The organism is Kribbella sp. NPDC043289 (assembly GCF_056436705.1).
The window spans coordinates 453,842-509,891 of sequence record NZ_JBWKCB010000004.1; the positions used below are offsets into that span (position 1 = coordinate 453,842).

At 69.2% G+C, this 56,050-nt stretch carries 58 protein-coding genes (2 of these 58 cut by a window edge); 22 read left to right on the forward strand and 36 right to left on the reverse strand.

What is annotated here, in order from left to right; all coding sequences use genetic code 11:
• The 8 genes from obgE to AC0662_RS26550 all read right to left on the reverse strand — a co-directional run.
• Positions 1-206, reverse strand: the beginning of a protein-coding gene (obgE, locus tag AC0662_RS26515; protein WP_478303957.1) for a GTPase ObgE. The gene continues 1,378 nt to the left of window position 1, outside the view; only the first 206 of its 1,584 coding nucleotides appear in the window; its start codon is at positions 204-206; its stop codon lies off the left edge, out of view.
• A gap of 171 nt (positions 207-377) precedes the next feature.
• Positions 378-638 carry a 50S ribosomal protein L27 gene (gene rpmA, locus AC0662_RS26520; protein ID WP_452194673.1) on the reverse strand — a complete coding sequence of 87 codons (261 nt, stop codon included), beginning with the start codon at positions 636-638 and terminating at the stop codon, positions 378-380.
• 12 nt (positions 639-650) lie between these two features.
• Positions 651-965 carry a 50S ribosomal protein L21 gene (gene rplU / locus AC0662_RS26525; RefSeq protein WP_452194702.1) on the reverse strand — a complete coding sequence of 105 codons (315 nt, stop codon included), beginning with the start codon at positions 963-965 and terminating at the stop codon, positions 651-653.
• A gap of 173 nt (positions 966-1,138) precedes the next feature.
• Positions 1,139-4,696 carry an Rne/Rng family ribonuclease gene (locus tag AC0662_RS26530; RefSeq protein ID WP_478303959.1) on the reverse strand — a complete coding sequence of 1,186 codons (3,558 nt, stop codon included), beginning with the start codon at positions 4,694-4,696 and terminating at the stop codon, positions 1,139-1,141.
• A gap of 143 nt (positions 4,697-4,839) precedes the next feature.
• The gene (locus tag AC0662_RS26535) at positions 4,840-5,667 is read right to left on the reverse strand and encodes a TIGR03936 family radical SAM-associated protein (protein ID WP_452194677.1); all 828 of its coding nucleotides are present in this window, start codon (positions 5,665-5,667) and stop codon (positions 4,840-4,842) included.
• Positions 5,668-5,758: 91 nt separating this feature from the next.
• Positions 5,759-6,625, reverse strand: coding sequence for an MFS transporter (locus tag AC0662_RS26540; RefSeq protein WP_452194679.1), 867 nt, complete (start codon positions 6,623-6,625; stop codon positions 5,759-5,761).
• Positions 6,626-6,681: 56 nt separating this feature from the next.
• Complete coding sequence (locus AC0662_RS26545; RefSeq protein WP_452194681.1) at positions 6,682-7,182, reverse strand: anthrone oxygenase family protein; 501 nt, start codon at positions 7,180-7,182, stop codon at positions 6,682-6,684.
• 101 nt (positions 7,183-7,283) lie between these two features.
• On the reverse strand, positions 7,284-9,530 hold the full coding sequence (locus AC0662_RS26550) for a M64 family metallopeptidase (protein WP_478303962.1): 2,247 nt from the start codon (positions 9,528-9,530) through the stop codon (positions 7,284-7,286).
• Positions 9,531-9,682: 152 nt separating this feature from the next.
• Between AC0662_RS26550 and AC0662_RS26555 the strand changes: the two genes are divergently transcribed.
• The gene (locus AC0662_RS26555; protein WP_478303964.1) at positions 9,683-10,480 is read left to right on the forward strand and encodes a lysophospholipid acyltransferase family protein; all 798 of its coding nucleotides are present in this window, start codon (positions 9,683-9,685) and stop codon (positions 10,478-10,480) included.
• A 39-nt stretch (positions 10,481-10,519) separates the two neighbouring features.
• Positions 10,520-11,398, forward strand: coding sequence for a prephenate dehydratase (locus AC0662_RS26560; RefSeq protein WP_452202542.1), 879 nt, complete (start codon positions 10,520-10,522; stop codon positions 11,396-11,398).
• A 145-nt stretch (positions 11,399-11,543) separates the two neighbouring features.
• Here the strand turns inward: AC0662_RS26560 and AC0662_RS26565 are convergent, their stop codons facing one another.
• Positions 11,544-12,530, reverse strand: coding sequence for a GNAT family N-acetyltransferase (locus AC0662_RS26565; protein ID WP_478303966.1), 987 nt, complete (start codon positions 12,528-12,530; stop codon positions 11,544-11,546).
• A 53-nt stretch (positions 12,531-12,583) separates the two neighbouring features.
• Between AC0662_RS26565 and AC0662_RS26570 the strand changes: the two genes are divergently transcribed.
• Positions 12,584-12,997, forward strand: coding sequence for an NUDIX domain-containing protein (locus AC0662_RS26570; protein WP_452202539.1), 414 nt, complete (start codon positions 12,584-12,586; stop codon positions 12,995-12,997).
• Between the two features lie 48 nt (positions 12,998-13,045).
• On the opposite strand, the gene AC0662_RS26575 is transcribed toward AC0662_RS26570, so the two are convergent.
• The 3 genes from AC0662_RS26575 to AC0662_RS26585 are packed head-to-tail and all read right to left on the reverse strand — an operon-like array spanning position 13,046 to position 14,567.
• Positions 13,046-13,369, reverse strand: a complete 324-nt coding sequence (locus AC0662_RS26575) for a hypothetical protein (protein ID WP_452202537.1) — start codon at positions 13,367-13,369, stop codon at positions 13,046-13,048.
• On the reverse strand, positions 13,366-13,983 hold the full coding sequence (locus AC0662_RS26580) for a DedA family protein (RefSeq protein ID WP_452202535.1): 618 nt from the start codon (positions 13,981-13,983) through the stop codon (positions 13,366-13,368). The genes AC0662_RS26575 and AC0662_RS26580 overlap by 4 nt, the downstream gene beginning before the upstream one ends.
• Positions 13,980-14,567: a phosphatase PAP2 family protein gene (locus tag AC0662_RS26585; protein WP_452202533.1), complete on the reverse strand. Its 588-nt coding sequence runs from the start codon at positions 14,565-14,567 to the stop codon at positions 13,980-13,982. The genes AC0662_RS26580 and AC0662_RS26585 overlap by 4 nt, the downstream gene beginning before the upstream one ends.
• 77 nt (positions 14,568-14,644) lie before the next feature.
• On the opposite strand from AC0662_RS26585, the gene AC0662_RS26590 reads away from it, so the two are divergent.
• From AC0662_RS26590 to AC0662_RS26620, 7 genes are all read left to right on the forward strand, one after another.
• A complete protein-coding gene (locus AC0662_RS26590; protein WP_452202531.1) occupies positions 14,645-15,016 on the forward strand; it encodes a BlaI/MecI/CopY family transcriptional regulator in 372 nt (123 codons plus the stop codon).
• Complete coding sequence (locus tag AC0662_RS26595; RefSeq protein WP_478303969.1) at positions 15,013-15,936, forward strand: M56 family metallopeptidase; 924 nt, start codon at positions 15,013-15,015, stop codon at positions 15,934-15,936. Before AC0662_RS26590 ends, AC0662_RS26595 begins: the two co-directional genes overlap by 4 nt.
• A gap of 263 nt (positions 15,937-16,199) precedes the next feature.
• Complete coding sequence (locus AC0662_RS26600; protein WP_478303971.1) at positions 16,200-18,524, forward strand: DUF8189 domain-containing protein; 2,325 nt, start codon at positions 16,200-16,202, stop codon at positions 18,522-18,524.
• 53 nt (positions 18,525-18,577) lie between these two features.
• Complete coding sequence (locus tag AC0662_RS26605) at positions 18,578-18,829, forward strand: hypothetical protein (protein ID WP_452202525.1); 252 nt, start codon at positions 18,578-18,580, stop codon at positions 18,827-18,829.
• Positions 18,826-20,151, forward strand: a complete 1,326-nt coding sequence (locus tag AC0662_RS26610) for a M28 family metallopeptidase (protein ID WP_452202523.1) — start codon at positions 18,826-18,828, stop codon at positions 20,149-20,151. The genes AC0662_RS26605 and AC0662_RS26610 overlap by 4 nt, the downstream gene beginning before the upstream one ends.
• Positions 20,152-20,156: 5 nt before the next feature.
• Entirely contained in the window at positions 20,157-21,491 is a 1,335-nt protein-coding gene (locus AC0662_RS26615; RefSeq protein WP_478303974.1) for an HAD-IA family hydrolase, read from the forward strand.
• 46 nt (positions 21,492-21,537) lie between these two features.
• The gene (locus tag AC0662_RS26620; protein WP_452202519.1) at positions 21,538-21,906 is read left to right on the forward strand and encodes a hypothetical protein; all 369 of its coding nucleotides are present in this window, start codon (positions 21,538-21,540) and stop codon (positions 21,904-21,906) included.
• Positions 21,907-21,912: 6 nt separating this feature from the next.
• On the opposite strand, the gene AC0662_RS26625 is transcribed toward AC0662_RS26620, so the two are convergent.
• The 4 genes from AC0662_RS26625 to AC0662_RS26640 all read right to left on the reverse strand — a co-directional run bounded on the left by AC0662_RS26625 (position 21,913) and on the right by AC0662_RS26640 (position 25,686).
• The gene (locus AC0662_RS26625) at positions 21,913-23,844 is read right to left on the reverse strand and encodes a TIGR03960 family B12-binding radical SAM protein (RefSeq protein ID WP_452202517.1); all 1,932 of its coding nucleotides are present in this window, start codon (positions 23,842-23,844) and stop codon (positions 21,913-21,915) included.
• Between the two features lie 88 nt (positions 23,845-23,932).
• The gene (locus AC0662_RS26630) at positions 23,933-24,430 is read right to left on the reverse strand and encodes a hypothetical protein (protein WP_478303977.1); all 498 of its coding nucleotides are present in this window, start codon (positions 24,428-24,430) and stop codon (positions 23,933-23,935) included.
• Between the two features lie 46 nt (positions 24,431-24,476).
• Positions 24,477-25,220: an alpha/beta fold hydrolase gene (locus AC0662_RS26635; protein WP_478303979.1), complete on the reverse strand. Its 744-nt coding sequence runs from the start codon at positions 25,218-25,220 to the stop codon at positions 24,477-24,479.
• Positions 25,221-25,230: 10 nt separating this feature from the next.
• Positions 25,231-25,686 (reverse strand): Lrp/AsnC family transcriptional regulator, encoded by a 456-nt coding sequence (locus AC0662_RS26640; protein ID WP_452202511.1) that lies wholly within the window; start codon positions 25,684-25,686, stop codon positions 25,231-25,233.
• A gap of 78 nt (positions 25,687-25,764) precedes the next feature.
• Between AC0662_RS26640 and AC0662_RS26645 the strand changes: the two genes are divergently transcribed.
• Positions 25,765-26,175, forward strand: a complete 411-nt coding sequence (locus tag AC0662_RS26645; RefSeq protein WP_452202509.1) for a DUF2000 domain-containing protein — start codon at positions 25,765-25,767, stop codon at positions 26,173-26,175.
• On the opposite strand, the gene AC0662_RS26650 is transcribed toward AC0662_RS26645, so the two are convergent.
• Genes AC0662_RS26650 through AC0662_RS26660 form a run of 3 tightly spaced genes read right to left on the reverse strand, consistent with a single transcriptional unit; the run spans position 26,158 to position 28,527 of the window.
• Positions 26,158-27,054, reverse strand: coding sequence for a sigma-70 family RNA polymerase sigma factor (locus tag AC0662_RS26650; RefSeq protein WP_452202507.1), 897 nt, complete (start codon positions 27,052-27,054; stop codon positions 26,158-26,160). The genes AC0662_RS26645 and AC0662_RS26650 overlap by 18 nt on opposite strands.
• Positions 27,003-27,446 carry a carboxymuconolactone decarboxylase family protein gene (locus AC0662_RS26655; protein WP_478303982.1) on the reverse strand — a complete coding sequence of 148 codons (444 nt, stop codon included), beginning with the start codon at positions 27,444-27,446 and terminating at the stop codon, positions 27,003-27,005. Before AC0662_RS26655 ends, AC0662_RS26650 begins: the two co-directional genes overlap by 52 nt.
• A gap of 55 nt (positions 27,447-27,501) precedes the next feature.
• Positions 27,502-28,527, reverse strand: a complete 1,026-nt coding sequence (locus AC0662_RS26660; protein WP_478303984.1) for a hypothetical protein — start codon at positions 28,525-28,527, stop codon at positions 27,502-27,504.
• Between the two features lie 138 nt (positions 28,528-28,665).
• Here AC0662_RS26660 and AC0662_RS26665 point away from each other — a divergent pair, with 138 nt between their 5' ends.
• Entirely contained in the window at positions 28,666-29,349 is a 684-nt protein-coding gene (locus AC0662_RS26665; RefSeq protein WP_478303986.1) for a TetR/AcrR family transcriptional regulator, read from the forward strand.
• 56 nt (positions 29,350-29,405) lie between these two features.
• Here AC0662_RS26665 and AC0662_RS26670 read toward each other — a convergent pair whose 3' ends face one another.
• The 10 genes from AC0662_RS26670 to AC0662_RS26715 all read right to left on the reverse strand — a co-directional run bounded on the left by AC0662_RS26670 (position 29,406) and on the right by AC0662_RS26715 (position 38,969).
• Positions 29,406-30,128, reverse strand: a complete 723-nt coding sequence (locus tag AC0662_RS26670; protein WP_452202499.1) for a hypothetical protein — start codon at positions 30,126-30,128, stop codon at positions 29,406-29,408.
• Between the two features lie 80 nt (positions 30,129-30,208).
• Positions 30,209-31,375, reverse strand: a complete 1,167-nt coding sequence (gene rodA, locus AC0662_RS26675) for a rod shape-determining protein RodA (RefSeq protein ID WP_452202498.1) — start codon at positions 31,373-31,375, stop codon at positions 30,209-30,211.
• A gap of 22 nt (positions 31,376-31,397) precedes the next feature.
• Entirely contained in the window at positions 31,398-33,452 is a 2,055-nt protein-coding gene (mrdA, locus tag AC0662_RS26680) for a penicillin-binding protein 2 (protein WP_452202496.1), read from the reverse strand.
• Complete coding sequence (gene mreD, locus AC0662_RS26685; protein WP_452202494.1) at positions 33,449-33,982, reverse strand: rod shape-determining protein MreD; 534 nt, start codon at positions 33,980-33,982, stop codon at positions 33,449-33,451. Before mreD ends, mrdA begins: the two co-directional genes overlap by 4 nt.
• Before the next feature lies 1 nt (position 33,983).
• Positions 33,984-34,937, reverse strand: coding sequence for a rod shape-determining protein MreC (mreC, locus tag AC0662_RS26690; RefSeq protein ID WP_452202492.1), 954 nt, complete (start codon positions 34,935-34,937; stop codon positions 33,984-33,986).
• A 9-nt stretch (positions 34,938-34,946) separates the two neighbouring features.
• Positions 34,947-35,975 (reverse strand): rod shape-determining protein, encoded by a 1,029-nt coding sequence (locus AC0662_RS26695; RefSeq protein ID WP_452202490.1) that lies wholly within the window; start codon positions 35,973-35,975, stop codon positions 34,947-34,949.
• Between the two features lie 215 nt (positions 35,976-36,190).
• Entirely contained in the window at positions 36,191-36,796 is a 606-nt protein-coding gene (locus tag AC0662_RS26700) for a CatB-related O-acetyltransferase (protein ID WP_478304218.1), read from the reverse strand.
• 38 nt (positions 36,797-36,834) lie between these two features.
• Positions 36,835-37,245, reverse strand: coding sequence for a nucleoside-diphosphate kinase (gene ndk / locus AC0662_RS26705; protein WP_452202488.1), 411 nt, complete (start codon positions 37,243-37,245; stop codon positions 36,835-36,837).
• Positions 37,246-37,248: 3 nt separating this feature from the next.
• Positions 37,249-37,611: a DUF4233 domain-containing protein gene (locus AC0662_RS26710; RefSeq protein WP_478303990.1), complete on the reverse strand. Its 363-nt coding sequence runs from the start codon at positions 37,609-37,611 to the stop codon at positions 37,249-37,251.
• The gene (locus AC0662_RS26715) at positions 37,608-38,969 is read right to left on the reverse strand and encodes a bifunctional folylpolyglutamate synthase/dihydrofolate synthase (RefSeq protein ID WP_478303992.1); all 1,362 of its coding nucleotides are present in this window, start codon (positions 38,967-38,969) and stop codon (positions 37,608-37,610) included. Before AC0662_RS26715 ends, AC0662_RS26710 begins: the two co-directional genes overlap by 4 nt.
• A gap of 74 nt (positions 38,970-39,043) precedes the next feature.
• Here AC0662_RS26715 and valS point away from each other — a divergent pair, with 74 nt between their 5' ends.
• From valS to AC0662_RS26730, 3 genes are all read left to right on the forward strand, one after another.
• Positions 39,044-41,587: a valine--tRNA ligase gene (valS, locus tag AC0662_RS26720; protein WP_452202482.1), complete on the forward strand. Its 2,544-nt coding sequence runs from the start codon at positions 39,044-39,046 to the stop codon at positions 41,585-41,587.
• A gap of 162 nt (positions 41,588-41,749) precedes the next feature.
• Positions 41,750-42,502, forward strand: coding sequence for a hypothetical protein (locus tag AC0662_RS26725; RefSeq protein WP_452202480.1), 753 nt, complete (start codon positions 41,750-41,752; stop codon positions 42,500-42,502).
• 182 nt (positions 42,503-42,684) lie between these two features.
• Complete coding sequence (locus AC0662_RS26730; RefSeq protein WP_452202545.1) at positions 42,685-44,001, forward strand: ATP-binding protein; 1,317 nt, start codon at positions 42,685-42,687, stop codon at positions 43,999-44,001.
• Between the two features lie 2 nt (positions 44,002-44,003).
• Here AC0662_RS26730 and AC0662_RS26735 read toward each other — a convergent pair whose 3' ends face one another.
• Positions 44,004-44,930 (reverse strand): AEC family transporter, encoded by a 927-nt coding sequence (locus tag AC0662_RS26735; protein ID WP_452202478.1) that lies wholly within the window; start codon positions 44,928-44,930, stop codon positions 44,004-44,006.
• Between the two features lie 67 nt (positions 44,931-44,997).
• A complete protein-coding gene (locus tag AC0662_RS26740; RefSeq protein WP_452202476.1) occupies positions 44,998-45,444 on the reverse strand; it encodes a MarR family winged helix-turn-helix transcriptional regulator in 447 nt (148 codons plus the stop codon).
• Between the two features lie 71 nt (positions 45,445-45,515).
• On the opposite strand from AC0662_RS26740, the gene AC0662_RS26745 reads away from it, so the two are divergent.
• From AC0662_RS26745 to AC0662_RS26755, 3 genes are all read left to right on the forward strand, one after another.
• Positions 45,516-45,944, forward strand: a complete 429-nt coding sequence (locus tag AC0662_RS26745) for a PPOX class F420-dependent oxidoreductase (RefSeq protein WP_452202474.1) — start codon at positions 45,516-45,518, stop codon at positions 45,942-45,944.
• Complete coding sequence (locus AC0662_RS26750; protein ID WP_452202472.1) at positions 45,941-46,402, forward strand: nitroreductase/quinone reductase family protein; 462 nt, start codon at positions 45,941-45,943, stop codon at positions 46,400-46,402. The genes AC0662_RS26745 and AC0662_RS26750 overlap by 4 nt, the downstream gene beginning before the upstream one ends.
• A gap of 86 nt (positions 46,403-46,488) precedes the next feature.
• The gene (locus AC0662_RS26755; protein ID WP_478303997.1) at positions 46,489-47,790 is read left to right on the forward strand and encodes a phosphodiester glycosidase family protein; all 1,302 of its coding nucleotides are present in this window, start codon (positions 46,489-46,491) and stop codon (positions 47,788-47,790) included.
• Between the two features lie 59 nt (positions 47,791-47,849).
• Here AC0662_RS26755 and AC0662_RS26760 read toward each other — a convergent pair whose 3' ends face one another.
• On the reverse strand, positions 47,850-48,365 hold the full coding sequence (locus AC0662_RS26760) for a COG4315 family predicted lipoprotein (RefSeq protein ID WP_478303999.1): 516 nt from the start codon (positions 48,363-48,365) through the stop codon (positions 47,850-47,852).
• A gap of 62 nt (positions 48,366-48,427) precedes the next feature.
• On the opposite strand from AC0662_RS26760, the gene AC0662_RS26765 reads away from it, so the two are divergent.
• Positions 48,428-48,967: a sigma-70 family RNA polymerase sigma factor gene (locus AC0662_RS26765; protein WP_478304001.1), complete on the forward strand. Its 540-nt coding sequence runs from the start codon at positions 48,428-48,430 to the stop codon at positions 48,965-48,967.
• Positions 48,964-49,578 carry an anti-sigma factor family protein gene (locus AC0662_RS26770; RefSeq protein ID WP_478304003.1) on the forward strand — a complete coding sequence of 205 codons (615 nt, stop codon included), beginning with the start codon at positions 48,964-48,966 and terminating at the stop codon, positions 49,576-49,578. Before AC0662_RS26765 ends, AC0662_RS26770 begins: the two co-directional genes overlap by 4 nt.
• On the opposite strand, the gene AC0662_RS26775 is transcribed toward AC0662_RS26770, so the two are convergent.
• Entirely contained in the window at positions 49,570-50,100 is a 531-nt protein-coding gene (locus tag AC0662_RS26775; RefSeq protein ID WP_478304005.1) for a TetR/AcrR family transcriptional regulator, read from the reverse strand. The genes AC0662_RS26770 and AC0662_RS26775 overlap by 9 nt on opposite strands.
• Positions 50,101-50,184: 84 nt before the next feature.
• On the opposite strand from AC0662_RS26775, the gene AC0662_RS26780 reads away from it, so the two are divergent.
• Positions 50,185-51,210: an SDR family oxidoreductase gene (locus tag AC0662_RS26780; RefSeq protein ID WP_478304007.1), complete on the forward strand. Its 1,026-nt coding sequence runs from the start codon at positions 50,185-50,187 to the stop codon at positions 51,208-51,210.
• 22 nt (positions 51,211-51,232) lie between these two features.
• Here AC0662_RS26780 and AC0662_RS26785 read toward each other — a convergent pair whose 3' ends face one another.
• From AC0662_RS26785 to AC0662_RS26795, 3 genes are all read right to left on the reverse strand, one after another.
• Positions 51,233-52,498 (reverse strand): hypothetical protein, encoded by a 1,266-nt coding sequence (locus AC0662_RS26785; protein ID WP_478304009.1) that lies wholly within the window; start codon positions 52,496-52,498, stop codon positions 51,233-51,235.
• 2 nt (positions 52,499-52,500) lie between these two features.
• Entirely contained in the window at positions 52,501-54,042 is a 1,542-nt protein-coding gene (locus AC0662_RS26790) for an alkaline phosphatase D family protein (protein WP_478304011.1), read from the reverse strand.
• A gap of 149 nt (positions 54,043-54,191) precedes the next feature.
• A complete protein-coding gene (locus AC0662_RS26795; RefSeq protein WP_478304013.1) occupies positions 54,192-55,091 on the reverse strand; it encodes an AraC family transcriptional regulator in 900 nt (299 codons plus the stop codon).
• Positions 55,092-55,213: 122 nt separating this feature from the next.
• Between AC0662_RS26795 and AC0662_RS26800 the strand changes: the two genes are divergently transcribed.
• Positions 55,214-56,050 carry the 5' portion of an SDR family oxidoreductase gene (locus tag AC0662_RS26800; RefSeq protein ID WP_478304015.1) on the forward strand. 15 nt of this gene lie beyond the right edge of the window, so only the first 837 of its 852 coding nucleotides appear in the window; the start codon lies at positions 55,214-55,216; its stop codon lies off the right edge, out of view.

Genomic DNA, 56,050 nt, shown 5'->3' on the forward strand with positions numbered 1-56,050 from the left:
GTGCGGTGGCTGGAGCGGTGGAAGTCGACGAGCGTGGTGACGTCCGGGTCGACGCGCAGGATCACGCTGCCGCCGTCGCCGCCGTTCCCGCCGTCGGGGCCGCCGAGCGGCTTGAACTTCTCGCGGTGCACCGAGGCGCAGCCGTTTCCGCCGCGGCCCGCGGTGACATGCACCGAGACCCGATCGACAAAGCTGGGAATCGCCATCGGTCTTCTCTACTTCCTGTCTCCACCCCCGCCCCGAGCGGAGCGAGGGAATCTCTCACCCCGAGCGGAGCGAGGATTCTTTTCTTCTCTTGTCCTACACAAGCAAAAGGGCGGGTGCGCGGTATTCCGCGACCCGCCCTTCGACAGAGCTTCGTGAACCGGGTGGCGGTGTTACTCCGCCGGGGCCGGGACGATGTTGACGACGCGACGACCGCGCCGGGTGCCGAACTCCACGGTGCCCTCGGCCAACGCGAACAGCGTGTCGTCGCCGCCACGGCCGACCAGGGTGCCCGGGTGGAAGTGCGTGCCACGCTGCCGGACGATGATCTCGCCGGCGTTGACCAGCTGACCGCCGTACCGCTTCACGCCGAGGCGCTGCGCGTTGGAGTCACGACCGTTGCGGGTCGAGGCCGCTCCCTTTTTGTGTGCCATTTGGTAATCAGCTCACTTCTTCGCGTCGATCGCGGTGACCTTGACCTGGGTGTAGTGCTGACGGTGCCCCTGGCGCTTGCGGTAACCGGTCTTGTTCTTGTACTTGAGGATGGTGATCTTCGGGCCCTTGCTGCGGCCGAGAACCTCAGCCGACACGGCCACGTTGGCCAGCGCCGCAGCGTCGGCCGTCACGGTGTCGCCATCGACGACGAGGACCGCAGGCAGCGACACAGTGTCGCCGACCTGGTCGGTCAGGCTGTCGATCTCGATGACATCGCCGACGGCGACCTTCTGCTGGGTGCCGCCACTGCGCACGATCGCGTACACCGTGGATCTCACTCTCTGCTGGATCGGAAAACTTACAGGTGTGATGGTGTGAGTGGGAGGTCCACGGAAGAACCCCTCGTTCCTCTCACTCTCACACCGAGCACAGGTTCGGTGCGCTTCGAGCGCACCGAACCACAAGCTTACAGCCCGAGGCTGGCAAACTCGAAATCGGTTCAGCTGCCGGTGGTGACGAGCTCCGACGGATCGGTGCTTTCACTCTCGGTAGCCGTCTTGCTCCGGCTCCGGCTGCTACGCCGGCGCCGGGTGGTCTTCGGGGAGCCGTTCTGTGCCGCGTCGGCCGCGTCGACCGCCCCAGCGGCCTCCGGAGCAGCCGCATCGGCGGCCGGGAAGCCCGTGGCCTCGGGGCTCACGTGCTCGTCGGCACCGGCGACGACCGGGTACCCGGTGGGCTCCGGCGTACCGTCGACGGCCCCGTCCGCCACCTCGTCCTTCTTCACCGAGGCTGCGGCGATCTGCGCGAGCCGCTGGGCGGCGTCGCCGTTGGACTGGGTCTCGGGCTCGGCGTGCTGCTCGTCGTCACCACGGCCCTTGCCGCGGCGGCGGCGCGAGCTCTTCCGGCCGCTCTCCTCCTGCTGCTGGGACTTGCCGTGGTCGTGACCGTTGCCGCTCTGCTGGCCGTTGTTCTGGCCACCGTTCTGACCACTGTTCTGGCCGTTGCGGCGGCGGGACTCCTTCGGCTCGTCGTGCAGGATCAGCCCGCGGCCACCGCAGTGGTCGCAGTTCTCGCTGAACGCCTCCAGCAGGCCGGTGCCGATCCGCTTCCGGGTCATCTGGACCAGGCCCAGCGAGGTGACCTCGGCCACCTGGTGCTTGGTCCGGTCGCGGCCCAGGCACTCCACCAGCCGGCGCAGTACCAGGTCCCGGTTCGACTCCAGCACCATGTCGATGAAGTCGATCACGATGATGCCGCCGATGTCGCGGAGCCGGAGCTGCCGGACGATCTCCTCGGCCGCCTCCAGGTTGTTCTTGGTGACGGTCTCCTCGAGGTTGCCCCCGGAGCCGGTGAACTTCCCGGTGTTCACGTCGACGACGGTCATCGCCTCGGTGCGGTCGATGATCAGCGAGCCACCCGACGGCAGCCAGACCTTGCGGTCCAGCGCCTTCTTGATCTGCTCGTCGATCCGGTAGTTGGCGAACACGTCGCCGTCGCCGGTCCACTTCTCGACCCGGTCGGCCAGGTGCGGCGCGACGCCCGCGACGTACTCGCGGACCTGGTCGTAGGCGCGGTCGCCGGAGATGACGAGCTTGCCGAAGTCCTCGGTGAACAGGTCCCGGACGACGCGGATCAGCAGATCCGGCTCGCCGTACAGCAGCTGCGGGGCCTGGCCGTTCTTGGACTTCTTGTCGATCTCTTCCCAGGCGGACTGCAGGCGGCTGACGTCGGAGGTCAGCTCCTCCTCGGACGCACCTTCCGCGGCGGTCCGGACGATCACGCCGGCCTCGTCGGGAACGATGTCCTTGAGGATCGTCTTCAGCCGGTTCCGCTCGGTGTCGGGCAGCTTGCGGCTGATACCACCGTTGCCGCCGCGCGGGACGTACACGACGTACCGGCCGGGCAGGCTGATCTGGTTGGTGAGGCGGGCGCCCTTGTGGCCGATCGGGTCCTTGGTGACCTGCACCAGGACCGACTGGCCGGACTTCAGCACCTGCTCGATCTTCCGCGGGCCGCTTGAGCCACCGAGGGTGGCCCAGTCGACCTCACCGGCGTACAGGACCGCGTTGCGGCCCTTGCCGATGTCGATGAAGGCCGCCTCCATGCTGGGCAGCACGTTCTGCACGCGGCCGAGGTACACGTTGCCGATCAGGGAGGTCTGCTCGGCGGTGGTCACGTAGTGCTCGACCAGGACGTTGTCCTCGGAGACCGCGATCTGCGTCAGGTCCTCGCGGGACCGGATCACCATCGCCCGGTCGACCGACTCGCGGCGGGCCAGGAACTCGGCCTCGGTCACGATCGGCGCCCGGCGGCGACCGGCGGCGCGGCCCTCGCGGCGGCGCTGCTTCTTCGCTTCCAGGCGGGTCGAGCCCTCGATCGCGGTGACCTCGTTGGCCGAGTTCTTGCTACGCGGCTCGCGGACCCGGACGACGGTCTCGTCGGGGTCGTCCGCGGACGCGGTGCTGTCCTCGCCCTTGCGGCGACGGCGACGCCGGCGACGGCGCGACGAGCTGCCGCCCGACTCGCCGTCGTCGGAGTCGTTGTCGTCCTCGGCGGCGTCGGCCTCGTGGTCGTCCTGCGCGTCGTTCTCGTCGCGCTCGTCGTCCGAGTGCTCGTCGGCGTTGTCGTCCGCACCGTCCGCGTCACCCGACTTGCGGCGCCGGCGGCCACCGCGACGACGGCGGCGACGACGAGTGCCCTCGCCGCCTTCCTCGCCGTCCTCACCCTGCGCGTCGGCCTGGGTCTCAGCCTCGTCGTCGGTGGTCTCGGTGTCGGCGCTCACGGCCTGCGGGTGCGCCTGCTCGGTCTCCTCGGCAGCCTCGCCCTCGTGGGACTCCGCGTCACGCCCGCGCCGGTTGCGCCGCCGCCGCGTACCAGCCGGCTGCTCATCGGCACCCGGCTCCGCGGCAACCGCAACCTCGGTTGCCTCGTCAGTCACTTCGGCACCACCCGACAAGCGGGTCCGCGAACGGCGGTTGCCCGACGTACGGGCGTCACTCGCGTCAGCGGCCGCGGCGTCTACGGCGTCCGCGGTCGTCTCGCCGGAGCCGGAGCGGGTGCGTGAACGGCGGTTGCCCGACGTACGGGCGTCACTCGCGTCAGCGGCCGTGGTCTCAGCCGCGTCAGCGGTCGTCTCACGGGAGCCCGACGAGCGGGTGCGCGAGCGACGGCTGGACGTGCGGGGCTCGGTCGCGTCGGCGCCTGCGGCGTCAGTGACCGCACCGTCGGTGTCGGCGGCGTCGGTGTCGGCGGCGTCGGTGCTGGTGGCGGCCGGCTGGGCGGTGTCGGTCGGGGCCTGGAACAGGACGGCGGCGGCCGGGGCGGGGCGCCGGCGGCTACGCCGCGTGCTCGGCGCTTCGGCGGCCGCCTCGCCGACGTCGGCCGAGCCGGTCGCGGAGCTCGCCGTAGCGGTCGCGGCGGTGTTCGCGGAGGCGTCGGCCGTGGACGGGCTGCTCGCCTCGGCGGTCGCGGTGGTGTCCGCGGCGGTCGACTTCGTCGTACGGCGGCGGGAGGTGCGCTTGGTCGCCGGAGCGTCGGACGTTGCCGGCGCCTCCGTGGCGGCCGGAGCGTCGGCGACGGCCGGAGTCTCGGAGGCGGGTGCCCCTGCGGCCTTCTTGGTGGTGCGCTTGCGCGTGGTCTTCTTCGCCGGAGCCGCGTCTGCGACCGGAGCGGCCTCGGTAACCGTGTCCGACTCCGCCGGAGCCTGGAAGAGCTCCGGGAGCGAGTCCTGACCGGCCGCGGCCTTCTTCGCCGGGCGCTTGGCGGTCTTCTTGGCCGTGGTGGCCTTCGCCACCGCCTTCTTGGCCGGGGCCTTCTTCGCGGCGGCCTTCTTGGCCGTCCTCTTCGCCGGCGCAGCGTCCACAGTGGACTCGGTGGACTCGACGGACTCGGCCGCAGCGGTGGCGGCCGGCTCGGCGGTCTTCTTCACGGTGCGCTTGCGCGTCGTAGTGGTCTTCTTCGCCGGCGCGGCCTTCTTCGCGCTCTTGCGCGTCGAGGCGGCGGGCGGGGCGGTGGCAGCCGAGTCGGCTGCGTCGGTGGTCGGCTCGTTGTCGAGCATGTAGTGCGGGTCTCCTCAAGCCTTCCGGCGCATCCCGGCTCCTGTCACGAGCCCGGGGCCTGCCGTAAGGCGGTCACGGTTCGCCACACCTGGCACCAGTGCCGCGGCGTAGCGGAAGCCTGCTGGATCCGCTCCGCCCGCGCTCAGGGCACAGAGGGAGCGGCGGCGTCGCCCTCCGCTGGTTGCGTCTGGTGGGGACCTGCCTGGCCGGTCGCGGTCGCCTGGTTGGCGTCGCGGTCACGAGCGAGCGGGTCGTCCACCATGCCGGTTGCCGCGATGAGCGGGCCCTGGGCGAGCCTGGTCAAAAGAGCCGGGCCCGTCACCGGAAGCGTCGCTACCTCTAGCACGCCGGCGAGAACGTCGTCGGGTCTCACGGCCGGGGTTCCGTGCCGTAACACCACTTGCAGTATCGCACACGTCGCAACCGACCCCGGTTCACTCACGACGGTGAGTCGGAGAACGGCGGCCCGACAGTCGAACGAGCGAAGCCCCCGTTTGGTCATGCGCTCGACCAGAATTTCCTCCCGGGCGAGGAACGCCTCGACCGCCGCCGCGGCCGCCTCCGGATCCGCCCCCGGCAACGCGATCCGCCACTCGCTGGCCTCCAACCGCTCGGCGAGCCCACCCGGCCCGGCGACCACGACCTCGAGGACGTCGAGCCCGGGCGGGAGTGCCTCGTCCAGCGCGGCCCGGACCTGCTCGGCGTCCCGCTCGTGTGTGAGCGATATCTCCAGGTACTCCGCCTCCGAGGCGGCTCCGGTCGGCGCGGCACCGGCGTACGAGATCTTCGGGTGCGGGCTGAAACCGTGCGAGAACGCGACCGGCAGGCCGGCCCGCCGTACGGCGCGCTCGAAGGCCCGCTGGAAGTCGCGGTGTGAGGTGAATCGCAGCCGTCCCCGCTTGGCGAATCTCACCCGCAGTTTCTGGACAGCGGGGAGCTGCTGCGAGGGCGGAGCTTGAACTGGTGGCACGTGCACAGTGTCTCAGCCCCCCACCGATGGCGGGTTGTAGGGCCGCTAACAGGTTGCAACCGGCCAGCGGTGAAACAACCCGGTACCGGGTTCACTCCGAGGCGGTGTAGCTCTCCGAAGGCTCGAAGGACGGGGTGGCGTCGCGGTCGAGTTCGATGTGGAGGTCACCGCGGAGGTCGTCGAAGACCACGACCTTGCTGCCGTCGGCGGGGACCCGGTCGGGCGAGGTCCGCATCCGGGCCTTGATCTCGTGCGCACCGGCGGGCGAGTCGTACGCGATCGTGACGTCGAGCTCCGGGCTCTGGCCGAGCCAGAACACGATGCGGCCGAGCTTGACGGTGCCGGCGTACCGGTGGCCGTCGCGGCGCAGGCGCTCGATCGTCGTCTGCCGCTCCCGCGCCGCCACCAGCGCCGCGGGCAGCCGGCCGAGTACGAGGATCCACCAGAGGACGGCTACCAGCGCGAGCGCGGCGGAGATCGCGTACGCCTCGGTGCCGATCCGGAAGTCGAGGGTCCGCCGGAGCGTCCCGGACGGGTCCACCGAGAAGCCGGTCACGACCGAAAAACCGGCACCGACGGCGACTCCGGCCAGCAGTGCCGACCCGACGAGCAGCCCCGCCGCCCGGCTCTGGCCGAGTCGCTGCCGTGCCTCCTCACCGAAGACGAGCGAGAAGTGCAGCAGGACGTACGCGACGACGACGGTGGCGACGATCCGCCAGAGCAGCCGGACGCCGCTCGGGAAGTCGACAGCGCACGTCTCGCCCGGCGCCGACGACGCGTTGCACAACCACGACGTACCCAGCAAGCTCGCGGCGGTCCAGGCTACGAAGCACAGGGCACCCAGGATCGCCAGGCGGGTCGTCACGTGGCCGGGCGACTCGCCGGGAGCGAGCCCGGTGATCCGCGACCCCTTGTCGGCCGCCGAGAACACCGGACGGTCGTCCCACCAGTCCTTCATCAGTACCCCCAGGTCCGAATCGGATCGAACGGTACCTGCAAATACTGCAAATAACCTCAGGGCTGGACCGCGGATTTTCCGGACAGGTACAGGGCCCAGCCGAGTACTCCGAACGACACCGTCGCGAGCACGGTGCGGACCAAGTTGGAGGCCACCCACTTGGCCTCGTCGAACGCCGCCCGGGCCGCGGCGACGTCCATCGTGGCCGGATCACCGGCCGCCTTCAGCGCGTCGTTCAGCGGCACGTTCACCGCCACCGTGACGATCATCGAGATCAGATACAGAACGAACGCGACCACGATCCACGGCAGCGCCTTCTCCTTCAGGCTGAGCAGGCCCGCGAGCACCGTGAACAGTAGGGCGCCGACGAACCCCAGGCCGAGGAACAGCGGGTTCACGATCGCCCGGTCGACGGCCTGGAACGCGCCGACGAAGGTCTTGTCGTCGGTCTTCGCCAGCCCGGGCATGAACGCGTTCGCGTAGATCGCGTACACGCCGGCGACCAGTCCCGTCGTCATCGTGGCCGCCATCAACGAAGCCACCCGCAGTCCGTTCATTTCTCTCCTTCGGTACGGCGGGAACTCCCCGCACCGAAAAAGTTAGTGGCCCGCGAGCGCCCGGGACATGTCGCCAGAACTCACCTCCATGTCCCTGCGCCTCAGAGCTTCGCGCACTGCCCCGAACGCGGGCCCGACACCTGGTTCGGGGCCTCCAGATTCGCCGGACTCGGACTGTTGCCGGAGCAACTGAGCGGGCCGGCAACGGTATTACCGGCGATCGAGACCGCCCGGCTGTTCGTGATCGCCACCGGCCCCTGGACCGTGCTGCCGACCGCGACCACGGAACGCGTCACCCCGTCAGCGGCGACCGGGCCGATGACCGTTGAGCGGAGAACCTGCAGGTCCGCGGCCCGATCAGCGCGAACCGGGCCGTTGACACGCGAGTCGGTGACGACGAGCGAAGCGCCGGACGTGACCAGGACCGAGCCGTTGACGGTCGCATTGGTCAGGCAGGTGACGCCCGAGCGGATGTACAGCGGACCGGCGTGCGTCCCGGTGAGGGTCGTCGTACAGGCCGGTGCCGGGCGCAGCAGCGTGACCGCGAACCGGCGCGCGTCCCCGATGTTGCCGGTGGCATCGATGGCGCGGTACTCGACCTGGTGACGCCCGTAACCAGGCGTTACGTCGTCCCACGGCACCACCCGCGGCACGCCCAGCTTCCCGTACACAAGCTGGTCGATCTCGGTGCCCTCGGCGGTGAACCGGAACGGCGCGGACGCGTCGGTCGGCCAGCCGAAGTAGTTGTACCAACCGTCCCCGTCGACGCGGAACTCCGGTACGACGTACCCCGGGCTGTCGTCCGTCGCCGCCAGCCCCATCGTGAACGCGTCGTTGTAGATGTACTCCGTCCCGCTCGCCTTCCGCACAGTCAGCAGCGGTTTCGACAGCGTCGACGTCACCGCCGGCCCGGTCCCGTCCACGTCCCAGACGAGCTCGTTGGCGCCGGCCCGAGCCGTGAGCGTGTGCCGCCCGGTCAGCTTCAGCGGGGCGAGATCGAAGTCTCGATCGTTCCCGGGGTTGGCGACCGGTTTGCCGTCCACCAGCCAGATGATCGCGCCCGCGGACTGGGCGGTCTCGGCGTACACGACCTCGTCGGCGCTGACCGGGTGGTCGGTCGGCGTCGAGCCCGTGAACGTCGGCGGCTCAGTCGATGTCTGCGCGGTCAGGGAACTGTCGACGGTCCAGGAACGCGTCGCGGTCGGGCGGATCGTGGGGTCTCGGATGAAGTCGGTCGGGTCGACGATGGTCGCGGTCAGCGTGTGCGGGCCGGGTGCGAGATCGAGCGCGCCGAGGTCGACGGCGCGGGCGTTCGCGGTCGGCAGCGCCGTACCGTCGAGCGACCAGGTCACGTCGAGTTCGTGGTCCACCGGATGCAGGGTCTGCAGCCAGACGACCTGATCGGCAGCGACCGGACCGGCCGGCGTACTGCTCTGGAACAGGCTCGCCTTGGCCGACAACCGCTGGGTCATCCGCTCGCGCGACACCTGGTCGAAGGCGTACCCGAGCGTCTTCATCATCGAGTGCGCACTGGGCCGCCAAACGCCGGAGCCGGCGTACATCCCGCCCTCGTAGCGCCCGATCGTCCCGCCCGACTCCGACGGCTCCCCCAGCCAGCGCCACCACTTCTTGTGCTGGTCCAGCATCTGTTGCTCGGTCAGCAAACTGTGGTGGATCGAGGACGGCTCAGAACCCTGGTACGGCGCTCCGCGCTCGCCGCGGGCGTAGTAGTCGTACTCGTCCTGCAGGCCGCCGAGCGAGTGACCGAGCTCGTGCGGCGTGATCAGGGCCGAGAGCGCGTTCCCGCCCGAGGCCGTGGCGTAGGTCCCACCCGCACCGCCGTACGTGTCGCTGTTGCCGATGGCAAGGATCTGGCGGTTCGCGGACGTGGTGCCCGGGACCAGGTCGGCGTACTGCGTCGCCGCCGCCGAGCTGACCGTCAGCAGCCGCTGAACACTGCCCGGGTTGCAGCCGCCCCAGAAGCCCATCTGCAGTGGCGTGTCGCGCTTCGGCGAGTCGAGGCCGGGATCGCAGTCGACACCGGACTCCGGGGAGGCGATCTCGACGGCGTACACGTTCACGTAGTTCCGGTACGACTTGAACGGCTCGATGCTCCAGAGGATGTTCAGGTGCTTGTCGAGCTGCTCGCGGAACTTCGGCAGCTCGGCCGCGGTGTACCCGTCGCCCATCACCACCAGGTTGAACCGAGACGACGCCGGGCCGGTCACCTGGATCGGCACCACGGTCGCACTCGGGCTTGCCGCGGGTCGTGCCGCAGCCGTCACGGGCAGGCCCGCGAACACCGCCGCGACCACCCCCAGCACAGCGGTCAATCGTTTGGTCCGCACACGATCCTCCCCAGCGCCGGCCGTCCTGCCGTGAGCAGCTTACGAAGGTCCGCCCGCCGATGTGAGGAGTTCCCGCGTGGCGACGTACGGGCCATCCGGGCCGTCGTGCGGCATCATGAGGGTTCGGGGGAACCAGTGAGGAAAGGACACCGATGACGGAACCGGCACAATCGCCGCTGCGGGAGCCGGACCCTGCGGTCATGGATGCCGGTGACGGCGACGGCAAGGGCATCTACTGGGTGCTGAAGAACGTGGTGCTCGGCCCGCCGGTCAAGCGCCTGTTCCGGCCGAACGTGGTCGGTGCCGAGAACATCCCGGACACCGGTGCGGCGATCATCGCCAGTAACCACCTGTCGTACGCCGACTGGATCTTCATGCCGCTGGCGCTGCGGCGGCGGGTCACGTTCGTCGCGAAGTCCGACTACTTCACCGGGGCCGGGATCAAGGGCCGCTTCCAGCGCGGGTTCTTCAAGGGCACCGGCCAGGTCCCGATCGACCGCTCCGGCGGGTCGGCGTCCGAGGGCGCGATGCGGGCCGGGATGAAGGTGCTCGAGCGCGGCGAGCTGTTCGGGATCTACCCCGAGGGCACCCGGTCGCACGACGGCCGGCTGTACAAGGGCCGGACCGGCGTCGCCCGGCTGGCGCTGGAGGCGAAGGTACCGGTGATCCCGTGCGGCGTGATCGGCACCGACGTGGTCGCCCCGCCGGGCAAGATTGTCGCGTCGTTCGCCTCGCCGACGGTGAAGTTCGGGGAGCCGCTGGACTTCTCGCGGTACGAGGGCATGGAGAAGGACCGGCTGATCCTGCGCGCCGTCACCGACGAGATCATGTACAAGATCATGGAGCTGTCCGGCCAGGAGTACCTCGACATGTACGCCACCAAGGCCAAGGCCCTCGAGGGCCGCGCGGTCACCGGCGCCCCGGAGAAGGTCCGCAAGTCGGACACCTGATCCGGTTCGTGAGATGCCGGGGGTCTACCCTGGGAGATCGTGGACGGACCCATCGCGTATCAAGGTGAGCCAGGCGCCAACTCGGCGATGGCTTGCACCGACATGTTCCCGGACCGCGAGCAGCTGCCCTGTACGACGTTCGAGGACGCCCTCGAGTCGGTCAGCAGCGGCCGCGCCGGGCTCGCGATGATCCCGGTCGACAACTCGATCGCCGGGCGGGTGGCCGACATCCACCACCTGCTCCCGGAGTCCGGGCTGCACATCGTCGGCGAGTACTTCCTGCCGATCCACTTCCAGTTGCTCGGCGTCCCCGGGACCACGATCGACCAGATCCGGACCGTCCGTAGCCACGTGCACGCACTCGGCCAGTGCCGCAAGATCATCCGTGAACACGGCTGGTCGACCGTGGTCGCCGACGACACCGCCGGCTCCGCGCGCGAGGTGTCCGAGCTCGGCGACCCGACCGTCGCGGCGCTGTCGCCGCGCGCGGCCGCCGAGCTGTACGACTTGGACACCCTCGCGTCGGACGTCGAGGACGAGCACCACAACACGACCCGGTTCCTGGTGCTGTCCCGAGAGCCGGAGGTGCCGCCGGTCGGCTCCGGGCCGATCATCACGTCCTTCGTGTACCGCGTGCGGAACGTCTCCGCCGCGCTGTACAAGGCCCTCGGCGGGTTCGCCACGAACAGCGTGAACATGACGAAGCTGGAGTCCTACCAGCTCGGCGGGATGTTCTTCGCCACCCAGTTCTACGCCGACATCGAAGGCCACCCCGAGGACCCGAACGTCGCCCTGGCCCTCGAGGAACTCGCCTTCTTCTCGGTCGAGGTCCGGCTCCTGGGCGTCTACCCCGCGCATCCGTTCCGCGCCTCGATCGCCGAACCAGCCGCCAACCGCGCCCTCCGCCCGCACCACTAGATCAGTCGGCGCCCAGATCGACGGGTCGGCAGCGGCCCGGATCGGCAGCTCGACAGGAGGTGTCCCGGGCCGCCGGGGCTTTCCACGCTCAGCGGCCGGCTGAATCGGGCGCGATAGGCCGACACCTCCTGTCGAGCTGCCGACTTCAGTCGGCGATGCTCCGCTCCCACGCGGTGCGCTGGGCGACGGGGCGGAAGCCGAGCTTCTCGTTCACGGCGATCATGGGTGCGTTCTCCGGCGCGTTCCAGGTGTGCAGCACGGCCTTGCCGGGGACGCCTTCCTGGAGTGCGCGCAGGTTGGGGGTCTTCACCGCGATCCCGAGACGCTTGCCGCGGTGCGAGCGGCGTACGTAGGTGTCGTACTGGTTCAGTCGCTCGGGAGTCTCCGGCGTACCGCCCATCTGGGTGTACGCCGCGAGCTCGCCGGTGGCGGTGTGGATCGCGGCGGTGGTGTAGGTGAACCGGCCCTGGGCGACCCGACGTTGCTCCAGGTCCCGGACCAGCTCCGGCGTCCACTGCACTGCTTCGGAGGTGCGCTCGCCGGTCGGTACGTCCTCGCTCATCCCGGTCTGCAACTCGACGAACTGGTCGAGCAACTCGTCCGGGGTGTGCTCGCGCCACTGGACGATCTCGTAGCCGTCGACCGGCTGGTCCACGAGGTCGTTCAGCGGGAGCTCGACCACCTGGTGCAGCTCGGCGTGCTTCTTCACGAACCCGCGGGCCCGCGCGAACGCCGTACCCGGGCTCTCCCCAGTCACCGGGTCGCCTGCCATGTTCAGCCCCGAGACGAGCGTCCGGCCGTCCGCCTTGGCCCGCGCGATCGCCTCGTCCAGCAGCTTGGTCGCGACCCCGCGCCGCCGGTACTGCGGTGCGACGGCGAGCTCCACGTCGACGGTGTTGGTGTCACCCACCAACCACCAGTCCAGCCAGGCGATCCCGAGCCAGTCGTCCCCGTCCACGAGCCCCAGCCCGTTGGCCCGCACATCCGCGTGCTCACGGGACATGAACACCCGCGCCTCGTCCAATCCCATCCCCGCCGGAAACTCCAGCTCTTCCCGCCGTACGTCGAACTTCACCTGATAAAAGCGCCGAAAAATCTCCGGGTCGTGCCCGTCCACATCCACAATCTCCACCCCCGGACCCTACGTGCCCCACGCAACCACCACCCGCGAATTACCATCGGCTGATGCCCACACCGCAGTACCACTTCGGTGTCTACGCCCGGATCCTCGACGCCGGGCGCATTCTCCTGGTCCGCAAGACCCGCGGCCCGTACACGGGTCTGCTGGATCTGCCCGGCGGGAGCCCCGAGCCCGGCGAGACCTGGTCGGACACGCTGGAACGCGAGCTGGCGGAAGAGCTCGGCCTGGAGCTGCAAGCCGCTGGTCGATTCCAGCGCTTCGCCCTCCAGGTACAGAAGGCGTCCGACGGCACCTCCATCGACTTCCACCACGACGGCGCGGTGCTGAACCTGTCGCTGCCAGCCACGTCTCCGATCACAGTCAGCTCATCCGACACCGCCGGACATGAGTGGTTCGACACCGCAAGCGGCGACCCCACAGGCCTCAGCGCTCTCGTCCACGCGGTGCTGTGGGGTTAGGTTGAAGTCCGGTCGCGGGCCGTGCACGGGATGCGCAACCTAGACCTCCTAGGTCCGGCCGTGGCGGGTGGCGCGGGTTACTTGCCAGGTGCCGGCGATCGTGAATGCGAGCAGCACCAGCGCCGCCAGTTCGTCCCCGAGTTCGCTGCGTACGGCGGTGTTGTCGCCCGCGCAGTTGGCGAGATGGTGCAGGACCTGCGTACGACCGTCGTGCAGTTGCTGAGCGCCCGCCGTACAGACGACGACTTCGGTGCCCGCGGCATCGATCTGGCCGCGGTGCCGGACCGCGTCGGGGAAGATCCAAGCGAGCAGTACGACGAACGCGGCGATCGTCACGATCAGCCAGGCGGCGAGTTTCGGTGAGCCGATCAATGGTGCTCCACACGTTCCGCCCGGTGCTTGCGGACTCGCCACACCACGACCGCGATCACGACGATGCCGGCCACGACCAGCGCGGCGACCCGGCCGAACGTCTTCTCCACCGTGCTGTACGAGTTCCCGGCCAGGTAACCGACCAGGACCGCGGCGGTCCCCCAGACGATCCCGCCGGCCGCGTTGAACGAGAGGAACTTCAGGTACCGCATGTCCGACATCCCCGCGAGGGCCGGCATCGTGGCGCGGAAGAAGGCGACGAACCGGCCGAGGAACACCGCCGTACCGCCGCGCTCGGCAAGCTGTTTGCGGGCGCGGTCCAGCCGGTCGGCGCGTCGCTGCAGGACCCGCAGGCTGAGCAGCCGCGGACCGAAGTGCCGACCGATCTCGTAACCGACTGTGTCGCCGAGGATGGCGGCTGCGATCACCACGACCAGCATCAGCGGTAGCGAGGTGTGCCCGAGCGCCGCGGTGACCCCGCCGAGGACCGCGGCCGTCTCCCCCGGCAGCACGAACCCGACGAACAGGGCGTCCTCGGCGAACACGATCAGCCCGACGAGGCCGTACACGGCGGCGCCCTGCAGCCCCAGCAGCCAGTCGGTCAGTCCTTTCATGACCGGTGCGGACTCCGGACCAGCACCGGCCGCAGCCTGGTCCCGGCGGCGGCGGTGACGAGCCGGGTCAGCGTCCGGCGCAGCAGCAACCAGGTGCCGATGGCAACGATCGCGCCGAGCAGCAGGCCGGCCAGGACGTCGCCCGGGTAGTGCGCCGCGATGTAGACCCGGGTGCCTGCCATCAGCACCGCCGCGGTGGCCGCAACGATGCCGAGCCGCCGGTCGACGATCCACAACCCGGCCGCGGCCGCGCCGGCCATCGTCGCGTGGTCGGACGGGAACGACGGGTCGGTACTGCGGTTCGCGAGCACCAGGATGTTCTGCAGACTCGCGTACGGGCGTGCTTCGTGTACCGCGTGCACGATCGGTTGGTTGACGGCCACAGCCAGAAGCGTCGCACCCCCGGCACAGAGCGCAGCGGCCACCCCCACCATCCGGCCGGACCGCCGCGCGATCCACCACCCGGCGAGCAGCAGGGCGGCGAACAGCACCACGCCATACGCCGCGAAGGCCTGCGCCGGTGCGTGCAGCCAGGGCGTGGCGCGCGCGAACGCGTTGACCTGCCCGAACAACCAGTGATTCACCCTTGGTCCCCTCTACTACGATTCAGGTAGTAGATTGATGCTACTACGTTCTTTGTAGTAGCTGAGGAGGAGGAGCGGTGCCGGCTTCCCGTAGCCAGAGTCGCGCGCGCGGCGACCTGGAGCAACAGGTGTTCGCCGCGCTCGCCGCGGGCCACGGCGCGATGACGACGGCCGACGTACGGGACGCGCTCGGTGGCGAGCTCGCGTACACGACGGTGATGACAGTGCTCGCGCGGATGGCGGCGAAGGGCCTGGCCACCCGCCAGCGGGTCGGGCGGTCGTACGCCTACACCGCGGTCGTCGACTCGGCCGAGGTGGCGGCGCATCAGCTCCACAAGCTGCTGGACGCGCGCGGAGACCGGGCCGCGGTGCTGACCCGATTCGCCCGCGGGCTGTCGCCGGAGGAGTCGCAGCTGCTTGTCGATCTGCTCGCCGCGGAGGACCAGTGACCACAGCCGCGGTTCTGGGACTCGTCGCGATCATCGTCTACGCGCTGGTGGCGCCAATCGCGTGCCGGCGGTTGACGCCGTCCGTGGCGACGGTGCTGCTCGTGGTCGGCAACGTGCTGTCGGCAGCCAGCGGAGTCTTCATACTCGCCGTCGTCGCGTTCACGTGGATCGGCCAGTTCCCGCTCGTCGCGCAGCGCGGCGCCTGGTCCCCCGTGGCGCTCCGCACCGACAGCCCCGTGCCGCCGTGGCCCGCGGCGGTCGCCGGCTTCCTCGTCGTGCTCGCCATGGTCTCGGTGGCCGTGACCGGCCTCCGGCAGATGCGCGCGCTCGTCGCGGTCCATCGCGCCTGTCGCGGTCTGCGACCGGTCGGCGAGCTCGTGGTCCTCGACGACGACCGCCCGGACGCGTTCAGTACGCCACAGCCCGCCGGCCGCGTGATCGTCACCAGCGGTCTGCTCCGCGCACTGGGTCCGCGCGAACGCGACGTACTGCTGGCGCACGAGAAGTCGCACCTCACCCATCACCACGCCTGGTGGAACCTGGCCGCCGGCCTCACCGCCGCAGTCAATCCGGTACTGCGTCCCGCGGCGCGAGCAGCCGCCACCTCGGTCGAGCGCTGGGCCGACGAGGACGCCGCCCGCGCCGTCGGCGACCGGCGTCTGGTCGCGGCGACGCTGGTCCGGGTCGCGCAACTGCAGACGCACTTCGGACATCCGGCCACTGTGGTCGCCGCGACCGGTGGCGACCTGGAGACCCGCGTCCGCGCGCTCCTCGCGCCACCGCCACGCCGCCGGCCGCTGGTGATCGCCGCGGCGGTCGCTGTTTTCGCTGTCGGTGCACTCCCGGCGGCGGCCGTCCAGCACACCGGCGAGAGCCTCTTCGAGCACGCCGAGCGCCCGGTCGCCGTACAGCACACCTGACCGTTCACCGCATCGTTCACCAGGGTGGAAATTCTTCAACCTCTCAAACGACCTGGCGCGAAGTTGAGTACCGGTCCGCGAGGGCTTGTGCGCGGGCGGTGATCGGCGGGATGGTAAACGTGAGAGCAGGCTTATGGGGGCCGACTGCTCGGTGGGGGAAGACGGGAGGGACCGTCTTCGGTTGAGGGGCGTGCTGGGGGTGATCTTCTCGATTCGGCGCCGTCGCGCCGGTCTGCGCCTGTGCCCCCGCGGGAGGGGGAGAGATGCCGAGAAAGGCCAACGGGCGAGCGGACAAGCATCGCGACGACGACCGGATGCCGGGCGAGGCCCCGGCGCCCGGGCAGGGGGCGAACGGTCATGCCGCGCACGGACAGGCCACTGCGGGCGAGACACCGATGCCCGGGACGACGGGTGCACCGGCCGCAGGCAGTACGACGATGAGCGGCGGCGGATCGCCTGCTCCGGACATGGGCGGCGGCGGGTCACCGGCCGCCGACATGGGCGGTGGCGGATCGCCCGGCGGCATCGGGATGTCGGGCGGCGGCCAGGCCGGTGGTGCCGGTATGAGCGGCGCGACCACAGGATCCGGCGACGGACGCACCGACCTTCCGAACCGCCGGCAGTGCGGTGTGATGGACGTGCACCGACGGCTGCTGTCCACCTCGCCGGAGTACGCCGCGGCGCGGTCGGCGCTCGAGACCGCGACGATGGCGTACGTCGCCCGCGAGCAGCGCTTCAGCGGGGTCGCCCGGATCCCCTGTGTCGTGCACGTCGTCTGGAACACCAACGCGCAGAACATCGCGCAGGCGCAGATCGACAGCCAGATCGACGTCCTGAACCGTGACTACCGGGCCGCCAACCCGGACACCAGCATCGTGCCGTCGGTCTTCAGCGGCCTGATCGAGGACTCCCGGATCGAGTTCTTCCTCGCGACGACGGACCCGAACGGCAACCCGACGACCGGTGTCACCCGGACCCAGACCACCGCGACCAGCTTCAGCACCGACGAGAAGGTGAAGTCGTCGGCGACCGGCGGCATCGATCCCTGGCCGACCGACCGGTACCTGAACATCTGGGTCTGCCCGCTCGGCGGCGGCCTGCTCGGCTACGCGCAGTTCCCGGGCGGCCCGGCGACCACCGACGGCGTGGTGATCCTGCACAGCGGGTTCGGCACCACCGGTACGGCGGCCGCGCCGTTCGACCTCGGCCGGACCACGACGCACGAGGTCGGGCACTTCCTGAACCTGTTCCACATCTGGGGCGACGACGGCAGCGGCTGCAGTGGCAGCGACGAGTGCAACGACACCCCGAACGCGGCCGGCCCGAACTTCGGCGTACCGGCGTTCCCGCATGTCACCTGCAGCAACGGGCCGAACGGCGACCTGTTCTACGACTACATGGACTACACCGACGACCGCGGCATGGTGATGTTCACCCACGACCAGGTGGCCCGGATGCAGGCCACGCTGGACACGGTGCGCAAGACCCTGCCGGTGTTCGGAGCGGCCGCGGAGAGGCCGGAACCCGCCGGCTCGGTGGTCTCGTGGGGCGCGAACCGGCTGGACGCCTTCGTGCTCGGCACCGATCTGGCGATGTATCACAAGTGGTGGGACGGAGCGGCCTGGGGACCGTCCGTCGGCGGTTACGAGTACATGGGTGGTGTCTGCATGAGCGCTCCTGAAGTCGCGTCCTGGGCCGCGAACCGGCTGGACGCGTTCGTCCTCGGCACCGACCACGCGCTGTACCACAAATGGTGGGACGGCTCGAACTGGGGACCGTCCGTCACCGGCTACGAATACCTCGGCGGTGTCTGCATGAGCCCACCACGGCTGGCCACCTGGGGCCCGAACCGGCTGGACGCGTTCGTGCTCGGTACCGATCGCGCGCTGTACCACAAGTGGTGGGACGGCTCGTCCTGGAACGGGTACGAGTACCTCGGCGGGATCTGCCTGAGCCCGCCCGAAGTCGTTGCCTGGGGCCCCGACCGGCTGGACGTCTTCGTGCTCGGCACGGACAACGCGGTCTACCACAAGTGGTGGGACGGCTCGAACTGGGGACCGTCGGCCACCGGGTACGAGTACCTCGGCGGTGTCTGTGCCTCGCCACCACGGGTGGTGGCCTGGGGTGAGAACCGGCTCGACATGTTCGTGATCGGCACCGACTCGGCGCTGTACCACAAGTGGTGGGACGGCTCGTCCTGGAACGGCTGGGAGTACATGGGCGGCGTCTGTACGACGGCACCGACCGTGGTCTCGTGGGGCGAGAACCGGCTCGACGTCTTCCTGCTCGGCACCGACTCCGCGCTCTACCACAAGTGGTGGGACGGGTCCGCCTGGGGACCGTCGCTCACCGGGTACGAGTACATGGGAGGCATCGTCACCGACGAGCCACGCGTCGTCTCCTGGGACACGAACCGGCTGGACGTGTTCGTCACCGGCACCGACAAGCAGCTCTACCACAAGTGGTGGGACGGCAGCGCCTGGGGACCGTCGGTCACCGGGTACGAAGGACTCGGCGGGATCATCAGCGACTTCCGGGTCGAAGTTCCCGAGTCGCCGGCCGCGATCGGGCAGGGGGTCCGGATCTGAGCACCGCACCGGTCGGGCACTGGACGCACTCCTTCGAGGAGGACCACGACGGAGTGAGCGTCTATCGCCGCGACGACTTCGCCTTCCCGCCGGCCCGTGGCCGGCGGGGGGTGGACTTCCACGCGGACGGGACGTTCGTACCGCAACTGATCGGCCGTGGCGACGCCCCTTCCCCGGCGCCGTCCGGACGCTGGGACAACACCGGCCGGCTGTTCATGCCCCCGGCCGGCGCCGCGCCGGGCGGGGCCGGCCGCATCGTCGCCGTCTCGGACGACCGACTGGAAATCGCGTGGGAACCGACATGAGCACAGGGCTTCTGCGCTATCTCGTCGTGCCGACTGCAGAGGCGGCCGAGGGAGCGCGGTCTGCTCGTTTCGGGGCGAAGACCATCGTCTGGGGCCCGGCCGAACAACGCCTCGGCCGGGCCTCTCGAACCGCTCCCGGACTGCTGCTCGTCACGCAGGTCGGCCGGAGCTTCCAGGACGAGTACCCCGCTGTCACACCGCTGCTCGACCACGGCCGGCACCTGGTGATCTCGGCGGCGGACAAACCACGCAAGCGCTCCAACCACTGCTGGCGGATCGAACCGCTGCGCCCGAACACGACGGTCGTCGAGACCCGGGATGTCTCTGCCGCCCGCGCCGACCCGGACGTCGCGGACCTGGTCGGTGCGCTGTCGACGACGTCGTACCGCGGTGATCTGACCTGGCTGGCGAGCCTGCCGACCAGACACTCACTGAGTACGGCGTTCACCCAGGCCGTGGATTTCGCCGCCGCCCGGATGATTGCCCTCGGCTACCAAGTGAGCAGGATGCCGATCACGGTCGGCGGCGGCCACTCGGCGAACCTGATCGGCGACCGGGCCGGCGTCGGCACCGACCGTGGACTGGTGATCGTCACCGCGCACCTGGACTCCATCAACATCGCGGGCGGTCCGGCGGCCGCCGCGCCCGGTGCCGACGACAACGGGAGCGGTTCGGCCGGTGTCCTCGAACTCGGCCGACTCCTCGCCACCAAGTCCTGGCAGCACGACACCCGGCTGATCCTCTTCGGCGGCGAGGAGGAAGGCCTGTTCGGCAGCAAGCAGTACGTCGCCGCGCTGCCGCCCGCCGATCGCTCGCGGATCCGCGCGGTGCTGAACATGGACATGATCGCGACCACGAACACCGCGACGCCGACGGTGCTGCTCGAAGGCGCGGCGGTGTCGTCGAGCCAGATCAGTGCGCTGGCGACCGCGGCCGCGACGTACACGGGTCTGACGGTCGAGACCTCGCTGAATCCGTTCGCCAGCGACCATGTGCCGTTCATTAACGCCGGGATGCCGGCGGTGCTGACGATCGAGGGCGCGGACAGTGCGAACGGACACATCCATTCCGCCAACGACACGCTGAACTTCATCGACTGGGCGCTCGCAGCGGAGATCCTCCGGATGAACGTCGCAGCCCTCGCCGGCTGGTTGGAGCCCCCAACCACCCGCCGGCGCCCGCAACCGGCCGGCTCCGTCGTCTCCTGGGGCCCCGGCCGCATCGACGTCTTCGCGACCGGCACCGACTCCGCCCTGCACCACAAGGCCTACGACGGCACCTGGCACGACTTCGAGTCCTTGGGCGGTGTTGTCCTAAGCTGACGGGCATGTGGAGCCCGAATGCGCGTGACGTTGGCGGACTTCCCACCGGGTACGGCGTACCGACGCGCGAGCGGGCTGTGGTGCGGACCGATTCGCTCGATGCGCTGGATCCGGCCGGCTGGGCCGAGTTCGAGGCGCTCGACGCCGGGCTGGTGCTCGATCTGCGGTCGGAGTGGGAGCTGAAGCAACCACATCCGCTCGACGGCGCACCGTCGTACCGGCGGATCCCGTGGATCGACCCGGACGCCGAGGCGCGGCGGGTGCGGGCGGACGAGCCGCGGCTGGTCGATGTCTATCGCAACAGTCTGACGCGGAACGCGGCGCACATCGGCAGGATCTTCACCACAATCGCGGACGCACCGACGGATCGGCCCGTCGTGGTGCACTGCCAAGCCGGCAAGGACAGGACCGGCCTGACCGTCGCACTGCTGCTCGAGCTGGCCGACGTACCGCGGGAGCGGATCGCGGCGGACTATGCGGTCAGTGAGATCAACCTCGGTCTGCAGGACGGGCCGGCGCACTCACGGACCCTCCCGGAGACGATCCTCGGCTCGCTGGAACACGTGGACGAGCAGTTCGGCGGAGTCCGTGCATACCTCGCGTGGCTCGGGCTGAGCGCCGCACAGGTCCATCGGCTCGCGACGCGCCTCGTGCCGGTCCGGGCCGAGGCGATCGTGTTCGACTTCGACGGTCTCCTGATGGACACCGAGACCACGATGGTCGAGAGCTGGCAGGCCGAGTGGGCCCACCACGGCCTCGAACTCGACCTGGAGAGCTTCTGGCCGGGTCACGGCGGCGACGTCACCGACGACCGGTACGCCGTCCTCGCGGCGGCCGTCGGCGCTTCCTTCAACCGGACCGAGAGCCACGCGCGCCGGCTCGCCCATCGGGACCGTCTGCACGCATCGCTCGATTTCCGGCCGGGGATCCGGGACTGGATCGCGACGGCGCGTGCGGTGGGGCTCAAGGTGGCGATCGCGAGCAGTTCGGCGCGAGGCTGGGTGGTCGGCCATCTGGAGCGCGTCGGTGCGGTCGAGCTGTTCGACCAGATCGTCACGGGTGACGAGGTGGCGACCCACAAACCGGATCCGGCGGTCTACGCGCTGGCGTTGCGGCGGCTCGGGGTGCCGGGCGCGGCCGCGGTCGCAGTCGAGGACACGGCCCACGGCGTCGCCGCGGCACAGGCGGCCGGGATGTACGCGGTCGCCGTACCGAATCCGTTCGTCCCGCCGGCGGCGGTCGCGGCGGCCGACCTCGTTCTGGGCAGCGCTGACGATCTCTTGCTCACCGAGCTGCTTCTTTGGGTGGGGTCGAAAGGGTCGACGCCGGTAACTGAGTGACCTAATCTGCTGACACTCTGTAGGTTTCCAACTGAAGGGTGATCAGATGCGGAAACTCGTAGGTGCGATCGCGGCAACAGCCGCCGCTGCGGCGGGCTTGGCCGTCGCGGCGCCGGCGCAGGCGTCGACGGCGGCGTGCGACCTGGTGACGGCGAAGTCGGTCGGCTACTCGGCCTCGATGCTGTACGTCGCCGTGGGCCTGGAGGGCTGCTCGAACAGCGTCACCGAAGTACGCGTCGAACTGCAGAAGGGCGCCTCCGCGAGCGGGCCGTTCAGCACCGTCGCGGAGACGAACGCGTACTCCGGCGGCGGTGCCTGGTTCGACGGCGGCACCGGCTGCGGGTACTACGTCGGCGTCGCGCACTGGCAGGACCAGACCGAGACGACGCCGACCCCGGCGTACTACTGCAACTAGGCCGCCTCAGACCACAGACAGGGGCAGGAGCTTCTTGCCCGTCGGGCCGATCTGGATCTCCGTGCCCATCTGCGGACACACACCGCAGTCGAAGCACGGGGTCCAGCGGCAGTCCTCGACCTCGATCGCGCCGTCCTCCTCGAGGGAGTCCTGCCAGTCCTCCCAGAGCCAGTCGCGGTCGAGGCCCGAGTCCAGGTGGTCCCACGGCAGTACTTCGGCGTACTCGCGCTCCCGCGTCGTGTACCAGGCCAGGTCGACCGGCTCGTCGGCGAGCGCCTTCTCGGTGCTCTCGATCCACCGCTCGTACGAGAAGTGCTCGCTCCAGCCGTCGAACCGGCCGCCGTCGCGCCAGACCGCCTCGATCACGCGGCCGACGCGGCGGTCACCGCGCGACAGCAGGCCCTCGATGATGCCGGGCTTGCCGTCGTGGTACCGGAAACCGATCGCCTTCGCGTACTGCTTCTCCGAGCGGATCGCGGCAGCGAGCTTCGACAGCCGCGCGTCGGTGTCCTCGGCGCCGAGCTGCGCGGCCCACTGGAACGGCGTGTGCGGCTTCGGCACGAACCCGCCGATCGACACCGTGCAGCGGATGTCGCGCCGGCCGGACACCTCCCGCCCGGTCGCGATCACCTTCTTCGCCAGGTCCGCGATCGCCAGCACGTCCTCGTCGGTCTCGGTCGGCAGACCGCACATGAAGTACAGCTTCACCTGCCGCCAGCCGTGGCTGTACGCCGCCGCGACGGTCCGGATCAGGTCCTCCTCGGTGACCATCTTGTTGATCACCTTTCGCATCCGGTCCGACCCGCCCTCGGGCGCGAACGTCAGACCGCTGCGCCGGCCGTTGCGCGAGAACTCGTTGGCCAGCGTGATGTTGAAGGCGTCGACCCTTGTCGACGGCAACGACAGCGACACGTTGCTGCCCTCGTACTGGTCCCCCAGGCCCTTCGCGACCTCCGCGATCTCACTGTGGTCGGCCGACGAGAGGCTGAGCAGCCCGACCTCTTCGAACCCGGACTGCTTGAGCCCGTTCTGGACCATGTCGCCGATGGTCGTGATGCTGCGCTCGCGCACCGGCCGGGTGATCATGCCCGCCTGACAGAACCGGCAGCCACGGGTACAGCCGCGGAAGATCTCCACGGAGTACCGCTCGTGGACCGTCTCGGCGAGCGGCACCAGCGGCTTCTTCGGGTACGGCCACGCGTCCAGGTCCATCACCGTGTGCTTCGCGGTCCGGAACGGTACGCCGGGGCGGTTCGGGGTGACGCGCTGGATCCGGCCGTCGGCCAGGTAGTCGACGGTGAAGAACTTCGGGATGTAGACGCCACCGGACTTCGCGAGCCGCAGCAGCACCTCGTCGCGGCCGCCCGGGCGGCCCTCGTCCTTCCACTCCCGGATCACCTCGGAGATCGCCAGCACGATCTCCTCACCGTCGCCCAGCACCGCGGCGTCGATGAAGTCCGCGATCGGCTCCGGGTTGAACGCGGCGTGACCGCCGGCCAGCACGATCGGGTCCTCGTCGGTCCGGTCGACCGCGTGCAGCGGGATCCCGGCCAGGTCGAGCGCGGTCAGCATGTTCGTGTAGCCGAGCTCGGTCGAGAACGACAGCCCGAAGACGTCGAACGCCCGGACCGGCCGGTGACTGTCCAGGGTGAACTGCGGGATCTCGTGCTCCCGCATCACGGTCTCCATGTCCGGCCAGACGGAGTACGTCCGCTCGGCCAGGATGTGGTCACGCTCGTTCAGCACCTCGTAGAGGATCTGGACACCCTGGTTCGGCAGGCCGACCTCGTAGGCGTCCGGATACATCAGCGCCCAGCGAACGCTGACCGCGTCCCACTCCTTGCTGACCGAGTTCAGCTCACCTCCGACGTACTGGATCGGCTTCTGCACACTCGGCAGCAACGCCTCCAGGCGCGGGAACAGCGATTCGACAGTCATAGCCACTTCCAGTCAGCGATCAGAGCGCCTACCAGATTAACGCCGCCTACCACTCAAACCATCATCGTGTGCGCTCTCCCGCGAACGGCTAGTCGGCAGGTTCGAGGTCCTGGCATTCGACCGGACTGTCGGCGGCCACGATATGGAGCGCTTCCAGCACCTCGAACACGCCCTTCTCAGCGAAGGTGTGATTGCGCTGGAGAACCTCGGCCAGCCCTTGCCCGTCAGCAGGCGGCAAGCCGGCGTCGGCTGCCCAGGCCACGATCTGTCGCGACGCCTCCTCGGCCCGGCGAGGCAGGCTCTCCTCGAGGGCGTGCGTGTCGACCGGCCGCTCTTCGTACTCCGCGAGCGTGGCTTCGCCGTACACCCATCTCCAGTTGAGCTCCCCCGCGACGAGGCCGCGGATGTCCGCGACGTCGCTGTCGAGGATCTTGGCGACCACCGTGTGGCCGGGCTCCGACGGGCCGCTTTCGGACAGTGGCAGCTCCCACCAGAACCAGCCGGGCGTGGTCGTGCCGTGCCGCGCGTACGCCGCCGGCGGGTCCTCTCGTTCCGGACCGATCACGTACGTAGCCCAGCGCCCCACGGTGGTCTCCTGTCGTCGATGCCGCCGGGGCAGGTTAGCGGTTGGGTCAGCTCAGGTGGGCGAGGAGGAGGGGGTTGATGACGTCTGGATGTGAATAGGTGACGAGGTGGGCTGCGTTTTCGATGACCTCGAGGTGGGCGCCGGGGATCTGGCCGGCGAGGGGTACGACGGTCTCGGGTGGGATCGAGGTGTCGGAGTCGGCGGTGATGACCAGGACCGGGGCGGTGATGTTCGCGAGGTCTGGGACGAGGTTCGTGGTGCTGAGGGCCTCGCAGCAGGCGGCGTAGCCTTCGGCGGGGCAGTCGAGGAGCATCTGCTTGATCGGGCCGGTCTCGGTGAATTCCGGGAGGAACCAGCGGCCGAGGGTCGCGTCGGTGATCGCCTGGGTGCCGTCGGCGCGGACCTGGGCTGCACGGTCGGTCCACGTCTGCGGGGTCGCGGCCGGGTTCGACGGTGGGCAGATCGCGACCAGGCGATGCATCCGCTGCGGAGCGTGCTGCGCGAGCCAGAGCCCGACCGAGCCGCCGAGCGAGATCCCGACGTACGACGCCTGCTCGATCATCAGCGTGTTGAGCAGTTCGACGACGTCCTGGCCGAGGTCCTCGATCGTGTAAGGCCCCTCGGGGACTTCCGACGCGCCGTGGCCGCGATGATCGAACGCGATCACCCGGAACCGCTGCGCGAGGACGTCGACCTGCGGCGCCCACATGCTGTGATCGGCCCCCAACGACGACCCGAGCAGCACCACAGGTGCGTCCCCAGGCCCGGTCTCCACGTAGTTGAGTCGCATGGACCCCACCCTACGAAGTCAGCGGCATGATCGTCGTCCGTCGGTGGTGTTCGAAGACGACCGAGCTGCGGATGTCGGCGATCTCCTGGCGTTTCGCGAGCGCGAGGACCAGATCGCGCAGCGCCTGAGTGTCCTTCACCGCCACGTGCGCGAGGAAGTCCGAACCACCCGAGACCATGAACATGTCCAGCGTCTGCGGCAGGTCCATCACGTACGACTGGAACGCGGTCGCGACCGCCATCGCCTGTGGCCGGAGCTTGATCGAGATGATCGCCTGCGTGGACCGGTCGATCGCCTGCAGGTCGACCGCCGCGTGGTACCCGCTGATCACCCCGCGATCGCGCAGCCCGCGGATCCGTTCCAGGCACGTCGACGGCGCGATGCCGAGCTCGGCCGCCATCTCCCGGTTCGTCCGGCGCGCGTCGTTCTGCAGCATTCGCAGCAGCGCCGTATCAAGTTCGTCCATGCCGGCCATTTTTCCAGATCGACCGAACGATGTTCGGAGTCAGCGCGAATCAGCCGGTCATCGGGCTAGCTTGACCCCGTGCTGACGAACAAGATGGTCGTGATCATCGCGACCGAAGCCCCCATCGGCGTCGCCCTCAACACCGCCGCCCTGCTCGGCGTCGGCCTCGGCCACCACCACGACGGCACCGTCGGGCCGAACACCAGCGACGCCGCCGGCACGCCCCACACCGGCATGTGCGCCCACCCGATCCCGATCCTGCGCGCCCCCGCCGAGCAACTTCAGTCCCTCCGCGCCCAGGCCGCGACCCGCCCCGACATCACCGTCCACGACATGCACCAGGTCGCCCAGCGGGCCCGCACCTACGACCAGATGTCCACCACCCTGAGCGGCACCAAGCCCGAAGACATCCAGTACCTCGGACTCGCCCTCTACGGCCCCCGCCCCACCATCGACTCCCTCGCCGGCGCCCTACCCCTCTATCGCTGAGAGCTTGTCCGGGTTGGCCAGCACGCGAACGGCGGTGACCATGCCACCGTCGGTTTCCAGGGTGAGAAGGTGACGGTTGCCGCGGACAACGACCATGACCGCCGGGCCGGTGACCAGGTCCACGGGTGTCACGGTGAGGTCGCCGCGGGCGTAGATGTGCGCGAAGAAGTTCGCGACCTTCTCCCGGCCGACGACCGGTTTCCGGGCGGCTCGGCGCAGGCCACCGCCGTCTGTCCATGAGGTGACCGAGTCCTTGAGCATCGACTCCAGCTTCGGCAGATCGCCGTCGCGGGCGGCGGCAACGAAGTCCAGGAGGAGCCGGCGTTGCTCGGCGGCCGACGGTTCGAAGCGGGTGCGGTCGGCCGTGAGTGCGTGCTGGGCTCGCCGATGCAGTTGGCGACAGTCCTCCGGCGTACGGTCGAGGACTTCGGCAATCTCGTCGTACGGGAGGGTGAAGGCGGTCCGTAGTACGTAGACGGCGCGCTGTGGTGGCGTCAGTCGCTCCATCAGGTGGAGGAGCGCCAGCGACAGGTCGGACAGATCCGACGAGCCGAACGGGTCCGACCGGACCGGCTCGGGCAGCCACTCACCGGTGTAGCTCTCACGGCGCGCTTGCCTGGTTCGCAGTACGTCGACCGACAGCCGCGTCACCACCCGGGTCAGGTAGCGACGCGGCTCGGCCACGTCGGTACGGTCAGCCGCCGACCAACGGACGTACGCCTCCTGCAGCACGTCCTCGGCGTCGTGCCAACTGCCGAGCAAGCGGTACGCGAGTCCGGCGAGCATGCCGCGCGCGGACTGGTACTCGCCGAGGGCAACGGGGTCGATCAACCGGCCAGTTCCGGCTGTCTCCGGGTCGCGACGTTCAGACGGGTCCACAGGTTGATGGTGCCAATCGCGAGCAGCACGTTCGCAGCCCCCTCCGTACCGAAGTGCTCCACCACCGCATCCCACACGTCATCGGGTACGCCGGTGCGCTCGAGCACTGTTACCGCGTCGGTCAACGCGAGTGCTGCTCGCTCACGCTCGTCGTAGAACGAGGACTCACGCCAGGCAGCGAGCCCGAACAGCCGCTGACTGCTCTCCCCCTGCTTCAACGCGTCCGTGGTGTGCATGTCGAGGCAGAACGCGCACCCGTTCAGCATCGACGCCCTGACCTTGATCAGGTGCAGCAGCGTGTGGTCCAGGACGCCCTGCACATAGTTCTCCACGCCGTACACAGCTCGGAAGCCGCCCGGCGAGACCTTGCTGAAGTCCATCCGCTCATCCATGCCAACACGACGGCGCCAACAGGCGGCAGCGTGACAACAAGCCATGTGACCCCGCTCACCTCCGATATCGCTGCGCCACTGCTGTGAAGGCGGCCTTGGGTTCCCATTCCATGTCGGGGTAGGTCTGCCCCCGGCGCCCTTCGAGCAGTTTGACGATGCCCAGGCCGGCCCGGTCCAAGTCGTCCCTGGGGTCGCCGTCCGGGCGATGCGGGTAGCCGGGCAAGGCGAACAAGTACACGAACGCGCTGTCCACGCCCTCGGTCTCGAAGATCTCCAGCAGTTCGCTCAGATAGGCGGCCTGACCGGCCTCGTCACGCTCGTACACGCCGTTCAGCCGTACCGGGGCCTTGGTCTTCGGGTCGTGCTCGACCACTTCCATCACCCGCCCGCCGCGGTCTCCCGCGCCGCGGTAGGCCGCAGTACCGAAGCCGGTGATGGCGAGCGGCTTCGGGCCTTGGGCCAGCGTGCGCACCCCGTCCCGGAACCGGTCGGCGACCTCGGCGGAGCGGATCAGCTCGAACGTCACCATGTCGAAGGGAGCCCAGTCGACCTGCTCGAACTGGATAGCTGCGTAGGTGAGCTTGCCCTGGAAGCGCTCGCGGATCGTGGCCGCGGCGTCGCGGAGGAATGTGTTGATGCGCACGCCGAGTTCGCGCATTGCGTCGGCTCGCCGATCGGGTTGGCTGAGCAGCTGCTCGATGCGCTCCTCGGGGCTCTCTCCGGCCAGGAACCCGCGGTTCATCACGCTCAGCTCGACCCCTGCGACGAACACGACCGTGGCCCCCTGCTGCCGGAGCCGTTCCGCTCGCTCGGCGCAGTCGCGGAAGAGCGTGCGGATCTGCTCCGGATCCAGCTCCAGCGGATAGGGCGAGAACCAGACCTCCAACCCGAGCTCGGCGGCGGCACCGGCGGCCAACTCCAGTCGGTCCGGGTCGCCGCCGATGATCTGGACCGCGTTGCAGTGCAGGTCGTCGCGGATGATGGCGAGCTCGCGCCGGACCACGGTGAGGTCGAACGGCTCGCTGGATATCTGGCCGTGCACGACGAATCCGGTGTCATAGGTCATTCCTCTTGCTCGCATGGCGACGTCCTCTGCTGTCGATCTCGGTCTCGGTCGAAGCGAGGCTACAGGAAACATGCGTGCACGCAAATTTACGACCACGCAAATTTACGGGCGGGCAACTTTGCGTGTGCGCAGCCTGTGTGGAACGCTGACGTCGTGACGACACCGCCAGGAGGGCTGCGGGAGCGGAAGAAGCAGGCCACGCGCGAGGCGCTACGCGAGGCGGCCCTGCGCCTGGCCGTGGAGCGCGGACCCGACCAGGTGCGGGTCGAGGACATTGCTGAGGCGGCCGGGGTCTCGCCGCGCACCTACAACAACTACTTCGCCAGCCGCGAGCAGGCGATCGTGTCCGCTGTGACCGCGGACCGGGAGTCGCGCATCGCGACGGCGGTCGCGGCCCGGCCCGCAGGGGTTCGCCTGGCCGACGCCGTCACCGAAGCAGTGGTCGAGCAGTACACGAACACCAGCGAGCGCGATCACAAGGCGCTGCTGCTGATCACCACCCAGACCGCGCTCCGCGACGCGTTCCTCGATATCACCGCCGGCATCGAGCCTCCGCTCACGGCGGTGATCGCCGAACGCCTGGACGACGTCGAGACGCACACAGCCCGCGTCCTCGCGGCCAGCGTGGCCGCGGCAGTTCGCATCGCGCTGGAAGGCTGGCTCCGGCCGGCCGGCCAGGCAGGGATCGGCGCGAGTTTCGCCGCCGGAGGACTGGTCGTGCCCTCGGGTTCGCTGCCCGACCAGCTCCGTACGGCGCTGGCCCCGCTCGCGCCCGCGTTCGACGCCGCCGAGCAACACGCCCAGCCGCGAAGCCAACCACCTAGCACATCCACCTGATGCGCTGAGGAGCGGAGCGACGAAGGAAGCGGCGGCGTAGCGTGCGCGGGAAACTCTCAGGCCGGTTTGAGGACCTGTTTTGCCTTGGCGGTGGCGGCTTGGGTGGCGGGTTCGAGTTCGGTGCCTGAGCCGGCGAGGACGCCGACGGAGAGGACGACGTCGTCGAGGCCGGTGATCAGGCCGGTGTACTCGAGGCCGCGCTTCGGGCCGCTGGTGCCGGTGAGGCGGAAGGCGAAGGGCTTGGTGCCGTACGCCGGTGCGGTGATCTTCTCGACCTTCATCGAGGTGCTGCCGGCGCCCTCGGTCTTCAGCGAGACCTTCGTGCAGGAGTCGACGGCTTCGGCGTACGACTCGCGCAGGTCGGTGACCTCGTCGGCGGTGCCCATGGAGTCGAGGCCGTAGTCGATGTACGGACCCTCCTGGCCGCCGGTGAACGTGCGAGTGACGCTGGCTTTCGACCCCGGCGCCTTGGTGGCGTTCAGGTACTTGACCAGGTTCTTGCAGCGGCTGCTCGGCGACGAGAACGGCTTCGCGTTGTCGTCGGGATCGTCCTTGTCCAGCGAGAACCCGCTCGGCAGGTCACCGAGCTCGAGCAGCGCCTTGGTCAGCTCGTCGGTCGTCCGCGTGACTGGCGAACCAGGCGACGACGACGTACTGGGCGTCGCACTCGGGGCCGGCGTACTGGGAGGCGCCGCCGCCTCCTGCTTGTCGCCCCCACCGCAGGCGGCGAGAGAAAACGTGAGGACGGCAACGAGCGAGAACGACACGAACCTGGTCATGGGCCTCTCGAAAGCTCTGGGCGGGCGGCCGAGCAGGCAGCAGCGTACCTGACGGATCAGCTCGTTCCGGGGAGGCCCGGTCAGTAGCGGTGCGAGCGCAGGTGGATGTTCTGCAGCAGGCCGATGGCGAGCAGACAGGCGAACATCGACGAACCGCCGTACGACACGAACGGGAGCGGCAGGCCGGTGACCGGCATGATGCCGAGCGTCATCCCGATGTTCTCGAACGCCTGGAACGCGAACCAGCAGACGATCCCGGTCGCCACCAGCCGGCCGAACGCGTCCCGCGCGTTCACCGCGATCCGCAGCCCGCGGAACAGGATCACCGCGAACAGCACGATGATCGCGCCGGCACCGATCAGCCCGAGCTCCTCCCCCGCGACCGTGAACACGAAGTCGGTGTGCTGTTCAGGGACGAACGCGTTCTGGGTCTGGCTTCCGTGGAACAGCCCCTGCCCGAAGACCCCGCCGTTGCCGATCGCGATCCGGGCCTGGTTCACGTTGTAGCCGATGCCCTGCGGGTCCGACGAAGGGTTCGCGAACGCGATGAAGCGGGAGATCTGGTACTGCTTCAGGATGTGCAGCTTGATCGCGATCGCCGCGACCAGCACGCCCGCGGTGAGCAGCCCGAGCATCCAGCGTTTCGGTACGCCGGACACCGCGATGATCCCGAACACGATCGAGCCGAGCACCATCACCGTGCCGAGGTCGGGCTGCAGCATCACCAGGATCACCGGTACGGCGGCGACCGCGACGGCCTGCGCGACGTCGACGGTCCGGGCGTTCTCGTTGCGGTCGGTCTCGCTCTTCTCCGCGATCAGCAGCGCCATCCCGACGATCACCGCCAGTTTGGCGAACTCGCTGGGCTGGATCGACATCATCGGCAACTGGATCCACGACCGCGACCCGTTGATCGTCGAGCCGACCCCCGGGACCAGGACCAGGATCAGTCCGACGATCGAGGCGGCGTACAGCACTGGGGCGAGGATCCGGACCCGGCGGTGGTCGGTGACCGCGGCACCGATCGCGAGCACCAGGCCGATCGCGAAGTTCAGCGCGTGCCGGAAGAGGAACGCGTGCGGGTTGCCCTCGGTCAGCGAGGTGCGGTTGTGGGTCGCGGACCAGATCAGCAGCGCGCCGAGGAACGACAGCGCGACCACGCCGAAGACCAAGACCCAGTCCACCTGCCAGAGGGTGGACCGGCGGTCCATCCGCGGTCGCGTCCGAATCGGGGTCAGGAACGCCATGGCGCGCTCCTCGTGAAGGCCCTCATTGTTTCGGCTTCTCCTGCCCGGGCGGCGGCGCGGGCTTGATGTTGTACAGCGTCTCGTAGATCTTCCGGACCGCGTCACCACCGGCGCCCGAACCCGTACCGGCCTGGCTGATCATCATCACCACGGCGTACCGGTCGGTGTAGGACGCGAGCCACGACGTGGTCTGCTTGCCGTAGACCTCAGCGGTACCGGTCTTGGCGCGGACCGGGATCTTGTCGAGCGGGAAGCCCTGGAACTTCCACGCCGCCGTACCGGTCAGGGTGGTCTGTTTGAGCGCGGTGTCGATGTAGCGCAGGTTGGCTGCCGGGACCGGGAGCTTCGCCTTCACGGTCGGCTTGATCTCGTGCGGCTTGCCGTTCGCGCCGACCCACGACTGGATCACCCGCGGCTCGAAGAGCGTGCCGCCGTTCGACAGGGCCGAGTAGACGGTCGCCAGCTGCAACGGGGTGATGATCGTGTCGCCCTGGCCGATCGCGAAGTTGACCGCGTCACCGGCGCGGTACTTGTACCCGTCGACGCAGAACTCGCGCGAGAACTGCTTCAGGAACGCCGACGTCCCGGCTGGCGGGTTGTCCGCGATCTTGCAGTAGTAGTTCTTCTGCGAGTCGTAGTACGTCTTCTTCCACTTGCGGTCGGCGATCCGGCCGCTCACCTCGCCGGGCAGGTCGACGCCGGTCGGCGTACCGAGGCCGAACTTCTGCGCCATCTCGACGAGCGGGTCGCGGGTGGTGACGTCGCTGGAGTTGCCGCCCTCCTTCAGCCAGAGCGCGTACGCGATCCGGTAGAAGAACGTGTCGCAGGACAGCGCCAGCGCGCGGTCGAAGCCGATCATCCCGTACGACGCGGACTCGTAGTTCTTGAACCTGCGGTTACCGACCTCGAAGTACGACGAGCAGTCCAGGCGGGTCTTCGGGCTGTACCCGGCGCCCAGCGCGGCTGCGGTCGTGATCGGTTTGAACGTGGACCCCGGCGCCAGCTGGGCCTGCAGTGCGCGAGAGACCAGCGGCGTGCCGGACTTGGCCGAGTACAGCGCGTCCAGCTCACGCTGGCTGATGCCGCCGACCCACACCCCCGGGTTGTACGTCGGGTAGCTCGCCATCGAGACGATCCGGCCGGTCTTGGTGTCCATCACGACCGCGGCGCCCGAGTCGGCGACGTACTTCTTGTGGGTGACCGGGTCGGTCTGTTTCCGCGCGGTCATGATCGCGTTCCGCAGCTGGGCCTCGACCGACGCCTGGATCCGGGAGTCGATCGAGCTCACCAGCGTCGCGCCCGGAACCGGCGCGGTCTGCTTCTTGACGCCGGTGGTGTACCCGACCGCGTCGACGATCATGTCCTTCTCGCCGGGCGTGCCGCGCAGCAGCTTGTCGTACGAGCGCTCGACGCCGGCCCGGCCGACCAGGTCCGAGCGGTGCGGGACCGAGTCCTGCCCGGCCTTGTCCATGTCCTCGAGCTCTTCGGTCGTGATCGGCGACAGGTACCCGAGGATGTGCGCGGCGTTCACCTTGTACGGCGCCGGGTACGCGCGCAGCGTCTGCGAGTCGGCGGTGATCCCCGGGAAGTCCTCGCGGCGCTCCATCACGTCGATCGCGACCTGCTCGCTGACGTCCTTCGCGACCGGGATCGGCTGGTACGGCGTCCCGTTCCAGCAGGCGGGTGGTTTGGACGCGCCGGGCTCACCGCACAGCATCGTGCGCGCCTTGAGGTCGGCCGGCTTCTGTTTGAGCACCTTCGCGAGGCGGGCGAGGACGACGTTCTGCTGGCTGTCGGGGAGCTTGGCGAGGACGGAGCGGTCGACGGTGATCATCAGCGAAACGCGGTTACCGACGAGCGTCCGGCCCTGGGAGTCGACGATCGTGCCGCGGGGGGCCGGGATCAGGACCTGCCGGATGTGCTGCGCCGTCGCCGCCTGGCTGTAGTCGGCGCTCGACATCACCTGCATGTACCAGAGCCGGCCGAACAGCGTGCACAGCAACGAGAAGACCAGCACCCCGATCACGAACAACCGCAACCGCGCCTTGAGCGGCGCCTCAAACCCATCCCAACTCATGGGATGACCCGCCGCCGCTCGCGGGCGGGTTGGACGCGGCCCATGATCCACATGACCAGCGGGATGACGACGATCGCGCCGACCACGTCGTACCCGGCGGCGATGCCGAGGCGGACGCCGAACTCACCCCAGTCGACCGACGGGTCGTGCAGCAGCGAGCCGGTGGCGCTGAAGAGGAAGAACGAGATCGCCGTCCCGAGCACGACGGTCAGCGCGACGCCGAGCGGTCCGACCGGGCCGCTGGAGGTCTCGCGACGGATCAGACCGGCGACGTACCCCGCGACGGCCAGCGACAGCGCCCACCGACCCGCCGTGTGATCGGCCGGCGGTACGACGTCGAGCAGCAGACCGCCCGCGAACCCGGCGATCGCACCCCACTCCGGCCCGCGGGACAACGCCAGCGCGATCACCACGATCAGCGTCAGGTCACACGTCACGCCGGCCACCGCGATATTGCTCAGCACGGACGTCTGCACGGTCACGGCGACCAGCAGGAACAGGGTCGCCAACCCGATCCGCAGTGCTATCACGTCAGTTTCCCCCTCCCTTGTTGGTGCTGCCCTTGATCTGCGCGCGCGGTGGACGGGCAGGTGGCCCCGTCACCACGCCGACGGTGTCGATCCGGGTCGGATCGACGTACGGCTTGATGGTCGCGGTGGACCCGAGGGACCCGACGTTCGCCGTCACGGAGGTGACGACGCCGATCGGAACCCCCGGCACGTACGGCGCGTTGCCGCTGGAGCCCCAGGTGACGATCCGGTCGCCGACCTTCGGCCGCGCCTTCGGGTCGACCAGCTTGTAGTCGAGCGTCCCGGCCACGTCGCCGCGTCCGGAGACGAAACCGAGCGCCATCGACGCGTTCAGCCGGCCGCCGACGGTCGAGTTGCGGTCGCCGATCAGCAGCACGGTCGCCGTCGCCTGGGTGGTGCGCACCACCCGGCCGACCAGACCGGTGCCGTTCAGCACGGTCATGTCGGTGCGCACGCCGTCCGCCGTCCCGGCGTCGATCGTGACCGTGTGGCTGAACGACTGCGCGCCGCCGATCCCGATCACCCGGGCCGGCGTCATCGTGTACGCCGGCGCGACCTTGAGCAGCTTGTCCAGCTCCTGCGCCCGGCTGCGGGCGTAGTCGGAGGTGTTCAGCTCCTCGGTCAGGGCCTCGTTGTCCTTCTTCAGTTTTTCGTTCTCGGCCTTCAACCTATCCATTTCCGCGAACCGGTCACGGAGGTTGTCCACAGGCTGCCGGGCCGAGGCCGCGGTCGACTCCAGCGGGCCGAACACGCCGGCCGCCGCTTCCCGCAGCGGCTCCACCGGCGAACCTGCCGAACGCCGCGCGTCCAGCACGATGAGGGTGAACGAGGCCAGGATCACCAGCGCCAGCACGGCGCGGCGGCGACGGACGCCACGCGGCATGCCCGCCGAGCGGAGCGGCGTACCCGCGGAGCGGATCGCACTCCGGGCCGGGGTACCGAGGTCTTTGAGCATCGGTGGACCTCAGCGCCGGTTGTCGGTGACCAGGATGCGGTTGAGGGTCTCGATGTTGTCGACGCACTTGCCGGCGCCCAGCACGACCGCGTCGAGCGGGTTCTCGGCGACGTGGATCGGGATGCCGGTCTCGTGCCGGAGGCGCTCGTCCATGCCCTTCAGCAGCGCGCCGCCGCCGGTCAGCACGATGCCCCGGTCGACGATGTCGCCGGCCAACTCCGGCGGGGTCTTGTCCAGCGTCGCCTTCACGGCGTCGACGATCGCGGTGATCGGCTCCTCGATCGCCTGCCGCATGTCGGCCGAGGACACCTTCACGGTGCGCGGCAGGCCGGAGATCATGTCACGGCCGCGGATCTCGCTGTCCGGGCCGTCGGTGGTCGGGAACGCCGAGCCGATCGTCATCTTGATCTGCTCCGAGGTGGCCTCGCCGAGCAGCAGCGAGAACTCCTTCTTGCAGTAGTTCACGATCGCCTTGTCGACCGCGTCGCCGGCCACCCGGATCGACTGGCTGGTGACGATGCCGCCGAACGAGATGACCGCGACCTCCGTCGTTCCACCGCCGATGTCGACGACCATGTTGCCGGTGGCGTCGCGGACCTCGAGGTTCGACCCGAGCGCGGCGGCCATCGGCTCCTCGATGATATAGACCTTGCGGGCGCCGGCCATGTACCCGGCGTCGCGGACCGCGCGCTGCTCCACCGCGGTGATCCCGGACGGTACGCAGACCACGATCCGGGGCTTCGCGAAGTACCGGCGGCGGTGCACACGCTGGATGAAGTACCGCAGCATCTGCTCGGCGGCGTCGAAGTCGGCGATCACGCCGTCCTTGAGCGGCCGGATCGCGGTGATGTTGCCGGGCGTCCGGCCGATCATCTTCTTCGCCTCGTGACCGAACGCGACCGCCTCTTGCGGATCGTCCGTCCGGGTCGCCACCACCGACGGCTCGTTCAGCACGACGCCGCGCCCTCGCACGTACACCAGGGTGTTCGCCGTCCCGAGGTCGACCGCCATGTCGCGGCCGAGCATGCTGTTCGCCACCGCGGCACCTCCCACTCGGTCCCCGACCAGGCTAAGCGCCGCCCGCGCACAGCCCGTGGACCGACACGTCCCGTCCGCCCAGGACAGATCGTATCGGCCCACTCACCTGCAGTCGGCATCGGGCAGTCGCCCGTTACGCGGTCTAGGCCGGTCCTACCGCCAGGTTAGCGACCCATTGCCCGGTCAGCACCCTCTCAGACGTGCACGAAGAGGAACTACCGAGTCGCGGCGGCGCGTTCCAGGTCGTCGACGGTGCCGGACATGATCGTCGGGAGGTGCTCGGTGATCAGGTCGAGAGGCCAGTCCCACCAGGCGATGGCGAGCAGGCGGTCGACGTCCTCGTCGCTGTAGCGGCGGCGGATGAGATTGGCCGGATTGCCGCCGACGATGCCGTAGTCGGGGACATCGCTGACAACCACCGAGCCTGACGCCACGACGGCTCCGTGACCGATCCGTACGCCGGGCATCACGAGACTCTGGTAGCCCAGCCAGACGTCGTTCCCGATCACGGTGTCGCCGCGGCCGGGCAGGCCGGTGATCAGGTCGAAGTGGTCCGCCCAGGAGCCGCCCATGATCGGGAACGGGAACGTCGACGGGCCGTCCATCCGGTGGTTGGCGCCGTTCATGACGAACCGGACGCCCTCACCGAGGGCGCAGAACTTCCCGATGACCAGCTTCTCCGGGCCGTAGTGGTACAGCACGTTGCGGGTCTCGAACGCGGTCGGGTCGTCCGGGTCGTCGTAGTACGAGAACTCCCCGACCTCGATCAGCGGTGACGTGACGAGCGGCTTGAGCAGCACGATTCGTGACTGGCCCGGCATCGGGTGCAGCGCTGCCGGGTCGGGGAGCACCGACGGGTTCACGGCAGGTCGGGGAACCAGATCTTGATCTCGCGGGCGGCGGACTCCTCGGAGTCGGAGCCGTGCACGAGGTTCTCGCGGTTGGACAGCGACAGGTCGCCGCGGATCGTGCCCGGGGCGGCCTTGCGGCCGTCGGTGGCGCCGTTCAGCGCGCGGATGACCTCGATCGCCTCGTCGCCCTCGAGGACCATCGCGACCAGCGGGCCGCTGGTGACGAAGTCCCGCAGCGGCGGGTAGAAGGCCTTCTCGACGTGCTCGGCGTAGTGCTGGTCGGCCTGCTCGGCGTCGATCGTGCGCAGGTCCATGGCGACGATCCGGAGGCCCTTGGCCTCGAACCGGCCCAGTACCTCACCCACCAGGCCGCGCCGGACCGTGTCGGGCTTCAGCAGGACCAGCGTGCGCTGCGACATCTGTCAACTCTCTCTCGAAGTATTCGGGGCGGCTGAGCCTAGCGCCTCGTGCGCTTTCTTGGCTTCCTCGATCCGACGGCCGAGGACGATCGCGGCGATCCAGAAACCCGCGAACGCCGCGCCGAGCACGAACATCGCGGGAACGACGAAACCGAGGCCGACCGCGCCGACCTGGACGATCCAACCGAGCACGTACCCGACCCGGAACCGCAGCAGGCCGCACGCGACCAGGGCCAGGAAGAACAGCCCGAGGCAGACCGGGACCGCCACCGCCGGGCGGACGCCGGCGACCGAGATCATCACCGGCGTGACCAGAGCGAGCACGACGGACTCGAACGCCAGCACGATCGACGCGAGCGACCTCACTGCTGTTCGTCCTTCGGTTTCCGGACCAGCAGCGCCCGCGCCTCACCCGCGGTGATGACCGAGCCGGTGATCAGTACGCCGCCGGTGCCCAGCGCGAGCGAGTTCTCCTCGGCGAGCCGGATCGCGTCGTCGATGGCGTCGATCAGGTGCGGCCGGACCAGTACCCGATCCTCGCCGAACACCTCGGCGGCCAGCTCACCGAGCTCCTCGGCCGGCATCGAGCGTTCGACGAAGCTGTTCCGGGTGCAGACGACCGTCTCCATGATCGGCTCGTAGGCCTCGAGCAGGCCGTACACGTCCTTGTCCTTCATACAGCCGAGGACGCCGATCAGCGGCTGGAACTGGAACGCCTCGGAGACAGTGGCCGCGGTCGCCTCGGCGCCGTGCGGGTTGTGCGCGGCGTCGACGACGATCGTCGGGCTGTTCCGGACGACCTCCATCCGGCCCGGGCTGGTGACCTGCTCCAAGCCGGCCTGCAGCAGCTCGGTGGTGACCCGGCCCTCGGTCTCCGGGCTGGCGCCGAGCAGCGCCTCGACGGCCGCGACCGCGGTCGCCGCATTGTGTGCCTGGTACTCGCCGTACAGCGGGAGGAACAGGTCGTCGTACTCGCCGCCGAGACCCTTGAGGGAGATCATCTGGCCGCCGACCGCGAGCGTGCGGCTGACGACGCCGAACTCGATCCCCTCACGGGCGACCTGCGAGCCGACCTCGGCGGCCCGCCGCAGCAGTACCTCGAAGACGTCCAGGCTCTGCTGCGCCATCACCGCCGTACCGCCCGGCTTGATGATGCCGGACTTCTCGCCGGCGATGGTGACCGGATCGCCGCCCAGCAGGTGCGCGTGGTCGACCGCGACCGGGGTAATCACCGAGACCGTGCCGTCGGCGACGTTGGTCGCATCCCAGGTCCCGCCGAGGCCGACCTCGATCACCGCGACGTCGACCGGGGCGTCGGCGAAGACTGCGAACGCCATCGCGGTGATCGCCTCGAAGAACGTCAGCGGGTGATCCTGCTCGGCGTCCACGACCGCGAGGTACGGCTCGAGCTCCTCGTAGGCCTCGACGAAGCGCTGCTCGCTGATCGGCTCGCCGTCCAGCGTGATCCGCTCTCGGACCGACTCCAGGTGCGGGCTGGTGAACCGGCCGGTCCGCAGCCCGGCCTCGCGCAAGAGGGTGTCGATCATCCGCGCGGTGGACGTCTTGCCGTTGGTGCCGGTCAGGTGCACCACCGGGTAGGCCTTCTGCGGGTCGCCGAGCAGCTCGACGACGCGCTGAACGCGCTCCAGGGTGGGCTCGATCTTGTGCTCCGGCCAGCGCTGCTGAAGCCGTGCCGATACCTCGGCGTAGGAGAGGTCGCTCATCAGAAGGCCCAGTCTAGAAGGGGGTGTGGATAACCGGTCGGAAGCACCCCTTGACAACCACTAACATTGTGGGCATGAGCCAGACGTCCAGCGTTCCAGACAAGCCCACACTCGACGGACTCGAGGAGAAGTGGGCTGCCGTATGGAAGGAGCAGCAGACCTACGCCTTCGACCGCACCGCCGAGCGCGCCGATGTGTTCTCCATCGACACGCCCCCGCCGACGGTCTCGGGGTCGCTGCACGTCGGCCACATCTTCAGCTACACCCACACCGACCTGGTCGCCCGCTTCCAGCGGATGCGCGGCAAGCAGGTGTTCTACCCGATCGGCTGGGACGACAACGGCCTGCCCACCGAGCGCCGCGTCCAGAACTACTACGGCGTCAAGTGCGACCCGTCGCTGCCCTACGACGCGGAGTTCACTCCCCCGGCCAAGCCGGACCCGAAGAAGCAGATCCCGATCTCCCGGCAGAACTTCGTCGACCTGTGCGGTGAGCTGACCCACATCGACGAGCAGGCGTTCGAGGCGATGTGGCGCCAGGTCGGCCTGAGCGTCGACTGGTCGTACCTCTACACCACGATCTCCGAGGACTCCCGGCGTACGTCGCAGCGCGCCTTCCTGCGGAACTTCGCCCGCGGCGAGGCGTACCTGGCCGAGGCGCCGACGGTCTGGGACGTCACGTTCCAGACCGCGGTCGCGCAGGCCGAGATGGAGGCCCGGGCGTATCCGGGCGCCTACCACCGGGTCGCGTTCCACGGCGCGGACGGCCCGATCTACATCGAGACCACCCGCCCGGAGCTGATCCCGGCGTGCGTCGCGCTGATCGCGCACCCGGACGACGACCGCTACAAGCACCTGTTCGGTACGACGGTGACGTCGCCGCTGTTCGGTGTCGAGGTCCCGGTCCTCGCGCACCCGGCCGCCGAGATGGACAAGGGCGCCGGTATCGCGATGTGCTGCACGTTCGGCGACCAGACCGACATCCAGTGGTGGCGCGAGCTGCAACTCCCGGTCCGCACGGTGATCGGCCGCGACGGCAGGCTGCTCCGCGACACCCCGGCCTGGCTCGAGGGCTCCGCGGAGCTGTACGGCGAACTCGCCGGCAAGACGGTCTTCAGCGCGCGCGAGCTGATGGTCGGCAAGCTCCGCGAGAGCGGCGACCTGGACGGCGAGCCGAAGAAGACCGAGCGGATGGCGAACTTCTACGAGAACGGCGACAAGCCGCTCGAGATCGTCTCCACCCGCCAGTGGTACATCACCAACGGCGGCCGCGACGCCGTGCTCAAGCAGGAGTTCATCGAGCGCGGCAACGAGCTCGCCTGGGTCCCGGAGCACATGCGGCACCGCTACCTGAACTGGGTCGAGGGGCTGAACGGCGACTGGCTGATCTCCCGCCAGCGGTACTTCGGTGTTCCGTTCCCGGTCTGGTATCCGCTGAACCAGGACGGCGAGCCGGACTACGCGCACCCGCTGATGCCGTCCGAGGCCGAGCTGCCGATCGACCCCACCTCGCAGGCCCCGCGCGGGTACGACGAGTCGCAGCGTGGCAAGCCGGGTGGCTTCGAGGCCGACCCCGACGTGATGGACACCTGGGCGACGTCCTCGCTGACCCCGCACATCGTCTGCGGCTGGGAGCGGGACGACGACCTGTTCCGCCGGACGTTCCCGATGGACCTGAACACGCACGCTCACGAGATCATCCGCACTTGGCTGTTCTCCCGTGTCGTCCGGGCACACTTCGAGAACGGCACGCTCCCGTGGGCGCGGTCGCTGATCTCCGGCTTCGTCGTCGACCCGGACCGCAAGAAGATGTCGAAGTCCAAGGGCAACGCGGTCGTCCCGTCGGAGATCCTGGACAAGTTCGGTTCCGACGCCGTGCGCTGGCGCGCGGCGATGGCGCGCCCGGGCATGGACTCGCCGTTCGACGAGTCGCAGATGAAGGTCGGCCGCCGGCTCGCGATCAAGGTCCTGAACGCGTCGAAGTTCGTCCTCGGCTTCGGGGCCACCACGGTCGACCCGGCCGCGGTCACCGAGCCGGTCGACCTGGCGATGCTGCAGAAGCTGCGCTCGGTCGTCATCGACGCCACGGCGGCCTTCGAACGGTTCGACTACACCGGAGCCCTCGAGGTCAGCGAGCGGTTCTTCTGGACGTTCTGCGACGACTACGTCGAGCTCGTCAAGGAGCGCGCGTACGGCGGTCAGGGTGACGCCGCGGCGGCTTCGGCGAAGGCTGCGCTGGCGGTCGCGTTGTCGGTCCAGCTCCGGCTGCTCGCGCCGTACCTGCCGTTCGCGACCGAAGAGGTCTGGTCGTGGTGGCAGGAGGGTTCGATCCACCGCTCGAGCTGGCCGGTGGCCGACGTCGACCTGACGATCGCGGACCAGGAGCCGGAGGTGCTGGACGCGGTCTCCGAGGTGCTCGCCGGCATCCGTGGCGCGAAGTCCGAGGCGCAGGTCTCGATGAAGACCGAGGTCTCCAAGGTCGAGGTCAGCGGGCCCGCCGCCCGGCTGGCGCTGGCCGAGCGCGCCGAGCCGGACCTGCGGGCGGCCGGCCGGATCACCGGCGAGATCGTCTGGAACGCCGACGACTCCGACGCGGTGAAGGTCGTCGCGACCCTCTGACAGCAGGCGTTCCGGGTGCCCGCTTCCCCACCGGGGAGGCGGGCACCTGTGCGTGTCAGCGACCGGCTACCCTGCGAAGCCGGTTGTCCTGATGAAGCCGTTGTCCTGATGTGGAAGCATCGGGAGTGAACCCCGCGACCGTACGTCCCGAGGAGCTATCCGATGAGCGACCCCACCACCCCGGCGGATCCGAAGGATCAGGGCGCCCCGGCGACCGACGCCGGTGCGGACACCGCCGAGCTGGCGGCCGTCCCGGCCGGGCCGGCGCAGGCGGCCACGGATCCGAGCGGCACGACGGACACGAAAGCGGACACGAAGGCAGCCACGACGGCGGACGCGAAGGCCGACGCCAAGACTGACGCGAAGGCCGAACAGCCCAAGAAGAAGGGGTTGCGGCGGCTCAGCGGTGCCTGGCTGACGTTGGGTGGCGCGGTCGTCATCCTGGTCGTACTGGCGCTGCTCGGGTACGTCTGGGGTCTCGGCCCGCTCAACCGGCTGAACACGAACCGTGGCATCAACCCGCCGGCCAAGCTCGCCGGCCTGGACCGGATCACCGACAAGGAGATCCGCGACCAGCTGCAACTGGACCAGACACGCGAGGCGCTGAGCCGGATCAACGACGGTAAGCAGGCGACGGTCGAGGCGTACGGCACCGTCGACGGCAACCGGATGTATGTGATCATCGCGCTGCGCGGCAAGGTCGACATCGACAAGACCGTCAAGGACTCGGGTGCGACCCCGGACAAGATCAAGAAGGTCGGCAGCTCTACCTGTGTGGAGTCGACCGGCAACCTGCCGACCCAGTGCTATCGCGGCAGCAACACGCTGACCGTGATCGCCCAGTCCGCCAACGAGGGCGTCAACGTCGACCAGGTCGCGCCGGTCGCGGAGGAAGCCTTCAAGGCAATGGGCTGACCTCGAACGCAAAGACAACCAAGTTTGGTATGTTCATTTTTGGGCCTATCAAATACGGTTGATCGAGGGCGGAACCAATGGACCACTTCTACGGCCGAGCCCGCGAACTCGAGACACTCGATCGACTGCTGCACCGGGTCGAGCAGCGAGGGCGGACAGGCCGCCCGGGCAAAGCCGTGCTGATGCGCGGCCGGCGTCGGGTCGGCAAGTCGCGACTCGTCGAGGAGTTCATCGAGCGTTCCGGCGTACCGAGCTTCTTCTTCACGGCGTCGGCGCAGTCGAACACGGCCACCGACCTGCGCCTGTTCATGGAGGCAGGATCCGCGTCGACCCTTCCCCGAGCCGGCCTCTTCGCTGGACAGATGCCGCACGACTGGGACGCCGCCCTGCAGTTGCTGGCCGCAGCGCTGCCGACCGACAAGCCCAGCATCGTAGTGCTGGACGAAATGCCGTACCTGATCACCAACGACCCCGGTTTCGAGGGAACACTGCAGAAGCTCTACGACCGGGAGCTGTCACGTAAGCCTGTACTGCTGCTCTGCGTGGGGTCGGATCTCGCGATGATGGAGCGGCTCAACCAGTACGATCGGCCGTTCCATCAGCGCGGAACCGAGATGGTTCTGCCGCCCTTGAGCCCGGCCGACGTCGCCGCCATGCTCAAGCTGAAGCCGGCCGAGGCATTCGATGCTTTCCTCGTCTCCGGCGGTCTCCCGATGGTGCTGGACGAGTGGCCGGCCGGCGGCACTGTCTTCGACTACCTCGGGGAGGCCGTCGCCGATCCGACCTCGGCGCTGATCGTCAGTGGAGAGCGGTCCCTCGCCGCGGAGTTTCCTGCCGACGCGCAAGCTCGGCTGGTCCTCGCTGCGATCGGTTCGGGCGAACGTACGCATACACTCATCGGCCGTGCGGCCGGCGGGCTTCCGGCAACCAGCCTCAATCGCGCTCTCCAACTGCTGGGTCTCAAGCGGGTCGTCGAGGCTGTGACACCACTGTCAACGCGCCCGTCCAAGGAGACCCGTTACTACATCGCCGACCCGCACCTCCGCTTCTGGCTGGCGTTCCTGGGTCCGTATCTCGCGGAGATCGAGCGTGGCCGTGGAGACCTCACGCTGACGCGCATCCGAACGTCCTGGCCATCTTGGCGTGGCCGCGCCATCGAGCCCGTCGTCCGCGAGTCGCTGTTGCGCCTGCGCGCCGACGGGCTGCCAGACGGCACCGGCACGGTCGGCGGCTATTGGACGAGGACAAACGATCCGGAGATCGACATCGTCGCGGCCGATCGTGGGCCGGTCGCGCAGCGGATCACAGCGGTGGGCTCAATCAAGTGGCTCGAGCGGAAACGGTTCGATGCGCGCGATCTCGCCCGATTGCTCGTGCACCGGTCGCAACTGCCTGGAGCGGACGAATCCGTCCCGCTCGTCGCCGTCTCCCGCGCCGGCGTTGCGGTCGACGGCGTCCAGGCAGTGACACCCGAGCAGCTTCTGACCGCGTGGCAGTAGCGTCAGGCCAGCAGTCCGGCGATCAGGATCATCACCGGGATCGACAGCAGCGTGCTCAGCAGTACGGCGCTGCGCGCGAGGGTTCGGCTCGCGCGATAGTGCACGGCGTACACGTAGACGTTCTGTGCGGTCGGTAGCGCGGCGAGCAGCGTCGGTGCCAGCAGGGCGGTTCCGTGCAGGTCGAGCGCCCAGCGGGCGATCGCGTACGCCGCCATTGGCTGCACCAACGTCTTCAGCCCGACCGCGAGGATCACGTCCCGCCGCAAGGTGATCGAGTCCTTCGTCCCCGCGCTCAGGCTCAACCCGTACGCAATCAGCGCGACCGGCACCGCGGCCGCGGCGACCAGGTCGATCGGCCGCATCACGATCTCCGGCAACCGCACGCCCAGCAGCGACACCAACAACCCGAGCAACGACGCCACGGTGAGCGGATTACGCAGCGGCCGCGTCACGACGGTCCGCAACGACACCCGCCGCCCGGACCCCTGCCGATCCCCGTCCAGTACGGCGAACGCCACCGGCGCCATCACGAGAACCTGGAACAAAACGATCGGCGCGACCAGCGCTCCGTCGCCCAACACATACGCCGCCACCGGTACGCCGAGGTTTCCAGCGTTCACGTACGACGACGCGAGCACGCCGATCGTCGCCTCGGACCGGGTCCGTCGCCAGATCACCGCCGCGATCACCAGGAAAATCACCTGGACCACGAACAGACTCACCAGGTTGGTGACCAGCACCACCGAGAAGATCGAGCGGAGATCGGCACGCGCCACCGTGGTGAACAGCAGCGCCGGAGTCGCGACGAAGAACGCCAGCCGGGACAGGACGAGCTCGTCCTGCTTGCGCAGTACCCCGAAGAGGCCGACGACGTACCCGAGCACGGCCACTGCGACCAGCGCTCCGAAAGCACCGACGACGGCGGACACTCAGGTCCTCAACGGGTTGGACACGCTGCGATCGTAGGGGTAAACGCTGTCCGCGACCGCCGGATGCTCACTCGCTGGACGGTGACGTGCGGCACCTCGACAGCATGCCCGCGACCGTACTGCGGAACATTTCCCGATCGGCCGCCGGAATGGCATCGGTCAGCTGCCCCAGCGCCGCACCCATGTCGGTGTGGAACGCGGTCGCGGCCTGCCGCCCGTCGTCGGTCAACGTCACCTGGACCGCTCGCCGATCTCCCGGTACGGCGGATCGCGCCGCCAACCCACGCTTCTCGATCCGGTCCATCAGCCCGGTGAGCGCGGCCTTCTCGACCCCGAACATCTGCGCGAGCTCCGCCATCCCGCGCGGCCCGCCGATCAGCACGCACAGCAACCGGGCCTGCACCGGCGTGAGCTCGTGGCGCTCCGAGACGGTCACGTAGATGCCCTGGACCATGCTGGTCAGCTGCATCAGCCCCGTGCCGGCGTCCAGCTGCTCGGCCCACGTCTCACTCACGGAACTACGGTACAGGCCATGTATGGTTAATCACGCGTACAGTACGCGGCATTAACCATCGAGGAGGACCGATGTCTTTCAGCGACGAGGAGCGCCAGTACCTGCGCTCCCAACCCCTCGCCCGGCTCGCCACCGTCGGCACCGACGGGCAGCCGGACGCCGTCCCGGTCGGCTTCGAGTACGACGGCACGCATCTGTTCATCGGCGGCATCGACCCGGTGAAGACCCGGAAGTTCCGCAACGTGCGGGCCGGCAACTCCAAGGTCGCGGTGATCCTCGACGACCTGCCGTCGACCGACCCGTGGGTCCCGCGGTACCTGCGGATCTACGGCACCGCCGAGCTCGTCGAGCGCACGGGGCGGTTCGGCGCCGGCAGCTACCTGCGGATCACGCCGACGATCTCCTGGAGCTTCAACCTCGAGGGCAAACCCTTCACGCACGACGACACGGTCCGCACTACCCGCACCGTGCACGAGACCGAGGCGGTGGCTTCGCGATGAGCTTCGACACCAAAGCCGGCACCCACGGGGCCCGGCAACCCAAGGGACGCCTGCTGCGCTTCGCGAACGGCTTCGTGGCGCGCCGGATCCGGCGCGGTAGCGCGAAAAAGATGATGGGCTTCGACGCCCTGGTCCTGCGGACGATCGGCCGCAAGTCCGGCGCCGAGCGGTTCACGCCGGTCGGCTGGTTCCCGGGCACCGACGGCAGCCGGTTGATCGTCGCCTCCGCGGCCGGCGCGCCCGGCAACCCGGCCTGGTACTACAACCTCGCCGCGAACCCGGACAAGGTCCGCATCGACATCGGCGGCGAGACGCTCGACGTCCGCGCGGAGCAACTGCACGGTCCCGAGCGGGACGAGGCGTGGCAGCAGATCGTGGCCGCGTCGCCGCGCTTCGCGGAGTACCAGGAGAAGACCGACCGGGAGCTCCCGGTGATCCGGCTGGCACCGCGGCCCTGAGCGACGCTGAACCGTCACCTGGAAGATGCTGCCGAGTCAGACGCTGGATCGGGAACATTCCACCGGGAACTCCGACGATGGTCGGTATGACTACTTCCGCTCGAGTGTTCAAGACCGTCCTGGGGGCGGCCGCCGTGTTCGGCGTCCTCGCCGCCGGGATCCCGACCGCCGGCGCGGCCCCGGTGGAGGCGCAGGGTCCGACGGTCGTTCCGGCCGGGCAGGGCCTGCCGCTCGGGGACGCCGACCTGGCGGAGACGCGCAGCGACCGGGCGCTGGCGCGCGGCGTCACGCTGACCCGGATCGTCCGCGGCACCGACCCCGCACCGGCCGACCAGATCAACACCACGACGCGCGGTCCGTGGGTCGTGAACGTACTGACGATCGACCCGCGGCGCGCCGACGGCCACCTGCGGACCACCTACGGTCCGGACCTCGCCAAAGTCGAGAAGACCTCGGACCTGATGAAGTTGTCGGGCGCGCTGGCCGGCGTGAACGCCTCGTTCTTCACCTTCACCGCGAACCCGACGTACCCGGGTGACCCGGTCGGGCTCGGGATCTCCGACGGCAAGCTGCTCAGCGAGCCGCTCACCGATCCGACCGAGGCCAACCTGGTGATCGATGCCAACAGCAACAAGGTGGTGACCGGTCACCTGCGCTGGACCGGCAGCGTCCACAACCGCTTCACCGGCGCGGAGCTCCCGCTGGAGTTCATCAACCACCCGCCGGTGGTGCCGACCGCTTGCGCGACGCTGCCCGACCAGACCGCGTGCACGGTCCCGGGTGACGTCGTCCGTTTCACCCCGGAGTTCGCCGCCTCGACCCCGGCCGGTGCCGGCGTCGAGGTCGTGCTCGACCGCCGCGGCTGCGTCGTCCGTACGTCGACCACTCGCGGAACGACCCTCACCGCGAGCCAGACCTCGTTGCAGGCCACCGGTCAGGACACCGCCGCACTGTTGAAGGTCGCCGCGAAGGGCTGCCTGCGCACGGATCTCGCGGTGTCGGACGAGAACGGCCGCACGGTCCCGCTGCGCCACGGTCTGTACGGCGTGACGGGTCGCTACCAGCTCACCAAGAACGGCGAGATCGTCGTACCGGGCGGCAGCGGCAGCTTCTTCGACCGCAACCCGCGCACGATCGCCGGGACGACGCGGGACGGGAAGATCGTGCTGGCCACGCTCGACGGCCGGCAGACCACCAGCGTCGGCACCACGATGGCCGAGACCGCCGCGGTCGCGAAGGCACTCGGCCTGTCCGACGCGATCAACCTGGACGGCGGCGGGTCGACCGCGATGGCGCTGCAGGACGGCACTGTCGTCAACCGCCCGAGCAACACCGCCGGCGCCGAACGCGCGGTCGGCGACGCAGTCGTCTTCATCCCCAACCACTGAACAATGCGTGCTGTGGTGACGGGTCGAAAGAACCCCGCCACCACAGCACCCTCAGTGCGTCAGTAGCCGTAGCCGCCTCCGCCCGAGGACTTGGATGGGGACGTTGTTGGTGCGGCCGCCGCCGTGGTTGTGGCGGCGTGCCAGGTGAAACTCGTGCCGGAGAAGCTGTCGGAGACATTGTTGCCCTTGGCCTGTCCCGCACCGGTGTCGAACTTGAAGGTGTACAGCGGCTTGCCCTGGTAGGTGAGCTGGTCCGCGCCGGTGTCGGAACGCTTCATCGTGCCCAGACCGCTGACCGCCTTGGTGTCGGCGGTGGTACCGGTGGCGGGTACCCAGACGCTCGTGCAGCTGCTGGTGCACTTGATCATCCCGCCGGCCTCCTGGTCGGCGAAGTACAAGGTCTTCCCGGAGGCGTCGACCAGGGTCTGACCGATACCGCTGACGTTGTGGACCGCGATCGCGGCAGCGGCCGGGGCGGCGCCGGCAGCGCCTGGCGTGGTGCTGCCGCCGCCACAGGCCGCCAGCGTGCCGAGCCCGCCTACGGTTGCTCCGAGCAACAAGATTGTGGTTTTCATCGGAATCTCCTCTCCCCCGCTGATACGCGGGATCCGGACCGGCGGTTCAGGGAAGTTTCGGATTGAACCGTCTGGGCCCGTCGTACGTACTCGAAGGTGTGGATGACGACACGGTGATCCGCGCGCTGTACGACAGGTACCGGCGGCCGCTGTTCGGCTACGTACTGCGCTCGGTGGGCGGCGACCGCCAGTACGCCGAGGACATCGTGCAGGAGACGATGGCGCGGGCCTGGACACACGCGGCCGACCTGGACCCGGACCGGGCCGGGCGCTGGCTGTTCACGGTCGCCCGCAACCTGGTCATCTCGGGGCGCCGCCGCCAGGGCGCCCGGGTGACGGAGGTACCGATCGACGACCGCGATTTCCCGGCGCTCGGTGACGACATCGACCGGGTTCTGCAGGTCTGGCAGGTGATCGAGGTACTGCGTGGGCTCAGCAAGGACCACCGTCAGGTGATCATCGAGCTGTTCTACCGGCGCCGCACCGTCAACGAGGCGGCTGTCGTGCTCGGCGTACCGCCGGGGACGGTGAAGTCGCGCAGCTACTACGCGCTGCACGCGTTACGCGCGGCGCTGGAGGAACGAGGAGTGACCGGCTCATGACGTGCCCCGAGACGCTGTCGATCGGTGCGTACGTGCTCGGCGCGCTCGAGGCATCCGAGCGCCGTACGACCGAAGAACACCTTGCGGGCTGTGCAGCGTGTCGCGAGACCCTCCTGCAGTTCGCACCTCTGCCCGGACTGCTGCACGGCGTACCCCTGGAGGAGGTCGAGGCGGAAGCACCTGAGCCCGCGCCGCTGCACCTCACTCGGCGACGGCACCCCACCAAACAGCGGCGGTGGAAGTTCGCGGCGGCCGGCACCGCACTGGCCAGTGGCGCGCTCACCTGGGGCCTACTGGCGGCTCCGGCGTCGGCGACCTGGACAGCAACGAACGGCGTCGGCGGACTCGACAGCACAGCCAAGCTGGTCAGCCGCGGTTGGGGCACGGACATTCAGCTGAAGCTCAACGACCTGCAGCCCGACGAGCACTGCATGCTCGTCGTTCACAACCGCAACGGCACCACCGAGACAGCCGGCTGGTGGGCAGCCAACGGCAAGTACCAGGCCGAAGTCCCAGCGAGTACGTCGTTCTCGCTCCAGGACATCACCCGCCTCGATGTCGTGACCCCCGAGGACACCGTACTGAGCACGTTGTCCCCTACCTCACACTGACGACACTGACAACCCATCGAGGATCAGCCCGAGCATCCTGGGCGAACGATCCGGACTGGCGCGCCAGAGAGCTCCAGTGAGCTGGAGGAAGTCGCCCGGGTCCGCGTCCCTCCGGATGCTGCCGTCCTTCTTCCCGGCGTCGAGAAGCTCCGTGATCGCGGCGATCACCGGCCCGTACGTCTGCTCGGTGATCGCCTGCTGCGCACTCGGACCGAGCGCATCACCCAGTCCGTGCTTGCGGCGCATCGCCTCGACGAGATCGGTCGTCCAACTCCGCAGCGCCTCGAGCGGCGGCAGCTCGGTCAGCAACTCCGGAACGGTGCCGACGAACCGCTCGACCTCGTCCTGGTAGATCGCGAGAACCAGCGCCTCGCGCGTCGGGAAGTTGCGGTACAGCGTGCCCGCGCCAACGCGCGCCCGCTGCGCGATCTGGTTCATCGACGTGGACCCGTCGGCGGCGAACGCCTCACGGGCGGCCGCGAGGATGCGCTCCCGGTTCTCCCGGGCATCTGAACGAACCACAACACCTCACTTGCTAAGTGGAGACCTCTCCACTACCGTATCTGGAGACCTCTCCAGATAATCTACCCCAGGAATGGCACTCGCATGGACAAGGTGTTGGTGACCGGAGGATCCGGGTTCATCGGAAGCTGGTGCGTGCTCACGCTGCTGCAGGCCGGGTACGCCGTCCGCACGACGGTTCGCGACCTACGCAAGGAGCCCGCGCTCCGCGCCCAACTGCACAGCGCCGCACACTTCAAGGACGCGCGACTGACCGTCGTCCGCGCCGATCTGCAGAGCGACGACGGGTGGGCGGACGCGGTCGCCGGGTGTGCGTACGTGCTGCACGTCGCCTCGCCGACGCTGCGGAACGCGCCCGAGAGCGAGGAGGCGATGATCGCCGCCGCGCGGGACGGCGTGCTGCGGGTTCTCCGAGCCGCCCGTGACGCGAAGGTACGCCGGGTCGTGCTGACCAGTGCGTTCGGTGCAATCGGGTACGGGCATCCGCGACGGTCGGCGCCGTACACGGAGCAGGACTGGACGAACGTGGACGCGGACATCGCGCCGTACCAGAAGTCGAAGACGCTGGCCGAACGGGCCGCCTGGCAGTTCATTCGAGACGAAGGCGACGGGCTCGAGCTCGCCGCCGTACATCCTGTCGCTGTGCTCGGTCCGGTGCTCGGACCGGATGATCCGCCGTCGTTGCGGACGATTCGCAGCATGCTCGAGGGCTCCGTTCCGGCCTGCCCGCCGTTCGGCACCAGCTGGGTCGACGTCCGCGACGTCGCCGACCTGCACCTCCGCGCGATGACCGACCCGGCGGCGGCCGGTGAACGGTGGCTCGCGTCGGCCGGCCGCAGCCTGCGGATGGTCGAGGTCGCCCGCATCCTGCGGGAGCGGCTCGGGGACCGGGCCGCCAAGGCACCGACCCGCGAGCTGCCGGTGTTCCTCGCGCGCGTCCTCGGCGCCGTCAACCCGCAACTGCGCGCGCTCCGGCCGCAGCTCGGGCAGGACTTCGACGCGACCAGCGCGAAGGCCGAGCGGCTCCTCGGCTGGAAGGCCCGCCCGGTCCAGGACACCATCGCGGAGACCGCCGAGAGCCTGCTCGCGCACGGCGCGCTGTCCGGCTAGCAGGACAGCGCGCCGCTCCGGATCACCAACTGTTGTTGGAGATTCCCGTGCCGAGCATGACCTGGTCGTAGGTGTTGCCATCGTTGTCGTCGGTGTAGGCGACCGCCACCTCGGCGTACGGCGAGACTGCGACCGCCATCTGCTCCTGCCGACCTGTGGTCACCGAGCTGAGCTTCTGCGCCGACAGACGGCCCGTGTCGGTGCCGTCCGTGCCAAAGCCGCGGACCCAGACATCAGGGTCGGCGCCTTGGACCGTCCAGCCGACAACGGACTGCGCCTGGTCGTCGATGCCGATCGACGGCCAGCTACCGCCGTCCGCGACCAGCGTGTCCGCGTAGTGCGCAGTACCCGTCGAGGTGAAGCTACGGGTCCAGGCTCCTGCGGTACCGGTGTGGTCGGACTCCCACGCCACGGCGAAGTCACCGTTGAAGTTGGCAGCCACTGAGGCGTGCTGCTGTTGACCGTCGGCCGTTGCGTTCGCGGACCGGCGGGACAGCGTGGCAGAACCGTTCGAACGACCCAGCCGGACCAGACCGACCTGGTAGAACCCGTTGCCATCACTGTCGTCGTCCCACACGACAACCGCGTCACCTGATGCCGACACGGCTACGTCCGGGTTGTGGTTCTGCCCGGTCGTGGCGGACGCGGTCACCTCCCAGGCGCGCGTGGTCGGGCCAGTGAACCCAGCCGCCTTCACAGTCGGCTGCGCACCGGTCTGGATGTCCTCCCACACAGCGGTGAAAGCGACAGCAGCACCGGAGGGCGCGCCATCCGGGTCCACAGCGACACGGGGGTTGATCTGCTGACCGGTGGAGCTGCTATTGGCGTTGCCCGACGCAGTGACGGTGCCGGCGGTGTTCACGACGCGGTACGGGATGTTGTAGTACCCGTTGCCGTCCGGGTCGTCCTGCCAGACCACGACCGCGTTGCCGTTGTCGTCGAGCCCGACGTCCGGGTGCAGGTGCCGCCAGTTGGTCACTCCGGTGCTGCCGCCGGCGGACAGCTTCTTCTCGTACACAGCGGTGCCGTTGCGGAACAGCCGCAGGTAGATCTCGCTGTGCACGTTGTCGGTCGCGTTGTCGGTGTCGCGGTCGTCTTCCCAGGCAACTGCGACGTACCCGTTCTTGTTGGTCGCCACCGACGGCGTGTCCTGGTCGCCAGTGGCGACGCTGTTGGCCGCGACCCATGTGGGTGCTGCGATGTGGGCGTCAGCGGTGGTGGCCGTGCAGGTCAGCGCGATCGCTGCCAGGGCGGTAATAGCGAGCGTCTTCTTCATCGTTTTCTTCACGGTCACACCGCCTGCAGGCCGGGCTGGCCGTCTTGGATGACGAACGACTTCACGGTCGCCGCGGCGGCGCCGTGCTCGGACACCTTCGCGACGTTGCGGAAGTCGGCCTTCATCTCGGTCGGGCTGATCGTCGCCCGGACGTAGCCGCGGCGGTTGTTGTAGAACTTCAGCCACGGGTTGGTGCCGACATCCGGAACGGTGGTCGACCCGTCGCCGTCACCGCTCGAGGTCACCGAGCTGGTGACGAGCTCGCTGCCGATGGTCGCCGAGTTCGCGTTGTTGTAGTCGGCCTTGATGTCGTTGGCCCACGCCCGGTGCACGTCCCCGGTGAGTACGACGGGGTTGCGCACCGACCGGTCCACCCAGCCCTGCTGGATGCGCGCCCGCGAGGCGCGGTACCCGTCCCAGGAGTCCATGCTCGCGCCGGACGCATTGAACCGGCGAGCAAAGAACACCTGCTGGCCGATGATGTCCCAGGTCCCCAGGTGCTGGTTCAGTCCGTCCAGCAGCCAGGTCTCCTGTGAGTTGCCGGGCAGACTGCGGTTGGCCAGATCGGCGTCCGAGCACTGCTGCCAGCCGTCACCACAGGCCTGGTCGTTGCGGTACTGACGGGTGTCGAGCATGTGGAAGGTCGCGAGACTCCCCCACCGCAGCCGCCGGTACAGCTGGATGCTGTTGCCACTGTTCACCTGCGCCGGCCGCAGCGGCATGTTCTCGTAGTACGCCTGGTACGCCGCCGACCGCCGCGCCGTCCACTGCGCCGCAGTGAGTGCCGGTGTGTTGTTCTCGCGCACGGTGCCGGCGTAGTTGTTCTCCACCTCGTGGTCGTCCGGTACGACGATCCACGGCGCCGCAGCGTGCGCTGCCTGCAGATCCGGGTCCGTCTTGTACTGCGCGTACCGGCGGCGGTAGTCCGCGATCGTCACGATCTCGGTGCCGAGGTGCAGGCGCGGGCGGCCCGCGGTCGCGCCGTACTCGTAGATGTAGTCGCCCAGGTGCAGGATGACGCCCGGGTTCTCCTCGGCCATCCGGCGGTAGACGGTGAAGTACCCCTCCTCGTAATGCGAGCAGGAGGTGAACGCCATCAGCAGGTCCCGGCCGGCCGCACCGATCGCGGGGGTGGTGCGGGTCCGGCCGACGGGCGAGATGTGACCCTGGGCACGGAACCGGTAGAAGTAGTCGGCGTCCGGGCTGAGACCACCGGCGATCGCGTGCACCGAGTGGGCGGACGCGAACTGGGCGGTCACGGTGCCGGAGGAGACCAGCGTGCTGAACGTGTCGGTGGTCGACACCTGCCAGTCGACGGCGACATCGGCGTTCGCCATCCCGCCCTGACCGTCGGCGTTGGTCGGCGAGGGCGCCAGCCGGGTCCAGAGTACGACGCTGTTCGCGTCCGGTTCACCGGAGGCGACGCCCAGCTGGAACGGGTACGGGACGGCGGCGGTGGCGGTGATCACGGACGACTGGGCGGCAGCCGGGAGGGCGCCGACACCAGCCGCGGCGAGTCCGCCGAGAACTAGGGTCCTGCGACTGATTGGGCTCATGGGCCTCACCTTCACGGGTACTCAGGGCGGTAGGCCCCCGCGCCGGTCGAACTGCCGGTGACCATTGGGGAACCGTGAGTGTGTGTGGTGCTTGCTGCCCATGATCACTCAGAACCCGTAAGTTTCCTACAGGGTGAGCTGAGCAATTCTCAGGCCGGGGTGAGCTGCTTGCGATAGGTCCCCGGCGGTACTCCGAAGTCTCGTTTGAAGGCCTTCGCGAACGCGAACTCCGACGTGTAGCCGATCTCCTTCGCCACCGTGGCGAGTGGCTGGTCGTGATCGCGCAGCAGGCGCGCCGCGGTCGTCATCCGCCAGCGGGACAGGTAGGTGAGCGGCGGCTCCCCCACCGCGTCGGTGAACCGGCGCGCGAACGCGGCGCGCGACAACCCGACATCCGCCGCGAGGTCGGCGACCGTCCACGCGGACCCCGGCTTCTCGTGGATCAGCTCCAGCGACTGCACCACCGCGGGATCGGTCAGCGCCCGAGCCCAGCCGCGATCCGTCGGGCAGTCGTTGTCCTCGAACCAGGCCCGCAGGATCAGCACCAGCAACGCATCCACCAGCGCCGGTACGACGGCCGCCGCGCCCGGCCGCTGCGCGTCGAGCTCCTCCCCCAGGATGCTGATTGCCGTGTGCAACGATCGGTGCTGCCCCGGATTCGCCGGTACGACGACCACGTCGGGCAGCCGGCTCAGCACCGGATGCGGCCGCTCGCGGTCGAGCCGGTAGGTCCCACACAGCAACAGCGCGCGGGCACCCTGACCTTGCTGCGGCTCCTCGACCGTCGGGTCGAAAGGCACCACCGGCGAGTCCGGGTGGTCGACGAGCGAGTGGTCCAGGCCGCGCGGCAGCAGCACCGCGTCGCCCGGGCCGAGCGGGATCGGCGCGCCGTCGGGCGGCAGCAACCACGCCGTACCCTGCAGGACGAGGTGGAAGGTGGCGCCGAACGAGTGCACGAAACCGAGACCCCATGGGCCCCGGACGTCGGTGCGTCCGGAGGTGGCGGGGCCGGTCTTCATCGCGGCGACGACATCGGCAAGTACATCCATACCTGTCATGATACGCGCTGCCCTCAAGACGATGAGACATAAATCAGCGCTCCGTGGACATAGATCCGCTCGTCAGGCTCGTCTACTGTCGGTGACATCCCACCAATCACCAAGGAGTACTGATGAGCATCGTCGTCACCGCCGCCACCGGCCACCTGGGCACTCTCGTCGTCGATGAGCTGCTCCAGCGGGTCCCGGCCGACCAGGTCGTCGCGGTCGCGCGGAACGCCGAGAAGGCCGCCCCGATCGCGGACCGCGGCGTCGAGGTCCGGATCGCCGACTACAACGACGCGGACGCACTGGCCAAGGCCTTCGGCGCCGGCGACACCGTCCTGCTGATCTCGGGCCTGGAGCCGAACCGGCTGGACCAGCACAAGGCGGTCATCGCGGCCGCGAAGGACGCCGGCGTGGCCCGGATCGCCTACACCAGCATCCTCGGCGGCCCGGAGGCCGACTTCGACCTGGCCGCCGACCACCGTGCGACCGAGCAGGCGATCCTCGACTCCGGTCTGCCGTACACGTTCCTGCGCAACGGCTGGTACAACGAGGTCTACACCGACCAGATCGCCGGACAGCTGACCAACGGGGTGCTCGGCAGCGCGGGTGACGGCCGGATCGCGTCCGCCGCGCGGCGGGACTACGCGGCCGCGGCGGCCGTCGTCCTGACCGGTGACGGGCACGAGAAGCGGGCGTACGAGCTGAACGGCGACACCGACTGGACGCTGACGGACTACGCCGCCGAGCTCGCGAAGCAAAGTGGGCAGAACGTTGCCTACAACAACCTCTCGCCCGCGGACCACACGCAGGTGCTGGTCGGCGCCGGCTTCCCGGAGCCGGTGGCGCAGATGTTCGTCGGGGTTGAGAACGCGATCGAGCGCGGCCGGCTGGCCTACCGCAGCGATGACCTCACGCAGCTGATCGGCCGGCCGACCACGCCCGTCGCGGACGCGATCGCAACT

Coding starts and splice junctions, on each gene's coding strand:
- AC0662_RS26640 (WP_452202511.1), bottom strand. CDS start 25,686: ATGGACGAACTTGATACGGCGCTGCTGCGAATGCTGCAGAACGACGCG.
- AC0662_RS26555 (WP_478303964.1), top strand. CDS start 9,683: ATGACGGAACCGGCACAATCGCCGCTGCGGGAGCCGGACCCTGCGGTC.
- AC0662_RS26750 (WP_452202472.1), top strand. CDS start 45,941: ATGAGCTTCGACACCAAAGCCGGCACCCACGGGGCCCGGCAACCCAAG.
- AC0662_RS26600 (WP_478303971.1), top strand. CDS start 16,200: ATGCCGAGAAAGGCCAACGGGCGAGCGGACAAGCATCGCGACGACGAC.
- AC0662_RS26730 (WP_452202545.1), top strand. CDS start 42,685: ATGCGCGGCCGGCGTCGGGTCGGCAAGTCGCGACTCGTCGAGGAGTTC.
- AC0662_RS26625 (WP_452202517.1), bottom strand. CDS start 23,844: ATGACTGTCGAATCGCTGTTCCCGCGCCTGGAGGCGTTGCTGCCGAGT.
- valS (WP_452202482.1), top strand. CDS start 39,044: ATGAGCCAGACGTCCAGCGTTCCAGACAAGCCCACACTCGACGGACTC.
- AC0662_RS26620 (WP_452202519.1), top strand. CDS start 21,538: ATGCGGAAACTCGTAGGTGCGATCGCGGCAACAGCCGCCGCTGCGGCG.
- AC0662_RS26795 (WP_478304013.1), bottom strand. CDS start 55,091: ATGGATGTACTTGCCGATGTCGTCGCCGCGATGAAGACCGGCCCCGCC.
- rodA (WP_452202498.1), bottom strand. CDS start 31,375: ATGGCGTTCCTGACCCCGATTCGGACGCGACCGCGGATGGACCGCCGG.
- AC0662_RS26745 (WP_452202474.1), top strand. CDS start 45,516: ATGTCTTTCAGCGACGAGGAGCGCCAGTACCTGCGCTCCCAACCCCTC.
- rpmA (WP_452194673.1), bottom strand. CDS start 638: ATGGCACACAAAAAGGGAGCGGCCTCGACCCGCAACGGTCGTGACTCC.
- AC0662_RS26780 (WP_478304007.1), top strand. CDS start 50,185: ATGGACAAGGTGTTGGTGACCGGAGGATCCGGGTTCATCGGAAGCTGG.
- mreC (WP_452202492.1), bottom strand. CDS start 34,937: ATGCTCAAAGACCTCGGTACCCCGGCCCGGAGTGCGATCCGCTCCGCG.
- AC0662_RS26770 (WP_478304003.1), top strand. CDS start 48,964: ATGACGTGCCCCGAGACGCTGTCGATCGGTGCGTACGTGCTCGGCGCG.
- AC0662_RS26700 (WP_478304218.1), bottom strand. CDS start 36,796: ATGCCGGGCCAGTCACGAATCGTGCTGCTCAAGCCGCTCGTCACGTCA.
- AC0662_RS26580 (WP_452202535.1), bottom strand. CDS start 13,983: ATGAAAGGACTGACCGACTGGCTGCTGGGGCTGCAGGGCGCCGCCGTG.
- AC0662_RS26530 (WP_478303959.1), bottom strand. CDS start 4,696: ATGCTCGACAACGAGCCGACCACCGACGCAGCCGACTCGGCTGCCACC.
- AC0662_RS26725 (WP_452202480.1), top strand. CDS start 41,750: ATGAGCGACCCCACCACCCCGGCGGATCCGAAGGATCAGGGCGCCCCG.
- AC0662_RS26540 (WP_452194679.1), bottom strand. CDS start 6,625: ATGAAGGACTGGTGGGACGACCGTCCGGTGTTCTCGGCGGCCGACAAG.
- AC0662_RS26755 (WP_478303997.1), top strand. CDS start 46,489: ATGACTACTTCCGCTCGAGTGTTCAAGACCGTCCTGGGGGCGGCCGCC.
- AC0662_RS26660 (WP_478303984.1), bottom strand. CDS start 28,527: ATGCGAGCAAGAGGAATGACCTATGACACCGGATTCGTCGTGCACGGC.
- AC0662_RS26615 (WP_478303974.1), top strand. CDS start 20,157: ATGTGGAGCCCGAATGCGCGTGACGTTGGCGGACTTCCCACCGGGTAC.
- AC0662_RS26715 (WP_478303992.1), bottom strand. CDS start 38,969: ATGAGCGACCTCTCCTACGCCGAGGTATCGGCACGGCTTCAGCAGCGC.
- AC0662_RS26670 (WP_452202499.1), bottom strand. CDS start 30,128: ATGACCAGGTTCGTGTCGTTCTCGCTCGTTGCCGTCCTCACGTTTTCT.
- AC0662_RS26760 (WP_478303999.1), bottom strand. CDS start 48,365: ATGAAAACCACAATCTTGTTGCTCGGAGCAACCGTAGGCGGGCTCGGC.
- AC0662_RS26570 (WP_452202539.1), top strand. CDS start 12,584: ATGCCCACACCGCAGTACCACTTCGGTGTCTACGCCCGGATCCTCGAC.
- mrdA (WP_452202496.1), bottom strand. CDS start 33,452: ATGAGTTGGGATGGGTTTGAGGCGCCGCTCAAGGCGCGGTTGCGGTTG.
- AC0662_RS26655 (WP_478303982.1), bottom strand. CDS start 27,446: ATGGATGAGCGGATGGACTTCAGCAAGGTCTCGCCGGGCGGCTTCCGA.
- AC0662_RS26545 (WP_452194681.1), bottom strand. CDS start 7,182: ATGAACGGACTGCGGGTGGCTTCGTTGATGGCGGCCACGATGACGACG.
- AC0662_RS26790 (WP_478304011.1), bottom strand. CDS start 54,042: ATGAGCCCAATCAGTCGCAGGACCCTAGTTCTCGGCGGACTCGCCGCG.
- AC0662_RS26610 (WP_452202523.1), top strand. CDS start 18,826: ATGAGCACAGGGCTTCTGCGCTATCTCGTCGTGCCGACTGCAGAGGCG.
- ndk (WP_452202488.1), bottom strand. CDS start 37,245: ATGTCGCAGCGCACGCTGGTCCTGCTGAAGCCCGACACGGTCCGGCGC.
- AC0662_RS26635 (WP_478303979.1), bottom strand. CDS start 25,220: ATGCGACTCAACTACGTGGAGACCGGGCCTGGGGACGCACCTGTGGTG.